Below are 53,504 nucleotides of genomic sequence, written 5' to 3' on the forward strand. Positions count from 1 at the left end.
CAAACGTAGGAGCGAGCGCAGCTCGCGATGCGCCGCGCGGGCGGCGCTCGATCGCACAGACGCTGAAGATGCTGCGGCTACCCTTGCCAGGAACCATAGAATCTCCCACAGGGCCCGCGCAAGAGGCGGGTTACCACAAGGCTGCCGAGGCCGCAGCCAGTACCCTGGCAAACACCTCCAGCGCCTTGTCGACTTCGGCGTCGGTGCTGAAACGGCCGATGCTAAGGCGCACGCTGTTGCGCGCCTGGTGCTCATTCAGCCCCAGCGCCAGCAGCACGTGGGACGCCATGTTGCTGCCCGAGTTGCACGCCGAGGTGGTGGACAACGCCAGTTCGCTCGCCAGCGCCGCACTGTTGAAGCCCGGGCTGTCGATGCACAGGTTCAGGGTGTGCGGGATGCGTTGTGTGGCGCAGCCATTGAGGCTGACCCCGGACAACTTCAGCAAGCCTTCCTGCAGCCGCGTGGCCAGCTGTGCTAGGCGCAGGTACTCGCTGTCGCCGGGCTGCCCGGCCAGGGCGAACGCACTGCCCATGCCGGCAATCTGATGGGTGGCCAAGGTCCCGGAACGCAGGCCCTGTTCATGGCCACCGCCGTGGATCTGTGCGCGCAGTACCGGGCGCGCGCGAGGCCCGACGTACAGGGCGCCGATGCCTTTGGGCCCATAGACCTTGTGCGCCGAGAACGACATCAGGTCGACAGCCATCGCGCGCAGGTCGATCGCCAGTTTGCCCACTGCCTGTGCGGCGTCCACGTGCAACAGGGCGCCATGCGCGCGAACGCACTCGCCAATGGCGGCAACGTCGGTGACCGTGCCCAATTCATTGTTGACGGCCATCAGCGATACCAGGCGGGTATCGGCGCGCAACGCGGCTTGTACCGCCGCGGGCTGGATCAGGCCACGGGCATCAGGTGCCAGGCGCGTGACCGCCCAGCCTTGGCGCTCCAGTTCGGCCACGGTGTCGAGTACGGCTTTGTGTTCCAGCAGGCTGGTGACCAGGTGCCCGGGGTGGTCGATGCCGTTGGCAACGCCTTTGAGTGCCAGGTTGTTCGACTCGGTGGCGCCAGAGGTCCATACCAGCGCTTCGGCCGGGGCCCCAATGCGCTCGGCCACTTGCTGGCGTGCCTGGTCCACCGCACTGCGGGCGGCCTGGCCGTAGGCATGGCCACTGGAGGCCGGGTTGCCGAAGTTGGCCTGGCGGCCGAGGCAGGCGAGCATGGTTTCGATGACCCGGTCATCGACCGGGGTAGTGGCGGCGTAATCGAAGTACAGCGGGGCGTTAGGCATCGAGGCATGTCCATGTCTGTCGCCGTGGGGTCGGCGATCGTTGGCATCAGCCTATCGTGTGGCCGAAAGATGCTTTTCGCTTCCCGCTGGGCTATTTGTGGCGTATTTGCATGCTTGTTCTATTTGATTGTCTTTTTGGAGAATATTTTTCTCGATTCATTCTTTCGCACAGCACACCGTGATACGCATCGACCGGTTTCAGCGCGCATTTCAGGCAGGTTCAAGCGCTTTTTCTTCGTCGGCTACCACACGTTGGCACAGCTCGGTGATCTGCTCGCGCATCCAACGGTTGGCCGGGTCCTGGTCGGTACTTTCGTGCCAGTACAGGTGGGTTTCCAGGGCCGGGACCTCCACCGGCAGCGGGTGGTAGCGCAGCTGATGACGGCGAGCGAAACGCTCCGGGACGGTCATTGCCATGTCGGTCTGCTGCAACACTTGCGAGGCCATCAGGTAGTGCTGCGAGCGCAGGGCGACCTTGCGTTGCACGCCCATCTTGCCCAAGGCCAGGTCGACATACCCCAGGCCGTTGCGGCGGCTGGAAATGTGGATATGGGTCATGCCCAGGTAGCTGTCGAGGGTCAGTTTGCTGTCCGCCAGCGGGTGGCTTTGGCGCAGGGCACAGACATAGCGGTCCTGCATCAACTTCACGTGGCGGACCTGGGGGTCGGTGTTCAACGGCGCGTCGATGGCGAAATCCAGGCGGCCTGCGGCCAGCTCCTTGGTGGTTTCACGGCGCTTGCACAGGAAACTCTCGATCAGCACCGCCGGCGCCAGGCGGCGCAGCCGCTGGAACAGGGGCGGCAGAATGACCGCTTCGGTCAGGTCGGTCATGCTGATACGGAAGGTTTTGTTGGCCTGTTGCGGGTTGAAAATGCGGCTTTCCTGTACTGAGGTGCGCAGCAGCGCCAGGGCGTTGCGCACCGGGCCGATGATGTTCTGCGCCATGGGCGTGGGCACCATGCCTTGCGCAGTGCGCACGAATAGCGGGTCGTTGAAAGTTTCGCGCAGGCGCGACAGGGCGTTGGACACCGCCGGCTGGGTGATGCCGACAATCTGCCCGGCGCGGGTGAGGTTGGCTTCGGTGTAGATCGCATCGAACACGATGAACAGGTTGAGGTCGACCTTGCTGAGGTTCATGGGCGCCGCTCTTTGTTGGAGTTATCTGTCGATCATATATCGGTTATGAATGTTCATACACGCTGAAAATAGACTAGGTGGATCGGGTTGCGCTGCTCTAGGCTCTGGCCATGTTCTTCGAACCGTGAAGGTAACCCCGATGGATTTCGCCTATTCGCCCAAGGTCCAGGCACTGCGCGAACGTGTCACCGCGTTCATGGATGCTTATGTCTACCCCGCCGAGGCGGTGTTTGATCGCCAGGTCGCCGAGGGTGACCGCTGGCAGCCCACCGCGATCATGGAAGAGCTCAAGGCCAAGGCCCGCGCCGAGGGGCTATGGAACCTGTTCCTGCCCGAGTCGGAGTACGGCGCTGGCCTGAGCAACCTGGAGTACGCGCCGCTGGCCGAAATCATGGGCCGCTCACTGCTCGGCCCGGAGCCGTTCAACTGTTCGGCCCCGGATACCGGCAACATGGAGGTGCTGGTGCGCTACGGCAGCCAGGCGCAGAAACGCCAGTGGCTGGAGCCGCTACTGCGGGGCGAGATTCGTTCCTCCTTCGCCATGACCGAACCGGATGTGGCTTCCTCGGACGCGACCAACATGGTCGCGACCGCGGTGCGTGACGGTGACGAGTGGGTGATCAATGGGCGCAAATGGTGGACGTCTGGTGCGTGCGACCCGCGCTGCAAGGTGATGATCTTCATGGGCCTCTCCAATCCGGAAAGCCCGCGTCACCAGCAGCACTCGATGGTATTGGTGCCAACCGATACGCCTGGTGTGAAGATTGTTCGCCCGCTGCCGGTATTCGGCTACGACGATGCCCCGCATGGCCACGCCGAGGTGCTGTTCGAGAACGTAAGGGTGCCTTACGAAAACGTGATCCTCGGCGAGGGCCGCGGCTTCGAGATCGCCCAGGGGCGCCTGGGCCCTGGGCGTATCCACCACTGCATGCGTTCTGTCGGCATGGCCGAACGGGCGCTGGAGCTGATGTGCAAGCGCTCGGTTGCGCGCACCGCCTTCGGCAAGCCTCTGGCACGCCTGGGGGGCAACGTCGACAAGATTGCCGATTCGCGCATGGAAATCGACATGGCCCGACTACTCACGCTCAAAGCGGCGTACATGATGGACACGGTCGGCAACAAGGTCGCGCGCAGCGAGATCGCGCAGATCAAGGTGGTGGCGCCGAACGTGGCGCTGAAGGTGATCGACCGGGCGATCCAGCTGCATGGCGGGGCAGGGGTGAGCGGCGATTTCCCGCTGGCGTACATGTACGCCATGCAACGCACCCTGCGCCTGGCCGACGGGCCCGATGAAGTGCACCGGGCGGCGATCGGCAAGTATGAGATTGGCAAGTATGTGCCGGCAGAGATGTTGCGCAGCGGGCGGTGAGGCAGGCTGATTCTCGTCAGGCCTACTCTTTGTGGCCGGCATTGGCTTGGGGGGTACCGTGTGCCGGCGGCTGATCCACCACAGCCGGCTTCTGCCCCCGCGTCTTGAGCAGCGAAATCACCACCCCACCCAGCAACAGCCCGAACGTCACACCCAACGACAGCAACGCCGGCACCTTGCCGACCATGCCATGGTAGAAGATCTTGCAGCCGATGAAGATCAACACCAGCGCCAATGCGTACTTGAGGTATACGAACCGGTGCATCAGCGCCGACAACGCAAAGTACAGCGAGCGCAGGCCAAGAATGGCAAAGATGTTCGAGGTGTAGACAATGAACGGGTCCTGGGTGATGGCGAAGATCGCGGGTACGCTGTCCACTGCGAACACCAGGTCGGCCAGCTCGATCAGCACCAGTGCCAGGAACAGCGGCGTTGCATGGCGCAGGGCCTTGTTCTGCCCCGGGGGTGTCTGGCGGACAAAGAAGTGCGAGCCATGGATCTCGTCGGTCACCCGCAGGTGCCGGCGCACGAACTTGAGGATTGGGTTGTTGGCCAGGTCTGGATGGCTGTCTTCTTTGGCCAGCGCCATCTTCACCCCGGTGAACAGCAGGAAGGCCCCGAAGAGGTACAGCACCCAGGCGAAGTTCTGCACCAGTGCTGCGCCCACCCCGATCATGATCGCGCGCAGGATCACCACCCCGAGGATGCCCCAGAACAGCACGCGGTGCTGGTAACGGCGGGGGATGGCGAAATAGCTGAAAATCATGGCCATGACGAACACGTTGTCCATCGACAGTGATTGCTCGACCAGGAAGCCGGTGTAGAACTCCAGCGCCGATTGCGCGCCTAGCTGGAACCAGACCCAACCGCCGAACAGCACGCCGATGCTGAAGTAGCCGGAGTACAACAGCAGGCTCTCGCGCATGCCGATTTCACGTTCGTGACGGTGCAGTATGCCGAGGTCGAGTACCAGCAGGCCGATGACGATGGCCATGAACACCAGCCACAACCAGGTGCTGGTACCGAGGAACGGGGTGGTGAGAAACGCCTGTAGAGCTGTCATGAGCCCCTCCTTGAATGTCGACGTTGCGTGGCAACAGTGATCCGACATCACGGCGTGGCAGCCGTCAGAGGGGCCCGGTATCACATAGGGTTAAGGCTAGACCTGTTTGCCTGCGCTGCCGAATCCGGCGCTGTTACATTTGTTTGCCAGGCGGCCGTGAACAGCATCACCCTGTTGCTCAGTACACCCACACCTCCACACGCTGGTTGTGCAGCCGCCCTTGTTCACGTTCGTTGCCGGCCACAGGCAACTCAGCGCCCATGCCGGTCACCTGCAGCACTGCGACGCCGTTACGTGCCAACTGGCGGCGCACCGCCTGCGCCCGCAAGCGCGACAGCAGCGCAGCGCGGCCTGGGGTCAGCTTGGGGTCGCCGAAGCCAACCAGCACTGTCTTGCCTTGTAGCTTGCCGGCCTGGTGCAGGTAATCGGCCACCCGTTGCACATCACGCAGGGCCTTGTTGTCGAGGTTGGCGCTGCCTGCCTGAAAGCGAAAGTTCACGCTCAGCCGTTGTGCCTGCCTGGCCAGGTTGCGGTAGCGCGGCGGCATGCCTGCCTGTGGTGGCACTGGCAGGGCCTGTATCTGCTGCGAAACGAACCCTTGCTGGGCGACGATGGCCTGGCCTGCCGGGCTTTGGGCGAAGTCCGCCAAGGCTTTGGCGGGTGGTTTGGGGTTGGCCGGCAGATAGAAGTACAAGCGCCGTGACAGGGGGTAGTCCTCGCTGGCCACCAGGGCGCGCGCTGGCAGCATGGCCGGGGCGTCCCCTTCAGCCACCGCCAGCACCTTGGCCCCGTGAATGGCGGCCAGGCTACTGAAGCCAATGGCCTGGCGGTCGGTGCTCACCCCTGCGGCCAGTTCGTTACTGGATTCGAAGCGCCGGGCCTGGGCTGACAGTGCCGCGTGCTGTGGCGCCAGTACCAGTGCCTTGAAGGTTTCAAAGGTGCCGGAGCGGTCGTCACGGGCGTACAGGTGAATGGCCCCGCCGGAAATGCCCAATTCTTCCCAACGCTGGATCTGACCAGAGAAAACTTGCGCCAGTTGCCCTGTGCTGAGCTGCGGCAGCGGGTTGTCGGGGTGGACAATGACCGCCACACCATCCAGGGCAATGACTTGCTCGGAAGCGGCAGCACGCAGGTCGCCCAACGCTCGCAACTGGAGTACTTCGTTGTCGTTGATCGGCCGTGAGGCGGCGGCCAGGTCGGCCTCGCCCTCAACCAGGGCGGTGAAGCCGGTGCTGGAACCGTGGGCAGCGATGTCGATGCGTACCGGTTGGCCCTGCGTGTCGCGGGCCGTGATCACGGTTTCGTTGGGCAGCTTGCCGGCCTGGCGTTCGATCGCGCTGGCTTGCTGCGCACGGAGCTGGCCCTCCACCAGCGCCGGCAGCAGGGCTGCGCCAATGGTATTGGAGCCTTGCACACGCAAATGAACTGGTTCAGCCACGGTGGTCAGTGGTAGCACGGTGAGCAGTAGCACAAGCAGGCGCGGCATGCCGGGTGGCCCTGTGGCATAGAGTTGGCCGGCAGATTACGACAGGGGCGTGATGATAATGTGACAGTCAATGGGCTTGAGGCTGTCGAGGCTGCTGTGCAGCCCATCGGCGGCAAGCCGGCTCCCACACCGATAGCAATGTTCTCAAGACCTGTGCTGTACGTTGTGGGAGATTCTATGGTTTCTGGCAAAGGTAGCCGCAGCATCTTCAGCGCCTGTCAGCCCTGATGCGATCCCTGTGGGAGCCGGCTTGCCGGCGATGGGCCGCAAGCCGGCCTTGGCGGTCTCAATGCGCGCCGGCCGATTTGCTCAGGTCGCTCTCGGCCCATTCGGTGTAGATGCAGGCATCTGCCACTGCCCAGCGCACCTTCACGCTGTCCCCTGGCTGCATCGGCATACCCGCTGCAGACAGTGCCTTGACCGTCAGTTCGGTACCACCAGCAGTGACCACATGGCAGGTTTGGCTTTCCCCCAGGAACAGTACCTCGCCAACCTTGGCGCTGACCTCGTTCCAGCCTGCCGGCAGCGGCTGGCGCGCGGCTTGTTCGGCAGTCAGGGCCAGGGCTTTTTCCGGGCGGACCATGATCAGCGCATCCTGCGAGGCTGCCAGCCCCGGGGTCAGGCGGATGGCCACCGGCTGGCCTTCGAAGCTGGCTGCGCCGTTGCTGCTGGCCTTGATCCGCAGGAAGTTGGAGTTGCCCAGGAACGATGCCACAAACGCATTCGGCGGGTTCTGGTACAGGTCGTAGCCGGTGCCCAGGCCAACGATCTTGCCGTGGCTGAAAATGGCAATGCGCTGCGACAGGCGCATGGCCTCTTCCTGGTCGTGGGTCACGTAGACAATGGTGATGCCGAGGCGGCGGTGCAGCTGACGCAGCTCGTCCTGCAGGTCTTCACGCAGCTTCTTGTCCAAGGCCCCGAGCGGCTCGTCCATCAGCAGAATGCGTGGCTCGTACACCAACGCGCGGGCAATCGCCACACGTTGCTGCTGGCCGCCGGACATCTGCGACGGCTTGCGTTGGGCGAACTGTTCCAGTTGCACCAGCTTGAGCATGGCATCGACGCGCTTGCTGGTTTCGCCCGCATTGAGTTTGCGAATGGCCAGCGGAAAGGCGATGTTGTCGCGCACGTTCAGGTGCGGGAACAACGAGTAACGCTGGAACACCATGCCGATATCACGCTTGTGCGGCGGCACGTTGACCAGCGACTGGCCGTCGACCAGAATCTCGCCGCTGCTCGGCGTTTCGAAACCGGCCAGCATCGACAGGGTGGTGGACTTGCCCGAGCCACTGGAGCCGAGAAAGGTCAGAAACTCGCCTTCCTGGATCTCCAGGTCTAGGTTGTCCACGGCGGTGAAGTCGCCGTAGTGCTTGTTCAGGCCACGCAGGCTGACCAGGGTCTTGCCGTGCGCGTTGTCTTTGATCACTGCACTCATTGTTGTTATCTCCGCGCTCAGGCGTTTTCGGTGCGCCGGCGCAAGGCGGCGGCAATGAACATGACCAGCAGCGAAAGGCCGATCAGCAAGGTCGAGGCCACGGCGATCACCGGGCTCAGGTCCTGGCGCAGGGTGGTCCACATCTTCACTGGCAAGGTCTGCAAGTCGGGGCTGGCCATCATCACGCTCAGTACCACTTCATCCCAGGACACCAGGAAGGCGAACAGGCCCCCGGCAATCATCCCCGGGCGAATGGCCGGGAAGGTGACATTGAAGATCGCCTGCAGGCGCGACGCGCCGCAGATCACGGCGGCATCCTCGATCGACTGGTCGAACAGCTTCAGCGAGTTGATGATCGAAATGATGGTGAAGGGCAGGGCGACGATCACATGGCTGACCACGAACGCGAACAGCGTGCCGGTATAGCCCAGCTTGAGGAACAGCGCGTACACCGCCACCGCAATGATCACCAGCGGCACGATCATTGGCATGGTGAACAGCCCGTACAGCAGTTCACGGCCCGGGAAGCGGCCACGCACCAGGGCGAACGCGCTGGGTAACCCCAGCAGCACCGCTGCAACGGTGGTCAGCACGGCCACCTTGAAGCTGGCCAGTGCAGCCTCCATCCACTCGGGGTTGGAAAAGAACTGGCCGTACCACTTGAGGGTCCAGCCGGGCGGCGGGAAGACCAGCCACTGCGACGACCCGAACGACAGCAACACGATGAACACTACCGGCAGCAGCAGGAAGGCTGCGATCACCCCGGTGGTCAGGTACAGGCCTGTGCGCAGCGGGCGGCCCATGGCATTGGGGGAAAGGAGCATGGCGGTTTACCTCGGGTTGCCAACCGGGGACTCCGGCTGCAGCTTCAGGTACAGGTAGAAGAGCACCAGGGTGATCAACACCAGCAGTGCGGCGGCGGCGCTGGCCAAGCCCCAGTTGAGGAACGACTGCACCTGCTGGATGATGAATTCCGGCAGCATCATGTTCTGCGCCCCGCCCAGCAGTGCCGGGGTGACGTAGTAACCGAGCGACATCACGAACACCATCAGCGCCCCGGAAAACAGCCCCGAGCGGCACAGTGGCAGGAACACCTTCCAGAAGTTGGTCCACGGGCTGGCGCCACAGATCGAGCCTGCCTGCAGCACCATCGGGTCGATGGCGTGCATGGTCGCCTGCAGCGGCAGCACGATGAACGGGATCATGATGTAGCTCATGCCGATCACTACACCGGTCAGGTTATGCACCATCTCCAGCGGGGCATCGATGATGCCCATGGCCATCAACGCCTTGTTGATTACCCCCGAACTCTGCAGCAGCACCAGCCACGAGTAGGTGCGTGCCAGCAGGCTGGTCCACATCGACAGCAGCACGATGTTCAGCAGCCAGCGGCCCCAGCCTTTGGGCACCAGGGTGATGGCCCACGCCAGCGGGAACCCGAGCAGCACGCTGATCAGGGTGACCACACCGGCCACCGAGAAGGTGTTGAACAGCACCCGTGCGTAAGCCGAGTTGGCGAACAGCTGCTCGTAGTTGCCCAGCCCGGGCGTTGGCTCCAGTACCCCGCGCAGCAACAGGCCGATCAGCGGGGCGAAAAAGAACAGACCCAGGAACAGCAAGGCCGGCAGCAGGTTGCGGCTGCCTTTCCAGCGCTGGCTCAGGCCCACGCGCCGCGGTACGGTGCCCGGAGCGCCGGCCCCCGTGGGGGCACCTTGGGCGTTATGCAGGGCGTTGATGGCGACTTTCATTTGACCAACCACTCATTCCAGCGCGCGGCGATGGCCTGGCCGTTCTTGGCCCAGTAGGCGAAGTCGAGGGTGACCTGGTCCTGGGCATGGGCGGTAGGCAGGTTGGGTGCAAGGTCCTTGTCCAGCTTGGCTACGCTGTCGACGTTGACCGGCGCGTAGGCGGTCTTGTTGGCGAACTCGGCCTGGCCTTCGGCGCTGCTGGCGTTGGCCAGGAACTTCATGGCCGCGTCCTTGTTCTTGGCGCCCTTGGGGATGACCAGGAAATCGGCCATGACCAGGTTCTGCTTCCAGCTCACACCCACCGGGGCACCGTCTTGCTGCAGGGCGTAGACGCGACCGTTCCAGAACTGGCCCAGCGCAGCTTCACCAGAGGCCAGCAATTGCTGCGACTGAGCGCCACCGCCCCACCAGACGATGTCTTTCTTGATGGTGTCGAGCTTATTGAAGGCGCGGTCCAGGTCCAGCGGGTAGAGCTTGTCGGGGGCTACACCGTCGGCCAGCAGGGCCAGTTCCAGCACGCCTGGGCTGGGCCATTTGTACAAGGCGCGTTTGCCAGGGTAGGTCTTGGTGTCGAACAGCGCGGCCCAGTCGACTGGCTTGTTGGCACCGAGCTTGCCTTCGTTGTAACCGAGCACGAAGGAGAAGAAGAACGAGCCGACACCGTGGTCGGACACAAAGCGTGGGTCGATCTTGTCGCGCTTGATCTGGGTGAAATCGAGGGGTTCGAGCAAGCCTTCGCTGGCGGCGCGCAGGGCAAAGTCGGCTTCCACGTCGACCACGTCCCATTGCACGTTACCGCTCTCGACCATGGCCTTGAGCTTGCCATAGTCGGTCGGGCCGTCCTGGACTACCTTGATGTCGGTCGCTTTGGTGAAGGGAACGGCCCACGCTTCTTTCTGGGCGTCCTGGGTGGTCCCGCCCCAGCTGACGAAGTTGAGGCTGTCGGCGGCTTGGGCGGCCTGACATGCCAGGGTCAGCAGGCTGGCAGACAGCACTGCGGTTACACGTTTGCTCAACAGCATGGTTACGCCCTCGTTGCTTTTGTTATTCGAGGCTGGGCTTGTGGTGCGCCCGCCAATAGTGTTCGGGGAGCAGCTAAAACAAAGTGTCGATGGCCATCTGGCGTTGTGGATGCCGGCCAGCAGACTTAAGGTCTACGGGATATCATATTATGGTATTCCAAACTTTTGGCAAGAGGTATGAGGCGACCGGCCATCACTCTGTCCTCTGCATGCTTGCGCGAACCTCTGTAGGCGCGACGCAAGGCCGCGCCTACAAGGCACTGCGTCAGTCCACCAGGCCTGGCTCAAAGGGAATGCTCTGCACCACCTCCAGCTCATAACCCGCCAGCCCCGCATATTTCAGCGGCGGCCCCAGGTGGCGCAGCTTGCCCACCCCCAGGTCCTGCAGAATCTGTGCTCCGGTGCCCACTTCCGAGTACACCTTGGACTGCCCGCGCTGGTAAGGCCGCACCGGTTGGGTCAGCTGTGGTACCCGCTCCAGCAATGCCTGCGAGGATTCATGGTTGGCCAGGACCACCACCACGCCGCTGCCTTCCTCGGCCACCTTCTGCAGTGCCGCCCACAGGGTCCAGTTGGCGGGGCCGGCGTACTCGGCACCAACCAGGTCGCGCAGGGGGTCGATCACATGCACCCTGACCAGGGTTGGCTGCTCGCGGCGGATGTCGCCCATTACCATGGCCATGTGCACGCCACCTTCGATGCGGTCTTCATAGGTGACCAGGCGGAAGGTGCCATGCACGGTCGGCAGCTCACGTTCGCCGATGCGCTTGATGGTCTGCTCGGTGCTCAGGCGGTAGTGGATCAGGTCGGCGATGGTGCCGATCTTGATGCCATGCCGTGCAGCGAACACCTCAAGGTCCGGGCGACGCGCCATGGTGCCGTCGTCGTTGAGCACTTCGACGATCACCGAGGCCGGGCTGAAGCCGGCCAGGCGCGCAAGGTCGCAACCCGCTTCGGTGTGGCCGGCGCGGGTCAGCACGCCGCCTTCGCGGGCACGCAGGGGGAATATATGGCCGGGTTGGACCAGGTCTTCGGGGCGGGCCGTGGGGGCCATGGCGGCGGCCACGGTACGTGCCCGGTCGGCGGCAGAGATGCCCGTAGTGACGCCCGTGGCAGCTTCGATCGACACGGTGAACGCGGTGCTGAACACACTGCCGTTGGCCGGTACCATCTGCTCCAGCCCCAGGCGTTGGCAGTGATCGTCGGTCAGGGTCAGGCAGATCAGGCCCCGTGCTTCGCGGGCCATGAAGTTGATGGCCTGGGCGTCGCAACGCTCGGCGGCGATCAGCAGGTCGCCTTCGTTTTCGCGGTCCTCGTCATCCACCAGCAGGACCATTTTGCCTTGCCGGTAGTCCTCGAGAAGTTCCTCGATGGTGTTGAAAGCCATGTTGCACGCTCGCTGTGGTGGAGTCATTTTTATGGTATACCATCATACACAAATGTCGACGAATCAGGAGGAAGTGCATGAAGGCCTATTGGATCGCCCATGTGGACGTGACCGACCCCGAGCAGTACCTGCAATACACCCAACGCGCCCCGGCTGCCTTCCAGGCGTTCGGTGGCCGCTTTCTGGCCCGTGGCGGACGCAGCGAAGCGCTGGAAGGGCGGGCCACACCTCAGCGTAGCGTGGTGATCGAATTTGATTCCTACGCGCAGGCGGTGGCGTGTTACCGGTCTGAGCTGTACCAGGAGGCGTGCAGCCATCGCCAAGGGGTAGCGAAGGCCGAGGTGATCATCGTTGAAGGGGTGGGGCCGTGAGTGTTGGTTGATGCCCCTGACGCCGGCGAGCCGGCGATAGGGCCACTACTGGCAAAACAGAAGCTCAAGGCGCTTGCGTAACGTGCACGTTGTCGATGACCATGCGCGGATTTACGCCGTCTTCAACCATGTGAAGGTGCAGGATTTCAGGGCCGTTCACCGTTAGCTCATCGGACCCATAATGCATACCGTCACGGTCACTCAGCCGTTTGTGGTTGTCCATAAAGGTGAGATCTCTGGTACATAGATCACTGCACCCCCAGTCGTAACTTACGCGGCGGGTACCTGTGCCAGGCAGCAGAATTTCGGTTGAACCGTCGAACGTAAGATGTTTTGCCTTTATGGCGCTTCCATCGCCGCTGTGCGAATCGTCGCTGATCCCACCCGTGCCATGTAGTTTGAATGTCGTTTGGTCAACCTTGAATTCCTTGCGGTCACCGACCTGCTCGGACTCGAAATCGACCTCCGAAGGCACGATGGGGCGACCTACCGCTTGGTCTTGCTCATCGTAGGTGAGCTGCATAACCTGATCCTTCGCCGTGGGCAGCTTGATTCGGATTACAGGCACCGCCTGGCCATACGCTGCGTGATACCGGAACTGGTCGAACTGCGCCAGCAAGCCAGCCTGCGTCTGACCCTCGACATAGAAAAATGCAAAAACAGGCAAGTCGGCGCCCACGCCGACTTGCCAGGCTGGGAGCAAAATCTCGTTGTAGCCCATCCACGCATCGGCGCTCAAACCTGCCCTGACTTTTAACGGCATCTCGAACCACCGGGCCTTCATGTTCGCGGGTGCTTCGCGAAGGTCCCATCCGCAGACTCTTGATTTTCTGATGTCATCTTCGCTGTACGTTGCCAACCACGCTTCGGCATCCTTCACGCCGACCTTCTGGCACGCATCCGTGGTGCTCTCAAACCCATCATGCGGGCCGCACCCCTGCGCGGTTTCGCGGTTGTCCGTGCCACCATCGATGGGGAAGGTGCACAGTACTTCGAGCTCGCGCAGCTTGCCGTGCGGGATGGCCTGCAGCGGCGGGAACAAAAAACCATTGAAGCGTTCCGCCGCCCTGCCGAAGTTGGTGTCGCGGCGCACCCAGGAAAACGCTATGGCGCCTTTATCCAAGTGCTTGCGGCTCGGGTCCCAAGGTAGCGATTCTGGGCTGAAACCGGTGGCACGCATTTCAAAACCGCTGCACAGGTAGCTGGGTTTGTCAGGCCCACCACAGTCTTCGGTGACCGAGTCGTACCAGACTTTCAGTTGCGTAACCGCCTGTTCACCCCGCTTGTTCAATTCGATCAACTGCTGTGACTTGGCTGTTGCGCTTGTGAGTGCCTGAGTCTGCGCGGGCGGACGGGCAGGCAGCACAGGGGACGTGTGCGACACGCAACCGATCAAACTTCCCAGGGTTAGAAGCGACAAGGCTATTCGTGTCCACATTGGCGAGCACCTTTTTCTGAGTGGAGTAGCACAGCCGCACGCATAGCTATCGTGGGCTTTGCTGCAATTTGCGCACAGGAAAAAAGTGGCGGCTACTGGCAGTTCTATCAGCATTCGGGCCAAGCCCAGGTGACCGAGCGCCAACATCTCGATTGGGCCTGGGCAGGTCTTCCGGTCATGGGCTCAGTTCAGGTGCGCTTTGAGTTCGGCGCCAGCCTGGCGCATTGCCGCCTTGACCGCCGGTACCTGGCTCAGCGGGTTGAGCAGCCCATAGTCATGGATCATGCCGTTGTAGCGCACCGAGGTCACCGGCACGCCGGCGGCATTCAGCTTGCGGGCATAGGCCTCACCTTCATCACGCAGCACGTCGAACTCGGCTGTTTGCACCAGCGCTGGCGGCAAGCCTTGCAACTGTTCGGTGGTAGCTCGCAGCGGCGCGGCGTAGATCTGTTCCCGCGCCTTGGCATCCGTGGTGTAGTTGTCCCAGAACCACTTCATCATGCCGGTGGTCAGGAAGTGCCCTTCGGCAAACTGTTTGTACGAAGCGGTTTCGAAGCTGGCGTCCGTCACCGGCCACAGCAACAGCTGGAAGCGCAGGGCCGGGGTGCCAGCTTCTTTGGCCTTCAGCGCCACGACCGCCGCCATGTTGCCACCGACGCTGTTGCCAGCCACGCCCAGGCGCTTGCCATCCACGCCGATCTGCTGGCCGTGCTCGGCCACCCAGCGGGTCGCGGCATAGGCCTGGTTGATCGCGGTTGGATAATGCGCCTCCGGCGACGGGGTGTAGTCGACATAGACCGCCACTGCCCCAGAGCCAACCACCAGGTCACGGATCAGCCGCTGGTGGGTCGGGAAGTCGCCGAGCACCCAGCCACCGCCATGGAAGAACATGAATACCGGCAACGCCCCTTTGACATTGGCCGGGCGAACCACCTGCAGCTTGATCGACTGGCCGTCGGCCTCGATGGTGCGTTCCTTCACCTCGATCCCGGAGAGGTCAACCTTGACCGAGGCCTGGGCGCCGGTCAGCACCGCGCGGGCATCTTTCGGGCTGAGTTGCTCCAGTGGCTTGCCGCCGCCTTGCTCCAGGGCTTCGAGGAAGGCCTGGGTGCGTTGCTCCACGCCTGGGCTTCCCGCTGCGAACGCGCTGGAAACGGACAGCGCCAGAAGCGAGGCGGTGAGTGTTTTGTGGACAATGTTCATGGGCGAATCCTTTTCTGTGAAAGTGTCGGGAATGGTCGTCTTGCCTGGCCTGCTGGGCCATCGCTGCGACCTGTGCGTAGATTAGGCAGGTGCGCTCGTGGGAAAAAGCCGCTATAAAGCGTTTTACTGTCACCAAGAGCGAGACAATGAACCCCTACGAAGACATGCGAATCTTTGCCCAGGTGATGGAGGCCGGCAGTTTCACCGCCGCTGCCGAGCGCCTGGGGATGTCCAAGCAATCGGTGAGCCGGCGCCTGATGCAACTCGAAGCGCGCCTGGGCGTGCGCCTGCTCAACCGCTCCACCCGGCGCCTGGATGCCACGCCGCTGGGGCAGCAGTACTACCAGTCGGCCATGCGCCTGCTGGGTGAAGTGCAGCAGGTGGAGCACGACATCAGCGGCCAGGCCCAGGCCTTGCGCGGCACCTTGCGCCTGAGCGCGCCATTGTCGTTCGCCATGGCGCACCTGGGCTGTTTGCTGACCGAGTTCCTGCAGTTGCATGCGCAGGTGGATGTGGAGGTGGACCTCAGTGATCGGGCGGTGGATCTGATCGGCGAAGGCTATGACCTGGCGTTGCGGATTGGCGCGCTGGAGGACTCCAGCCTGATCGCCCGGCGCATCGCCGATGTGCAGCGGGTGTACTGCGCGAGCCCGAGCTACCTGGCGGCGCGCGGTGTGCCGGCCAGGCCGGAGAACCTGGCCGGGCATGACTGCCTGCCCTATGGGCATTCGCGGCAGGTGCAGTGGCAGTTTCGGCAGGCTGGCAAGGCCCAGGCGATTCAGGTGGCCGGGCGCATGCGCGCGAACAATGGTGAAATCCTGAGGGACGCGGCGATTGCCGGCATGGGGGTGACTTACCTGCCGACCTTCATCGTAGGGCAAGCGCTGGCCGATGGTCGCCTGGTCACGGTGCTGGATGACTGGCGCCCGCCGGCATTGCAGCTGTCGGCAGTGTACCCGCAGCACCGCCAGGTGGCGCGGCCGGTGCAGGGGTTCGTGAACTTCCTGCGCGAGCGCTTGCTGCAGTTGTAAAGCCAGGGCACGGGCGATAAGAAGACCGCTTCTACAAGCACCCGCAAAAACTGGCTATGCTTGGCCCATGACCAGCTCTCCACCGTTGCGCCAGCCTTGCCCCCCTGGCGCCTGCATTTGTGGCCGCGAACAACTGGCCGACCACCCGCAGACCGCCCAGCGCATACTCCTGCTGACCCGCCAGGAAGAAAAGCGCCTGCTCGACCGCCTGGAAAACCTGAAGGACCTTGAAGACCTGCAGCGGCTGCAACAACGCCTGTTCGACAATCTCGGCATTCGCGTGCACATCGCCCCGGGCTTCAATGAAGTGCGGACCATGCGCGGCATCGTCATCGAACTGGATAACCAGCCCGGACTATGCCGCAAGACCCGGCAGGCGATCCCGGCGGCGATTCGGCGCGGGCTGGAGCGCAATCCCGAGGTTGCGTTCCGCCTGCTCGATACCCACGACCTGCTGCGCGATGCATGAGATGAAGTTAATTTTCCGCCGCCTTGCTACGTCTACTTGAAAGCCCCCTGCGCCAGTGCGCGCAGCGGTTTTCATCATTCAAGGAGGCAGGCAATGACTTCTGTATTCGACCGCGAAGATATCCAGTTCCAGGTAGTGGTCAACCATGAAGAGCAATACTCGATCTGGCCCGACTACAAAGCCATCCCCAACGGCTGGCGTGCAGTGGGCAAAAGCGGCCTGAAAAAGGAATGCCTGGCGTATATCGACGAGGTGTGGACCGACATGCGCCCCCTCAGCCTGCGCCAGAAAATGGCCGAAGCCGCCCCCCAGTGACCGCACTGAACCTGCTGTGCCTGCCGTACTCGGGGGCCAGCGCCATGGTCTACAGCCGCTGGCGGCGCAAGCTGCCGTCGTGGGTGCAGGTGCGCCCGGTGGAACTGCCCGGGCGCGGCGCCCGCATGGCCGAGCCGCTGCACACCGACATGCAGGCGCTGGCCCGGCAACTGGCCAGCGAGCAGCGCCTGGCCGCCAATGCACCCTACGCGTTGCTGGGCCACAGCCTGGGTGCCTTGCTGGCCTTCGAGCTGGCGCATGAGCTGCAAGCGCTGGGCTGCCCGGCGCCGCTGGCGTTGTTTGCCTGCGGCACGGCGGCCCCGACCCGGCGCGAAGATTACGATGGCAGGCACTGGCGCGAGCCAAAAACCGACGCCGAGCTGATCAGCGAGCTGCGTGAGCTGCAAGGTACGCCCGAGGAAGTGCTGGCCAATGCCGAGTTGATGAGCCTGACCTTGCCGACACTGCGCGCCGATTTCCTGCTGTGCGGCACCTACGCCTACCGTCAGCGGCCGGCCCTGAGCTGCCCGCTGCATGTGCTGGCCGGCACTGATGACCGGGCCAATGACGAGCAACTGCGGGCCTGGGGCAAAGAAACCCACGGCGAGTTTTCGCTGCAGATGTTCCCCGGCGGGCACTTCTTCATCCACGAGCATGAAGACCGTGTGCTCGACGCCCTCACTGCCTCGCTGCAACCGTTGCGCCTGTCCGCCTGATTGACGTCACCGCTTGCCTGGGGGAGGCTAGGCCTTTTCCCAGGCAAGGGGCAGAGCATGCTGATCGATCCACACAAGGCCACGCTGCTGGTCGTCGACATCCAGGAAAAGCTCATCGGCGCCATGAGCGACGCCGAAGGCACCCGGGCGCGGGCCCGCTGGCTGCTGGCGGCGACCGCCGAGCTGGAGCTGCCGGTGGTGATTTCCGAACAGTACCCCAAGGGTCTGGGCCACACCCTGGCCGAGTTGCTGGCGGTGGCACCGGCCGCCCAGGTGGTGGAGAAAAGCCATTTTTCCTGCGTTGCCGCCCAATGCTTGCCCGACAGCCTGATGGCCCGTGAACAGGTGATCGTGTGTGGCATGGAAACCCATGTCTGCGTGCTGCAGACCGTGCTCGGCCTGCTGGCGCTGGGCAAGCAGGTGTTCGTGGTCGAAGATGCCTGTGACAGCCGCACGGCGGCCAGCAAGGCGGCGGGCCTGGCGCGCATGCGCGAAGCCGGTGCGCAGGTCGTGACCCGGGAAATGGTGCTGTTCGAACTGATGGGGAGTGCAGCGCATCCGTTGTTCCGCCATATCAGCAAGACCTACCTGGTCGGTGAACAGCCCTGAACGGCCGGTTATGGGCGGCAGGCATGATGGCCCTTGCACTGCTGCAAGGTTGCGCCGGGCGCCGCGAAGAGGTGCCCGCAGCGGACCCGGCCGAGGTTCGCGCCCAACTGCTGCGGTTGCTGCCCACGCAAGCCCGCGACCGCGAGGGCTGGGCCAAGGACATCCAGGTGGCCTTCGAGGCCCAGCGCATCCCCCCCAGCAAGAGCAACCTGTGTGCCGTGTTGGCGGTCACCGAGCAGGAGTCGACCTTCACTGACGACCCACAGGTGCCCAACCTGGGGCGTATCGCCCGTGAAGAAATCGACCGCCGCGCCGCGCGCCTGCACATCCCCAGGCTGCTGATCGATGGTGCGTTGAAAACGCCGTCTGGCAACGGCCAAAGCTACCAGCAGCGGCTACAGGCAGTGCGCAGCGAGAAACAGTTGAGCGAACTGTACGACGAGGTCATTGCCCGGCTCCCGTTGGGCAGGACCTTGCTTGGCGGGCTGAACCCGGTGCATACCGGCGGGCCCATGCAGGTCAGCATCGACTTTGCCGAACAGCATGCGCAGGGGTACCCCTACAGCCATGACGGCAGCATTCGCCAGGAGGTATTCACCCGGCGCGGTGGCATGTACTTCGGTATCGCCCACTTGTTGGGTTACCCAGCCAGCTACGAACGCCCGCTCTACCGCTTCGCCGATTTCAATGCCGGCTGGTACGCCAGCCGCAATGCGGCGTTTCAAGCGGCGCTGAGCAAGGTCACGGGTGTGCGCCTGGCGCTGGACGGCGACCTGATCGCACCGGGGTCGATCATGCCGGGCGCGACCGAAACGGCGGCGCGCAAAGTGGGCGGGAAGCTGGGGCTGCGCAACCCGCAGATTCGCCGCCAACTGGAGGACGGCGACAGCCTGGCGTTCGAGGACAGCAAGCTGTACGCCGGGGTATTTGCCCTGGCCGACGCGGCCGCTGGCAAGCCGCTCCCGCGAGCGGTGCTGCCGGGGATCGAACTGAAGAGCCCGAAGATTACCCGCAAGCTGACCACGGCGTGGTTTGCAGGGCGGGTGGACGAGCGTTACCAACGGTGCATGAAGCGCTAGCGCCCAGGTGAACTGTCAATGTCGCCCCTGCCGAGGCGGGCGCGGTCTTGCAGCGCGAAAGGGCCGCAAAGCGGCCCCAGGATTTGCGACGGACTGTTGATCAGCTTTCGCCAAGTGCCCCGACGACTTGTTCGACACTGGCCTTCAACCCGGCAAACGCATCATCCGGGTCGCTGTCCACCACCACCAGCTTCGCGCCGGCCGCCTGGATCGCTGCGGCCAGCGCCGGCTCCGGTTGGCGATGGTCCAGCACCAACGCCACATCCTGTGCCTTCAGGTTGGCCTCCAGCGCCTTCAGCGCGGCAGCATCCCACGCCGTTGGCAGCGGCTGCTGCACCACATCCAGGTTCAGGCCGCTGGCCAGGTAACCCAACCGCGGCGACAGGCTGACCACTGTGAGGTTGTCGACCTTGGCCAACTGCGTCTGGCTGCTGGCGGCAAGTTCCAACAGCTGGCGCTTGAGCGCGGCCAGGTTGCCCTGGATTTTCGTTTTTTCGCTCGGCGCAAGGCGTTCCAGGTCGTTGGCCACGACGTCGGCCATGCGCCCCAGATTGGTCGGGTTCAGCCACGGGTAGGCGTTGTAGGCATCGTCGCCACTCACCGCGATACCTGGCAATGCGCCGTCCACCGGTCGTGCGGCATCGATCTCGACAATGCGGATATTGCTGCGCCGGGCCATCGGGTACAGCGGGTCGTCGCGCCAGATCGAACGTACGCCGATCACCGCATCGGCCTGTTGCGCAGCCTTGTCCAGGCTGGCGCCACCACGGCCGCTGAAGTACGACGGCTGGCGACTGGCCGGCAGGTTGGCCGGGGCTGCGCGCTTGAGTTGTACGCCGGTCCCCTCGAGCAGGGCGCTGGCCAGGCTGTGGGTGATCGGCAAGGTGGTCAGCACCTGCGTGGCGAAAGACAGCGACGGCAGGCTGGCCAGGGCCAGTGCCAGGGTCAGGTGTTTCAGGTTCATGCCGGGTTTCCTTGCAGGCGGGGAACGAGGGCGCGGGCGAGCGCAGCGAGGGCGAAGCAGAGACCGGCGACCAGGATGATCGCGGCACCCGACGGCACCGGCAGGTCGAACACGATCGGTAGCAGGATGCCGAACAACGTGCTGATGGTGGCGATGAGCACCGAGAGGAAGAAAAAGCCCTTCAGTGACTGGCTGACCAGGCGCGCGGCGGCAGCCGGGATCACCAGCAACGCACCGACCAGAATGGCCCCGATCACCTTCACTGCAGCCACGGTGACCAGGGTCACCAGCACCACGAACAGGTAGTCCAGTGTTTTCACCGCCACCCCGCGTACAGCAGCCAACTGCGGGTTGAAGCTGGCCAGCATGATGCGGTTGTACAGCGGCAGCGCCAAGGCCAGCACCAGCATGGCGACGATGCCCAGTACCACCAGGTCCTGCCCGCTCACGGTCAGCACCGAACCGAACAGCACGTTCTCGAGGATGTGCACATTGATCTTGCCCGCCAGCATCAGTAGCAGGCTGGCGCCCAGCGCCAGCGACACCGAGAGGAATACGCCGATCAGTGTGTCCGGTGACAACCCGGTGCGGTTACGCAGGAAGTTCAGCAGGATGCCGAACAGCAGGCAGTAACCGAACAGGCTGCCATAAGGCCCGGTATAGGGCTCGCCCAGCAGGATGCCGATAGCCACGCCGGTCAGTGCGGCATGGCCGACCGCTTCGGAAAAGAATGCAAAGCGCTTGACCACCACCAGGGTGCCCAGGCCACCCAGCACCGGGCCAATCATCAGGCCGGCGAGCAAGGCATTGACCACGAAGCCATAGGCCAGCGCCTCGGGCAGGTAGCCGGCAGTGGCCCAGTCCTGGACCGTTTGGCGAAAGGTTTCGAAACTCATCAGGCAATGCTCTCGCTACGCGGGTGGACGGAAAACAGGCCCAGCAGGCGCTCCGGCGTCAGGGCCTGGGCTGGCGGGGCGTCGAACAGTACCTGGCGGCTCAGCCCGGTAACCCGGTCGGCCAGGCGCAGCACCGCTTCCAGGTCGTGTTCGATCCACAACACAGTGGTCCCCGCCTGGCGCCAGGCCAGCAGCAGTTGTTCGAACACCTGAATGCCGGCTTCATCGAGCGCCGACATCGGCTCGTCCAGCACCAGCAGCTGTGGTTCGGGGATGAGCCCCTGGGCCAGCAGCACCCGCTGGCGCTCACCGCCCGACAAGGCCCCCATGCGCCGCTTGCGCTTTTCCAGCATGCCAACCCGCGCCAACGCAGCATCGATGGCAGGCTGCACCCTGCGCGACAAACCCAGGAAGGCCGGGCGCCGCTGGCACATGGCGGCCATGAAATCATCCACGGTCATTGGCAGCCCGCGGTCGAACTCCAGGGCCTGCGGGACGTAGCCGATCACCTCGCCTTGCCCTGGCCAGTGCAGGGTCAGTTCACCATGGTGGGGCATTTGCCCGAGCAGGGTCTTGATCAGCGAACTCTTGCCGCCGCCGTTGGGGCCGACGATGGCGTGCACGCTGCCCGGGGCGACGGTGAAGCTGACCTGTTCGAGGATACGGGTGCGGCCCAGGGTCAGGTCGATATCGGCAAAGGTGATGCGCGGCCCGCAGGCCGTTGCCAGGTTGGCAGCGGCGGTCATGCGCGGTTCTCCTGAATGGCGCGGACCACGGTGTCGAGGTTGCGCTTCATTTCCACTTCGTACTTGTCCTTGGTGTATTCGCCATAGGAAATGTGGGTAAGGGGGTAAAGGCGCACACCAGACTCACGCTGGATGGTTTCGACATAGGCTGAGGGGAAGTCCATTTCCGAGAAGATCACCCTCACGTCCAGTGCCTTGAGCTGGTCGATGGTCTTCTTCAGCTGCGCCGGGCTCGGCTCGATACCATGGGCGGGTTCGACCACGGCGGTCACTTCCAGGCCGAAGTCGCGGACCAGGTAGTCGTAGGCAGCGTGGATGGTGGCCACGCGGAAGGTAGCGGTGGGGGCCTCGGTGACCTTGGCCAGTGCCTGGGCACGCAAGCCACGCAGGCGTTTGGCGTAGGCCCGGGCGTTCTGCGTGTAGAACCGGGCATTGTCCGGGTCGAGCCGGCCCAGCTCGCGGGCAATGTTGTTGACCTGGGCAATGGTCGTGCTGATCGACAGGAAAGTGTGCGGGTTGACCACCTTGCCGGCACCGCGTGCGGCAATGCCGGTAGCTGCCAGCAGCGGTACGTTCTGGTTGGCCTCGATCGTGGCGATATCAGGTTTTTCACTGGCAGCGATCATGCGGTCGGCAAAGTCGTCATGGCCAACGCCATTGAGCACCACCACGTCCAGGGTGCCGATGCGCTTGATGTCTTCGGCCCGGGGCTCGTAGGCGTGCGGGTTGAAGCCCGCCGGAATCAGCGGCACCACCTCGGCCTTGTCGCCAACGATGTTGCTCACGTAGCTGTAGTAGGGGTGCAAGGTGATGCCGATACGCAGCGGCTTGCCATTATCGGCCAGAGCCATTGCCGGCAGGGCCAGGGCCAGGAGCAGGGCGAGGGTGGAGCGAAACATGGGCGAGTCCTTCGGTTCAGTGGCGGTGTTCGCGGGTAACCCCGGCGTCGTAGTGGCTGACCACCTGTTGCCAGCCAGCGGCGATCAGTGCCGCCTGGCCGAGGTCATCCGGGATGATTGCGGCGCTGTCGCGGCGCAACCAGATATCGGCCTGGCCGGTGCTGTCGGGTGGCAGGATCAGCAGCAGGCTGCCGGCAATTTCGGGTGCCTGGCTGCGGCCCAGGTAGGCGCCGGGCACCAGCCAGGTCCACTGGTGACTGCCCCGGCTCTGGCTGCCGGCGTCGACCACGAATGGTGGCAGGCCTTCATCGGCCAGGGCCTGTACCCCAGGTGCAGCGGCGTTTTCTTCACGCAGCAACTGGATCTCGTCGAATGCCACCCGCAGGTCGGTGTAGAGGCCTTGCTCGGCCGCAGTGAGGTCGCGGCGGGCGTCGATCTGGTGGCTGGCGATGGCCTGTTCGTCCTCGCGCTCGCCGCGCAGCGACACCACGCCAGCTGCCAACGCCACTATCAGCAAGCTGGCCAACAGCACGTACAGGGTTTCGTGCCCGGCCCCGGCCGGGCGAATCACGTGAGCGCGGCTCATGGCTGGGCGATGTCGGCGTAGTCGACTTCCACCACGTGCCCGGGGCCGGCGTCGAACAGTACGTAGAATTCGCCGTCCGGGCGCTTGAAGGTCAGGGTCGAATCGTCGCCAAGCTTGCCGCCGACCAGCACTTGCTCGTCATAGCCGATCACATCCAGGGTTACCCCGGGGGCGCCACTGCCGTCCGAGAAACCACCGGTGCACTTGACTTGGCCGCTGGCCAGTTCTTCGCATTCGCACATGGGGTTGTGGGCCAATGCCGGGCTTGCGGCCAGTGCCAGCAAGGGCAGGGCGAGGGTGCGCAGCAGGTATTTCATTTCTTGCCTCCTTTGTTCTCGAGCCAGGCCACGGTGGCTGGCGATGCCTTGGCCAGCGGGACAGACGCCTGGTGCATGCTGCCGTCCCAGCCTTCCACGGTGATCCAGATCTGGGCGTCGGGTTTGGTGCGCGGAGGGACCGGCAGGTTGGTGGCCATGGCGTAGGGCGCGCCGAAGAAAATCGTGCCCGCCGCCCGCAGGCTGCGCGGTTTGCCGATGCGCAGGTAAACGGCCTTCACGTCGTTGACGCACGACTTGCACAGCGCTGCCCTGAATACCTTGAAGTCGCCTGCCGGGCCGTCTCTGCGGGGCGCTTCGTCACGCAGTTCCGCCAGGTCAAGGGTGTAGGGGCCGGCCTGGATGCCGGTGATCACATTCGCCCCCAGCCCTGCCTCGCCGCGGAACAGCTTGGCGTCGCTGAAATACTTGGGCATGAAACCCAGGGGGATCAGGATCAGCAGGATGTTCAAGTGGAAGCGCCACTTCAACCACCACTGTTTAAGCGGGCTGACGGGCACGGCCTGGGTGGGGCTCATCGTTGCATCTCCAGCGAGGTCCGGGTGGGCACAGTGCGGGGGGCGCGTTCGCTGCGCTTCAGCGCGGCAGCGGTGGCTTGTGCGGTACGTTTTGTCCAGATCAGCAAGCCGCTGAACACCATCAGGGTGAGCACCAGGCCGAAGAAGAACCAGATCAGCTTGATCGGCAGGCCGCCGAAGTCACCGGTGTGCAGGGGGCGCATGGACTCGGTGACGAACTCCAGGGCGGAGCGGTCGCCCAGCAGGAACTGGCTGTCCACCTTGCGCGTGTAGGGGTTGACCTCGGCGCTTTGGAACATCAGCGGATACCAACCCCGCCCGCCCATGGAAATATGGCTGTAAGCGGTGGCAGGCAACGCAATGAAGTTGATTTCCAGCCCTGGAATCGCCAGGCCAGCGATGCGTGCCGCTTCATCGAGGTCGATCCGTGGGGCTGGGCTGCCATCGGCGGTCTGGGGCACTTCGTCGCGAGCGATGACCGGCACGATCGGCTCGCTGGAAATGCTGATGTGGTTGTCGAACAGAATTGCCTGGATCAGGAACCAGGTACCGGTGATGGAAATGACCGCGATGAACCAGATCGACCAGACACCGGCCAGGCGGTGCAGGTCGCCCCAGAAGATGCGCGAACCGTGGCCTGTACGTACCGGTTTGAAGAAGCCTTTCCAGAACTTCTTGTACACCACCAGCCCGGTTACCAGTGAAGCGAGCATGGGCAGACCGAGGATCGACACCAGGTACCAGCCCCAGCTGAACCCGTTGGTGAAGGGCACCAGCCACCAGCCGTGCAGGGCGCGGGTGAAGGCTTCGAAGTTGAAGTCAGGGGATTTGCCCTGAATCGCACCGGTGTAGGGATTGACGTAAAGGGTCGGGGTGGTGCCGTCCGGGAAGGTCACATTGGCCGTGAGGGCGAAGTGTGAGCCGTCGGGCTGGATGATGGACTGCACGACCATATCCGGCTCTGCTTTGTGCAGGGCGTTCAGCACCTGCTGGAAGCTGAGGCGTTCGGCGTCGGTGTCCGGCTTGCTGGCACGTACATCCGGGTTGGCCAGCCAGACGATTTCCTGGCTGACCACCGCGAGCATGCCCGTGAAGCAGACGATCAATACAAAGAACCAGATCGGCAAGGCGAGCCAGCTGTGCACCAGGAACCACAGCCTGGATTTGGATTTTTTCAAGGGTTTGGCCATCAGACGGTCTTCTGCAATGGGTGGTCGAGCGTGCGCCCAACCAAAGAGGGCTGTACTGATAAGGACGAATGAGAATCGAAATCCTGCCGATTAAAATGAAAGCAAATGTTTCAAGCGATGAAGCCAACCTGCGCAGGGGGCGGCAGGTCGGCCAAGGGGGGGCTCATGATGAGGTGTAACGAAACAGCCGGCAGGGAATTTAATTGGCTAAAGCGCGACGCGAAGTGGCCGATAGGATGGTTAGCGCAAAGACCGATCTTTCAGAAAGGGACCGACATGGCCGTCATCACAGCTGGCAACCTCATGATCAATGGCGTATCGGCGCAGGCGCGCAGCGCCAATGCCGCCGCTGAACGCGACCAGGCCAAGCAGGCCGGCGAAGCGGTGGGCCCACTGCAAATCAGCAGCGACAGCCTGAGGGTATCCGCGGGTAGCCAGGCACAGGCAACGGATACAGCGGGCACTGGTGGGTCGGAGGCGGTAAGCGCCCTGCAACAGTTGATCAAGGACTTGCAGAAGCAATTGGCCGAGCAGCAGAAGCAGCTTGCCGCGTTGCAGAACAGCAAGATGGATGAGACACCCAAGGCGGCTGCGGTCGGTGCCAAACAGGCAAGCATCGCCACCCTCAACGGTCAGATCATGGCCGCTACCGCGCAATTGCTGGCGCTGCTGCAGCAAGAGGGTGGCAGCAGCTCCGGCTCAATGGTCAGCGCCACGGCCTGACGGCGCCGTGGCCTGTGAGTTCGGGCCAGCTTACTCGGCCGCTACGCGCCCTTTGCCCTGGCGATCTGCCTTGTACTGCATGGCCACCGCCGGCGCTGGCTTGGCTGCACCGGTTTCCAGCCATTGGCGCAGGCGGCTGGCATCGGCGAAATGGGTGTACTTGCCGAAGGCATCCAGGATGACCATCGCCACAGGGCGGTTATCCATTCGGGTCAACAGCACCAGGCAGTGCCCGGCTTCGTTGGTAAAACCGGTCTTGGTCAGCTTGATGTCCCAGTTGCTCTTGTTCACCAGGTGGTCGGTGTTACGGAAGCCCAGGGTGTAATTGGGCTTGCGGAAGGCCACGGTCTTCTCGCGGGTGGTCGACAGCTCGCTCAGCATCGGGTACTTGCGCGAGGCCATCAGCAGCTTGGACAGGTCGCGCGCAGTCGACACGTTCTGCGTCGAAAGCCCGGTAGGTTCTACGTAGCGGGTATGGGCCATGCCCAGGCTGCGGGCTTTGGCGTTCATCGCCTTGATGAATGCCGGGTAGCCACCGGGGTAGGCATTGGCCAAGCTATTGGCTGCACGGTTTTCCGAAGACATCAAGGTAATCAGCAGGGTCTCGCGGCGATTGAGCTGGCTGCCGGGGCGTACCCGTGAATACACGCCCTTCATCTCCGGGTTGTTGGCGATGGTCATGGTGAGCATCTCATCCATGGGCAGCTTGGCGTCCAGCACCACCATCGCGGTCATCAGTTTGGTCACCGAAGCGATCGGTACCACGCGGTCGGCGTGGTTCGAGTACAGCTCCTGGTTGGTATTGAGGTCGATCAGCAGCGCGCTGCCCGACGCCAGGTGCAGTTTGGAGGGGTCGCGTTGCACCTTGGCCGGGGGTTGTGCAGCAGCGGTCGACGGCAGCGCCGCGGTACCTGTGAGCAACAGCAGCAGGCTGAGAATGGACAGGGATGTTTTCACGTTGAGGCTCACTAAAGGTTGGTATGTCGTTGGCTGTGCAAGGGTTTTCCCCCAAAAACCGCTGCATTCTGGAGTATGGCTGAACGGCTGTCGAATGCCTTATATCTAAAGGGCGCAACGTGAACGAAATTTAATCCCGTACCCATTGTGTACCCTTCATGTGCTGTTCATGAAGTGCGCCGAACGGTGATAGGGGCGGGGGCAAACTGAGCGCTCGGTTCTGATCAGGTCCGGTACCGACCCGTGAACAGGAGGGCCGGCACGCAAAGGGCGTTGTCGCCTCAGCCATGTATCAACGTCAGGTCGCTGATAATGCAGATCGAGCCATCGTCGACCGGCGTTTGGTCGTTGTAGTCGATCTGGTTGTAAACGCCGCCGTGGAATTCGAACAGGCGCGAAGCCCAACTGCCGTCGAGTTGCAAACCACCTGAAGTACCGGTTGCTCCCTTGCAGCTTGCGGTGACCGTGACCAGGCCCTGTGCCGTGACGTGCAGGCTGATGCCGAACTGCGCGCCCAGCGGTACGCCCTTGAGCACCGTCGAATTCACCGGGTCAGCCTGGTCATAGGTTTGGCGAAAGCCCAAGGTGATATCACCTTTCTTCCAGAACACCTTGACGGGCGGGCCGTCGTCGCCGCGCACGTGCATCTGGGCAATGACCACCTTCTGCGCTGCGTTGACCTTGGTCAACGTCATGCTTTGACGGCTCCAATGGTCCGCGGCACTGGCCAGCGTCCAGGAACGGGTCTCGGTCCATTCACAGCGGGTGCGGTGGGTACTCTTGCTCGACGCCCCTTTGGTCGGCGCAGAAAACTGGATCGAGCCGTCACTGAGTAGCGTGACCACCTCTGGGAGGCGGGCAATGGCTTCGTCACCGTCAAGTTCGAGGGCAACGGGGTTGGTTGCGGATACTGCCACCGGGGTGGCGATCAAGAGGTTGCTGATGTCTACGGCCATGGTAACTCCTCATGAACAGCCAGGTTTGAATGGCAGACTGCATGCTGCCTGGTTGAGAGTTAGCCAATGGCTAAATTAAATGTCAATAGCTTAAAGCTAAAAATTGCGCTGTGGGTGAAATTACCTGTTGGCGAAAATTTTCAGGGCAAGGCCTTTACGCTGGATTTGGCTGTGCGATAAGCTTTCGCCAGGTACTGTACAAATATACATATATCAGGATGACAATATGCCTATGCAAACAGCGTCGACCACCCTTCAGCCCCCGGGAATGTCGGGTGTAGAGCGCCTGAGCCTGCGGGTATCGTCGATGATCAACCACCCTGTGGCCCAGACCCAGCGCTGGGTGCTGGTGCATCGCCTGCACAGCGATGGCGACGCGGAATGGGAAGAGGTGATGGGGCTGCTGCTGGAAACACCCGAGTTGGACCTGACCTTCAACCCTGATGGCAGCGTGCTGGTGCGCTGGCAGCGCCACGCCGGCCAGCAGTTTGACGAAGTGAGCGCCGAGCAGGGCTGTGGGTCACTGATGCCTGCTGCGCCGTTCTGAAATACCGGCGCCAGGCCGCTGCCGGGGCAGGTGGCGCCTTACACGAGGTGGGCATTCCACACCAGCAGGACCCTGGCCTGGATATAGGTTTCTTCGCGGCGAATCAGGCGGTCCTTGTGCCGTGAGTTGTCGGAAATCATCTCGAAATGATCGTCATCGGCAATCTGCAGGCGCTTGATGTAGATATGGTCACCCCACGCGAAAAAGTAGATCCCGTCGCCCACGAACTCGCGAATGCTCACATCGACGATCAGTGGGTCACGGTGCCTGATGGTGGGCTCCATCGATTGGCCCCAGCCAGTGACCATCTTCAGGTGGTGGTGCTCGCTGAACTCCACACCCAGTTCACGCAGGTGGCTGGGGCTGACCCGCACATCCTTGAACATTTCCGGGTAGTCATGGGGGATCTGGCCGCCGCCCATGGCTGCGCGCACATCATAGTGGGCAATCCATACCTCATCGCCCACCAGGCCGGGCCGGCCGTGGTCGGCCTGCAGCAATACGGTTTCCGCGGGCTCGGCAGCCGCGGCCAGCAGCCTCTGGCGGGTTTCTTCGGGGATGCCTTTGCCACTTTTTGCCAGCATCTGCTTGACCAGGTCGGCGGCGCACAGCGCGCCGTCGGCAGGCCCGCCCGAGGCCTGCGGGTGATCGCCGGGCGCCAGCGCGTCGAACCAGCCGCGTGGCAAGCCTTCGATACCCTCGATCCGCCGCGCCACGTCGTCGCCCAGGTTCTTGGCGGTCCTGTTGGAGAGAATCTGGCTCAGGTGCGCAGGCGCCATGCCCCAGCGCTCGGCGCAGGCGCCCTTTTTCTGGTCGGCGATCAGCTTGACCAGGTTCTGCTTGCGGATTTCATAGATGTCCATAAGGCGAAGCATGCCAGTGTTTAGCTCTCTGCTAAATGTGCGCATGGCTAAATTTCCCTTGAGGTAAATTTACCCCTAGGCTAAATTAAACCTCCAAACAATAAAAGCCACGGCGATGCAATGCCGTGGATTGTCCATTTCGTCAGCAAAGAGGTTTACATGGATCCCACCGACCTCGGCCCAGGCACCCTCACGTGGCTGGGTGGTACAGGCACCGTGTTGTTCGGGGCCTTTCTATGGCTGCGCAAATGGCTGTCCAGAGATGCGGCAGACCGCGCGCTGGACAATGCAGACATTGCCGTGATTCGCCGCCTGACCGAGCTGCTGGATAGCGAGCGCGATGCCCGCCGTGAGGCGGAGGCCAAGGCTGAGCATTTCGCCAAGGAGCGCAATGAACTGGTGGTCACCGTCGGCCGCTTGCAAGGCAGGGTCGTGGTCCTGACCAGTCAACTGGCCCGGGCCAGGGCGTGAAACGACCGACGACCCGCACCCACCATGGCCAGACAAAAAAAAGCCCGCCATTTCGGCGGGCACAAGGGCGTAGGGAGCAACGCACAACAAATTCGGGTCAGGCTGCCAAAGTGCCTGGTTGCAACAGTTCAGCCAATGCGCGGGCTTGGGCGAGGGTCGGCACCGGCCCACTCACAGCCTCGCCGTTGCGCACCAGGTACCAGCAGGCCAACAGGCCTTGTTCACGCAGTGAAACCGGTACAGCGCTGCCGACAACGGACATGATCTGGATAGTGGCCATGGGGACCTCCTGTGAAACATGGGCCTACCATACCCAGCCGCTACCAGGGTTTGAAATCAACGTTGTCGATAGTGGTCATTACTTCTATCAACCCTTACCAGCGTGGCGGGCCGTAATACACCCGTGGCGGGCCGTAGTAGGCCCGGTAGCCTGGCGGTGGCGGGGCCGGCGCATAATAAGGCTGGTAATAGACGGGCTGCGGCGGCGGCTGCACGTACACCGGTTGCGGCGGGTAGTACACCGGCTGGCGTTCCACGTACACCGTACGGTCGTGCCCGCCAGACACCGTAGCGCCAACCACCGCGCCAACCACGGCAGCGCCCAGTAGCGGGCCCGGTCCGTACCAACCGCCGCCATGGCCGTAACCACCGTGGGCAGCTGCAGGCCCGCTGATGGCCAAAGCGCCGACCAGCAGGGCGATTCCGGGAATGAGACGGTTCATATCAACCTCGCGAGTAAACCCCCAAAGTGGGGTGTCACTAATATGACTCCGGTATTTATCAATTGCGCGCAGGGCAATGGTAAAGGTTGTGTAAGGGACGACCAGCGGTTGCCTCTGGTACGCTGCACAAACGTTTCAGTCATGACTCAGGAGCAGGCTATGTCGACAACTCCCGGCAGGGATACCGTGCTGTGCATTTCCCTGGCAGGCCGCCCCGGTACATTCGGCGTGCGCTTTCACAACCACCTGTACCAACAGTTGGGCCTGGACTATTACTACAAGGCCATGCGCACCGACGACCTCCCGGCCGCGGTAGCGGGAATTCGAGCCTTGGGCATACGCGGGTGTGGGGTATCGATGCCATACAAGGAAGCGTGCATGGCGCTGGTAGACGAGATCGATCCGTCGGCAGCGGCCATCGAGTCGGTCAACACCTTGGTGAACACCAACGGTCGCCTCACAGCCTACAACACCGACTATCTGGCCGTACGCCAGTTGTTGACCCGGCACCAGGTCGATCCGGCAACCGCTTTCGCCCTGCGCGGCAGCGGCGGTATGGCCAAGGCCGTTGCCAGCGCCTTGCGCGATGCCGGCTTTGCCGAAGGCACCATCGTCGCGCGTAATGCCCAGGCGGGGCAGCAGCTGGCGGATATGTGCGGCTACCGCTGGCTGCCAGAACTCGGCGATATCTGCCCGCCGATGCTGGTGAATGTCACGCCAATCGGCATGGCGGGGGGCGCAGAAGCTGAAGAGCTGGCGTTTTCGGAGATCGCCATCGCTGCTGCAGAGCGGGTGTTCGATGTGGTGGCCATGCCCGCGCAAACACCGTTGATTCGCCGCGCCCAAGCGCTGGGCAAACCTGTGATTACCGGGCTCGAGGTGATTGCGCTGCAGGCGCTGGAGCAGTTCGTGCTGTACACAGGTGTGAGGCCGACGCCGGCGCAAGTCGATGCCGCCGTGGCGTACGCTCGCGAAATCTGATTGCACCAGCAGCGGCCCCTTCGCGGTATGGCAGCTGTGCTGGCGAAGAGGCCGCTACAGGTCAAGGGGGCAATCAGAACACCTTGGTGCCGGCGTCCAGTTGCTGGTCGACCAGCGCTCGACCGTGGGCCAGCGACACATGCTGGGCACGTTCCAGGTCGGAGAAGAACTTCATCGACATCGACAGGCGCCTGCTGGTATGGCCATCAGGGGCGGTGATCAGGCAACCGGCGGCGTAGGGCAGGGGCGAGTCAGGATGGGGCATCACGCTGGCGGTGATGGTGTGCTTGCGGTATTCACAGTGAAGGGATTGCATGGTTCTTACCTCGCTGTGGCATGGGAAGCGATTACCTTCATATACCACAGCAAGGGGGGCGGTGGTTCCCGCCCCCGACGAACGCTTAGCCTGCGAGGTCGGCCGGCTGAATCACTTCGACCCAGTAACCATCCGGGTCCTTGATGAACGCCAGGTGGTTCATGCGCCCATCCTGCAGGCGCTTCTGGAACGGTACACCCAGCGCTTCGAAGCGCGCACAGGCGACGCGTACATCGGGTACCGACACGCAGATGTGACCGAAGCCGCGTGGGTCGGTATTGCCATCGTGATAGGCGAAATCGGCATCGTTCTCGGTGCCGTGGTTGTGGGTGAGCTCCAGCACGCCAGGGATCGATTTCATCCACTGGTGACGGGCGGCGTCATCGGCGGGAATCTGCGCCGGGTCGACCAGGGCCAGGAAGTACAGGCTGAAAGCGGCTTCGGGGAAATCACGCTTGTCTACCACGCGAAAGCCCAGCACACGGGTGTAGAAGTCCAGCGACTTAACGATGTCCTTGACCCGGAGCATGGTGTGGTTGAAGACGAATTGGGCAGTGGCGGCGTCGGGTTGTGCGGTGACACCAGGCAAGGTTTGCAGATCGTGCAGGCTCATGGGAACTCCTGAGGCAGGGCCGGGCACTGGGCGCCGGCAAAACAGACAGGCTGGCCATGATACGTCAGTGCGCCGATTGCGCAAATGAAAGCGCCCTGCACGAGTGCAGGGCGCTGGAATTAGAGGCCCGCATGTGCGGGCGCGTGATGGGGTCGCTAGTCCTTTAGCTGCCTCGATACTGAGCCAGCCCTTGTGAAAAAAGTGTGAAGCACGTGTTGATGTTTCATCAGCGAGCCCAGCTTTCCACCTCGGCGGCGCCATACTGCTCTTTCCAGGCTTTGAGGCCGCGGTGGTTGCCGCCTTTGGTCTCGATCCGCTCGCCGGTCTCGGGGTGTGTGTAAACCTTCACCACCCGCGGGCGACGGTGCTGTTTGGGGGCAGGGCTGGTGGCGCGCGCCCCGGCTTTGGGGTCAAGTATGGCTATGACATCGCGCAGGCTTTTGTCGTAGCTTTTCATCAGGTTGACGAGTTTCTGCTCGAACTCGATTTCGCGTTTTAACCCGGCATCTTTTTTCAACGCTTCCAGTTGCGCCATCTGTTCCTGGAGCGCTTTTTCCGCAGCACGAAACTCTGCAAGTCTGGACACTGTAATCACTCCTGTACGTCGGCTGTGGCGGGGCGTGACGAACATTGGAACGCATGAATACGCCGGCCACGCAGGTGGGTTTTACTGTTCGTTGATAGCGAGTGTAGTCACACATTGGGGCGGGGTAAACTGCTAACTTATTGCAAATAAGCGGGGAACTTTCCTAGTTGCCCATGCGCGATACAGGCGACCCGCCGAAGCGGCCTGGCAGGGCGCTTAGACCATGGTCCAATGGCCCGTGCCAGAGCCATTGCGCGATCATTTCAAAGTATGGCTGGCTGTTGCGCGGTCATGTCTCATTACCGTGGCAAGTCTGTGCCGCCGGTTGTCAACCCGCTTTGAATCTGGATGTTTCCCTGCATGTTTTCCCCCTATCCTCTCGCCCCGGGGCGTCGTGTTGCCGGCCTGTTCCTGTTATGTGCCGGTGCCAACGCCCAGGCTGGCGGTTTTCTTGAAGACAGCAGTGCCAAGGTTGAAACACGCACTGTCTACTTCAACCGGGATTTCCGTGACGGCCACAGCAGTTCCGGCCAAGGGGCGTCCAAGCGAGAAGAGTGGGCCCAGGGCTTTATCCTCAATGTACAGTCGGGTTACACCGAAGGCCCGGTAGGGTTCGGTGTGGATGCGCTGGGCATGTTCGGTGTGAAGTTGGACTCCAGCCCCGCCGACAGTAACAGCGGCTTGCTGCCGTCTTCCGGGCACAACCCGCGGCACTCCGCCGACCAGTATGCAAAGATGGGCCTGGCGGCCAAGGTCAAAGTTTCCAACACGGTGCTCAAGTACGGTTCGATGATGCCCGATGTGCCCCTGCTCAAGTACAACGATGGCCGCCTGCTGCCGACGATGTTCCAGGGCGCCATGCTGACCTCCGAGGAACGCCGCGATCTGAAGTTCACCCTGGCACGCCTGGATCGGTACACCGCAAGGGATTCAACCGACCGCCAAAACATTCGCGTGCATTGCAAGAACAAGCGTTACGCCTGCGACATCGAAGCCGACCACTTCGACCTCGCCGGGGTCGATTACAGGGTCAACGAGCGTTTCGGTGCCCAGTATCAAGTGGCCAGGCTGGAGAACATCTATCGCCAGCAGTATTTCGGCCTGGTGGCCAGCCAACCGCTGCCGGTGGGTAGCCTTGCTGCCGACCTGCGGCTGATCAAAAGCGACGACATCGGCAACGCCCGCGCCGGTGCGATCGACCACCGCGCCGTCAGCGGCATGCTCGGCTACAGCCTGGGTGGTCACAAGCTCAGTGCTGGCTGGCAGCGCATGTATGGCGACAGCGCCATGCCCTACCTGGATGGCAGCAACCCGTACCTGGTCAACTATGCACAGGTCAATGATTTTGCCGCCGCCCAGGAGCGCTCCTGGCAAGTGCGCTATGACTATGACTTCAAGGCGTTGGGTGTGCCTGGCCTTACGTTCTTCACCCGGTACATCAACGGTGACCATATCCAGGTGCCAGGCAGCCATGCCGAAGGCAAGGAGTGGGAGCGCGACAGCGAGCTCAAGTATCAAGTGCAAAGTGGCACGTTCAAGGACGTCAGCGTGCGTTTGCGTAATTCCACCTACCGCAGCAACTATGAGCGGTGGGCGCGGGATATGGACGAAACGCGGGTGATCGTCAGCTACAACTTCTCGCTGCTCTGAACGGGTGCTTTGCCAGCGGCCTGGTGGCGCCCGACAATGGCTGCTGAACAGCACCGGAGGGCAGCACAATGAAACAGCTGTTGTTGATCGGCATCGGCCCGGGTGACCCACGCCAGGTCACGTACGAAGCCGTCGACGGGTTGCGCCAGGCCCACGTGTTCTTCGTGCTCGACAAGGGCAGCGTCAAGAACGAGCTGGTGCAGCTGCGCAAGGCCATCCTGCAGCGGTACCGCCCCGAGGGCGGCTATCGGCTGGTTCAGGTCGCCGACCCGCTGCGCGATGGGCAGGCCGACGCGTATGTGCAGGCGGTACAGGACTGGCACGTACAACGTGCAGCGCTGTATGCGCAACTGATCGAACAGGAAATCGGCGACGGCGAAACCGGCGCCTTTCTGCTATGGGGCGAGCCCACGCTCTATGACAGCACCTTGCGCATCCTCGACCTGGTCTGCGAGCGAGTTGGCGCGCTGCACCTGCAGGTCATTCCGGGCATCAGCAGCGTGCAGGCACTGGCGGCGCGCCACCGGGTTGCGCTCAACCGCATTGGCGAACCGCTGACCGTGCTGCCTGGTCGGCGTCTGGCCGGGCAGGGGAGTATCGACAATGTGGTGGTGATGCTCGATGGGCAGTGCGCGTTTGCAGCTATCGATGACCCGGCCTTGACGATTTACTGGGGCGCTTACCTGGGCACGGCTGACGAACAGCTGATCGCCGGGCCGCTGCAGGCGGTGAAGGCACAGATTCTTGAAGTGCGTGCGCGGGAAAGGGCGCGCAAAGGGTGGATCATGGACACCTACCTGTTGCGCAGGGAGGTGTAGAGGGCACCGATCCTGCGCGCTTGGTAAGCGGGTGCCGCCGAATTCAGGCGTTGCCGAGAATCCCCTGCACCTTGTCGCTCAGCTGGTCGATGCTGAACGGCTTGCCGATCATGTGCATGCCCTCCGGTACATCAATGTTTTCGGCGTAGCCACTGGCGAACAGCACCGGCAACAGTGGCCGCAGTTCGCGTGCTTTGCCTGCCAGCGCCTCGCCGCGCATGTCCGGCAGGCCCACATCCGTCATCATCAGCGCCAACGGCTGGTTAGGGTCTTCCAACACCTTGAGCGCCGCGCTGGCATCTTCCGCCTCGATCACCGAGTAGCCCAACTCATCGAGCACTTCGACCATCAGCATACGTACGATGTCGTCGTCTTCGACTACCAAAAGGTGCATGGTTCGGGTCCTGTGCAATTGAATGTCTATGATCTGTGCACAAGGCGACAGCAGAAGTTCCCGAGGATACCGATACTTGCAATCAGATGGAACGATTGGCACACAGCACTTTCAAATACTGGCTAAATGCCCTGCCTGAGCCGCTAAAGCTGGTTAGACTTCGCTTGTCGGCACGGCGCAGCGGCACATAACCATAACGATTGTTCCGCCATTCTTTTCCATGGATTTTCTTGCTCGGGCGTTTTCTCATGATTCAAGCAGCCTCGATGGACCAGCGCAGCTTCCGCAAGCTGTTGAGCCGCAACATCGGCCTTCCTTTGGGGGTGGGCCTGCTGGGTGCCGTGGCGTTCGTCGCGGTGATCAACTACCTGCTTTCGGCCATGCAATGGGTCGAGCACACCGACCGGGTCATTGGCAATGCCAACGAAGCGGTGAAGCTGTCGATCGACATGGAAACCGGCATGCGCGGCTTCCTGCTGACGGGTGACGAGCGCTTCCTCGACCCCTATGAGGTGGCCAAGCCGCGCATTCTCAGCAGCTTGCAGGGCCTGAAAGGCATGGTCGAGGACAACCCGCAGCAAGTTGACCGTATCGACCGGCTGATCGCCTTGCAGCAAGCCTGGAATGACTTCGGCAGCGGCATGATCACCCTGCGCCGCAATGACGGCCCCTACCGGGAGCTGATAGGTAACGGCCGCGGCAAGCGCCTGACAGACGAGATTCGCAAGGAATTCGCCGACCTCATTGCCACCGAGCAGCAATTGCGCATGGCACGCAACGAGAAGGTCAGCACCGTCACCGTAACTTCCATTTCGGCGTTCGTGCTGCTGATCGTTGGCCTCAGCGCCTTGCTGGCGTACCTGGGGCGCCGCGATCTGTTGGCGTTGTCCAGCAGTTACGACGACAACCTCAAGGCCCAGCAACGTTCTGCCGAGCGCCTGGAGCACCAGGCCTGGCTGCGCAACGGCCAGACCCAGCTGGCTCAACAAGTGCTTGGGCAGCTGACCCTGAACATGCTCGGGGACAACATTCTGCGGTTCTTTGCCTCTTACCTGGGCAGTGTGGTCGGGGCGTTGTACGTGCGCGACGAGCATGGCCGCCTGGTACGCGTTGCCTGCTATGGTCTGGATGCCGAAGAGCAGGCGCGCGAGCAGGTGCTGGGTGATGGTGAGGGCCTGCTGGCCCAGGCCGTGCGTGAAGGGCGGCTGCTGCGCCTGGACGACCTGCCGCAAGACTACTTCCAGCTCAGCTCCGGCCTGGGCAAGGGCTTGCCGCGCAGTGCACTGCTGATGCCGGCCAGCGACGGCGGGCAGATCAACGGCGTGCTCGAACTGGGCTTCCTGCGGCCGCTGCAGGCGCGTGACGACGAACTGTTGCAGCGCGTGGAAGGTAACCTGGGTATGTCCATCGAAAGCGCCCGTTATCGCCAGCGCTTGCAGGAAGTCCTGGCCGAAACCCAGCAATTGAACGAAGAATTGCAGGTGCAGCAGGAAGAGCTGAAAACCGCCAACGAAGAGCTGGAGGAACAGTCCCGCGTGCTCAAGGAGTCCCAGGCCCACCTGGAAACCCAGCAAGCGGAACTGGAGCAGACCAACGAGCAGTTGTCCGACCGTACCGAAGCGCTGGACCGCAAGAACGAGGAGTTGACCCAGGCCCAGGAAGAGCTGCAGGCGCGCGCCGATGAGCTGCTGCGTTCGAGCAAGTACAAGTCCGAGTTCCTCGCCAACATGTCCCACGAATTGCGCACGCCGCTGAACAGTTCGCTGATTCTGGCCAAGCTGCTGGCCGAGAACGTTGAAGGCAACCTCAGCGGTGAGCAGGTCAAGTTCGCCGAGTCGATCTACTCGGCCGGCAACGACCTGCTCAACCTGATCAACGATATCCTCGACATCGCCAAGGTCGAGGCCGGCAAGCTTGAAGTGCGACCTGAAACCACCCACCTGGACCGCCTGGTCGAAGGCCTGCGCGACATGTTCGAGCCGTTGGCCGGGCAAAAGGGGCTGGCCTTCGAGGTCACCGCCCAGGCTCAGGTGCCCGCCACCCTGTTCACCGACCGCCAGCGACTGGAGCAGATCCTCAAGAACCTGCTGTCCAACGCCATCAAGTTCACCGAGCGCGGCCAGGTCAGCCTGAACATCGGCTACCAGCCAGACAGCGGCATCGTGTTTTCCGTGCGCGATAGCGGCATCGGCATTGCTGCCGACCAGCAGCAGGCAATCTTCGGTGCGTTCCACCAGGTCGATGGCACCAGCAACCGCCGGTATGGCGGGACTGGGCTGGGGCTGTCGATTTCCCGCGACCTTGCCCATTTGCTTGGCGGGCAGATCAGTGTCGAGAGCAGCCCCGGGCAGGGCAGTGTATTCAGCCTGGTATTACCCGAACGCTACGAGAACCTGGAGCAGGAGGTCGAGCCCCTTAGCCTGCGCCCGGCTGTCGATACCCTGCCGCCAGTACCGCAACTCGCCACTGCCCAGGCGCCGAAGCTGCCGCAACTGGCCTTCACCGACGACCGTGACCGGGCGCCTTTCAGTAACCGCTGCATCCTGGTGATCGAAGACGAGCCGAACTTCGCCCGCATTCTCTTCGACCTGGCTCACGAGCTGGGTTACAGCTGCCTGGTGGCGCATGCGGCCGACGAAGGTTTCGAGCTGGCCGCCCGGTTCATACCCGATGCGATCCTGCTGGACATGCGCCTGCCTGACCATTCCGGCCTGACCGTGCTGCAACGCCTGAAAGAACAGGCCAATACCCGGCACATTCCGGTGCATATCATTTCCGTCGAGGACCGTGTCGAGGCCGCCATGCACATGGGGGCAGTGGGCTACGCCGTCAAACCCACCAGCCGCGAAGAGCTCAAGGAAGTTTTCGCGCGCCTGGAGGCCAAGCTGACGCAGAAGCTCAAGCACATTCTGCTGGTGGAAGATGACGACCTGCAGCGCGAAAGCATTGCCCGCCTGATCGGTGACGACGACGTCGAGATCACCGCCGTAGGCATGGCGCAGGAGGCCTTGGCCCTGCTGCGGGAAAACATCTACGACTGCATGATCATCGACCTCAAGCTGCCAGACATGCTCGGCAACGAACTGCTCAAGCGCATGACTGCCGAAGATATCCGCGCCTTCCCGCCGGTGATCGTGTATACCGGCCGCAACCTGACCCGCGAAGAAGAAACCGACCTGCTCAAGTACTCGCGCTCGATCATCATCAAGGGCGCCCGCTCACCCGAGCGGCTGCTCGACGAAGTGACGCTGTTCCTGCACAAGGTCGAGTCGCAGTTGTCCAACGAACGCCAGCGTATGCTGAAAACGGCGCGCAGCCGCGACAAGGTGTTCGAGGGGCGCAAGGTGCTGCTGGTAGATGACGATGTGCGTAATATCTTCGCCCTGACCAGTGCACTGGAGCACAAGGGCGCGATCGTCGAGATCGGCCGTAACGGCCGCGAGGCGATCGAGCGCCTGGAGCAGCATGACGACATCGACCTGGTACTGATGGATGTGATGATGCCGGAGATGGACGGCTTCGAAGCCACCCGGCTGATCCGCCAGCAACCGCGCTGGCGCAAGCTGCCGATCATTGCGGTGACTGCCAAGGCCATGAAAGATGACCAGCACCGTTGCCTGCAGGCCGGTGCCAACGATTACCTGGCCAAACCGATCGACCTGGACCGCCTGTTCTCGCTGATCCGCGTATGGCTGCCGCAACTGGAGCGAATTTGACTAGCGAACGTAACACCGACATCGAGATCCGCTTGCTGATCGAGGCCATCTACCTCAAGTACAGCTATGATTTCCGCAATTATTCCGGCGCTTCGATCAAGCGTCGGATCCTGCATGCGCTGCGCCAGTTCGGTTGCCAGACGGTATCGGCCTTGCAAGAGCGCGTGCTGCACGACCCTGGCATGTTCATGCAGTTGCTGCAGTACCTGACGATACCGGTCAGCGAGATGTTCCGTGACCCGGGCCACTTCCTGGCGCTGCGCAACGAGGTGGTGCCGCTGCTGCGCACCTGGCCATCGATCAAGGTGTGGATCGCTGGCTGCAGCACGGGCGAGGAGGTGTATTCGATGGCCATCCTGCTGCGCGAAGAAGGCCTGCTCGAGCGCACCATCATCTACGCCACCGACATCAACCCGCACTCGCTGGATAAAGCCAAGCAGGGCATCTACTCGATGCAGAACATGCTCGACTACGCCGAGAACTACCGCATCGCCGGTGGCCGCCGGGATTTCGCCGAGTACTACACGGCAGCCTATGGCAACGCGATCATGGACAGCACCCTGCGTGAAAACGTGACCTTCGCCGACCATAGCCTGGCCACCGACAGCGTGTTCTCCGAGACGCAGTTGGTGTCTTGCCGCAATGTGCTGATCTACTTCAACAAGGAGCTGCAGGACCGCGCCCTGGGCCTGTTCCATGAATCGCTGTGCCATCGCGGTTTTCTGGTGCTGGGCAGCAAGGAGTCGGTCGACTTTTCCGCTTACAGCGACGGTTTCGAGCCGCTGGTCAAGCCTGAACGGATCTATCGAAAATCATGAAGGGCGTACAAGCGGTGGTGATCGGCGCCTCGGCCGGCGGGGTGTCCGCGCTGTTCACCGTGCTGGGCGGGTTGCCGTCGGGGTTCGCCATTCCGGTAGTCTGTGTGTTGCACCTGCCTGATCACCGCCACAGCCAACTGGCCGAGGTGCTGCAACGCCGCCTGCTTCGTCCCGTGTGTGAGGCACGTGACAAGCAACCGCTGCGCCCTGGCCAGGTCTACGTGGCCGGGCCGGGCTATCATTTATCGGTAGAACGCGACTTCACCCTGTCGTTGAGCCAGGAACCACCGGTGCATTTTTCCCGGCCGGCCATCGACTACCTGTTCATTTCCGCGGCCGATGCCTACGGTGCCGGCCTGCTTGGCGTGCTGCTCACCGGTGCCAATGAAGACGGTGCCCAGGGGTTGGCTTACATCAAGAACAGCGGCGGCCGGACCATCGTCCAGGACCCTCGCGACGCACAGGTGGCGCTGATGCCCGAGGCCGCCCTGGCCCTCCATCAGCCCGACCATATTCTTACCTTGAGTGGGATCGAGCAGTTGCTCGCCGCCCTGGAACCCAGCGCATGCTAAGCAACACTATCGCCAAACTGCTGATCGTCGACGACCTGCCAGAGAACCTGTTGGCCCTCGATGCCCTGATACAGGGCGAGGACCGTGAGGTGCACCAGGCCCAGTCTGCCGAAGCCGCCTTGTCGCTGTTGCTCGAACACGAGTTCGCGCTGGCCATTCTCGATGTGCAGATGCCGGGCATGAACGGCTTCGAACTGGCCGAACTGATGCGCGGTACGGAAAAAACCCGCCACATCCCTATCGTTTTCGTCACCGCAGCCGGGCGTGAAATGAACTACGCCTTCAAGGGCTACGAAAGTGGCGCCGTGGACTTCCTGCACAAACCGCTGGATACCGCTGCGGTGAAGAGCAAGGTGTCGGTGTTCGTCGACCTTTACCGCCAGCGCAAGGTGCTTGACCGCCAGTTGCAGGCGCTGGAGCGCAGCCGCCAGGAGCAGGAAGTGCTGCTGGGCCAGCTGCAGGCGGCGCGCGGTGAGCTGGAGCATGCGGTGCGCATGCGCGACGATTTCATGTCGATCGTGTCCCACGAGGTGCGTACCCCGCTCAACGGGCTGATCCTGGAAACCCAACTGCGCAAGCTGCACCTGGCGCGGGGCAACCTGGCGGCGTTCAGCGCCGACAAGCTGCAGGCCATGGTCGAGCGCGACGAGCGCCAGATCAACAGCCTGATCCGCCTGATCGAAGACATGCTCGATGTTTCGCGCATTCGTACCGGCAAGCTGTCGCTGCGGCCCAAAGCGTTCGACCTGAGCGAGCTGGTGCAGCGGTTGGTGGAGAATTTCACCGCCCAGGCCACGGCACTGGATACGTTCATCGAGTTGCAGCATTGCCAGCCACTGCAGGGGGAGTGGGACGAATTTCGGATTGAACAAGTACTGGCCAACCTGTTGTCCAATGCCTTGCGTTATGGTGAACGCAAACCGGTGCAGGTAAGGCTGTACGAGCAGGACGGCCTGGCGTGCGTGCAGGTGCAGGACCATGGCATTGGTATCGACATGGCTAACCAGCAACGTATCTTTCAGCAGTTCGAGCGCGTCGCAACCCAGCAAGCTACGGGTGGCCTGGGCTTGGGCCTGTATATTTCCGACCAGATCGTGCAAGCGCATGGCGGACGGATTGTGGTGCAAAGCGAGGTGGGCAAAGGTGCGACCTTCACCCTGCAACTGCCCCTGGCTGCAGTGGAACAACTAAACGACCAGGCGTGGGCAACCTCTGCATAAGCCTGGGGTCTGATGGCCAACTGGAAGAATTTTCAAGGCGTTAACATGAGTGAAGATGCACAAGACGTAGTGCTGGTGGTCGAGGACGAACCAGCGATACGCATGATTCTGCGGGACTACCTGGCGGGCGAGGGCTACCACGTGCTGGTCGCCGAGGACGGTGAACAGGCGTTCGCCATCCTGGCCAGCAAGCCGCACCTGGACCTGATGGTGACCGACTTCCGCCTGCCGGGCGGGATCTCCGGGGTGGAAATCGCCGAGCCGGCGGTGAAGTTGCGGCCCGACCTGAAAGTGATCTTCATCAGCGGCTACCCCGCCGAGATCCTCGAGTCCGGAAGCCCGATCACCCGCAAGGCACCGATCCTGGCCAAGCCGTTCGACCTGGACACCTTGCACGAGCAGATTCAGGCTCTGCTGCGCTGATACCCGTCAAGGCCCTGTCACCAGCGCGCGCTGACGGGCCGGTGCTGATCAACGCAAGGTCCGTTCCAGCCCACCCAGCAACATGCTCTCCATCAACACCAGCGCTTGCGCTTCAGGCAATGCCTGCAGCGCGCCGGGCAACTGGTTCAGCAGCGTTGCAATCACCTGGGCGGTGGCCACCAAGGCTGGCCCCTGCAGCTTCGCCTGCGGCGCGATCAGCCGCAACAGCCCGGCCTCATAACGCCCGCGCAACTGCGTCAGGCGTGCCTGCTGGGCTTCGCTCAGGCAACAGAAATCACGCTCAGCCAAACGAAACTGCAGCGGCCGTTCGGCATGCAACTGCCAATGCGCCGCGATCAGGCAATTCAAGGCTGAAGCGCCGCGCGCCATGGCCCGCCGCCCCTGGTCCAGCAGGGCCTGCAACTCCTCGTACAGTTCCTCGATCAAGTCGAACAGCAGGTCCTGCTTGCTGGGGAAGTGGTGGTACAGCGAGCCGGCCGTCAGCCCGACATGCGCGGCCAATTCGCGCATGCTGACCTGGCCAAAGCCTTTCTCGGCAAACAGCGCCATGGCCTGTTCACGTCGCTCTTCGAAATTGGCACAACGCATCGCGGCATTGATCGGGGGCATGGCGCCTGGGCCTCAGTAGGTGAAGAAGCCGCGGCCGCTCTTGCGCCCCAGCCAGCCGGCCGCCACCATCTCCTTGAGCAGCGGGGCAGGGCGGTACTTGCTGTCGTTGAAGCCCTCATGGAAGGCCTCCATGATCGCCAGCAAGGTGTCCAGGCCGATCAGGTCGGCCAGCGCCAGTGGGCCGATCGGCTGGTTGCAACCAAGGCGCATGCCGGTGTCGATGTCCTCGGCGCTGGCCAGGCCTTCCTGGCGTACGAATATCGCTTCGTTGATCATCGGCACCAGGATGCGATTGACCACGAAGCCTGGCCGGTTGCCAGCAGTGATCGGGGTCTTGCCCAGCTTCTCTGTCACCAGCAGTGCCTGGGCGTAGGTACTGTCGCTGGTCTGCAGGCCACGAATGATCTCGACCAGCGCCATCATCGGCACCGGGTTGAAGAAGTGCACGCCAATGAAGCGCTCGGGGTGCTCGATGCTGGCGGCCAACTGGGTCACCGACAGCGACGAGGTATTGGTCGCGATCAGGCAATCGGCGGCGACGTTGCTTGCCACCTGCTGCAGGATGCGTTGCTTGAGCTGCAGGTTCTCGGTGGCCGCTTCGATCACCATCTGCATCGTGGCCAGCTGGCCGTAGTCGGTGCTGGTGCGGATCCGGGTTTTGGCTGCCGCTGCCTGCTCGGCGGCGAGGGTCCCTTTGCTGACCTGGCGTTCGAGGTTCTTGCCCAGCGTTGCCACCCCGCGCTCCAGGGCAGCGTCGGCCACGTCCACCAGCAGCACCTGGTAGCCTGCCACCGCGCACACTTGGGCGATGCCGTTGCCCATGGTGCCGGCGCCGATCACGGCGATCTGTTCAATGTTCATCTTCCAGTTTCCTCAAACCCGCTCGAAGACCACGGCAATGCCTTGACCGCCACCGATGCACATGGTGGCCAGGGCGTAGCGCCCCTGAATGCGCTGCAATTCGTGGATGGCCTTGGTGGCGATGATCGCGCCGGTGGCACCCACCGGGTGGCCCAGGGAAATGCCCGAACCGTTGGGGTTGACCTTTTCCGGGTCGAAGCCCAGTTCGCGGGCCACCGCGCAAGCCTGGGCGGCGAAGGCTTCGTTGGACTCGATCACATCCAGGTCCTGCACCTTCAGGCCGGTCTTCTCCAGCACCTTGCGGGTGGCGGGGATCGGCCCCAGGCCCATCAACTCGGGTTCCACCCCGGCATGTGCGTAGCCCACCAGCCGGGCCAGTGGCTTGAGGCCCAGGCGCCGCACCGCGTCACCGCTGGCCAGCACCAGGCCAGCGGCGCCGTCGTTGATGCCACTGGCGTTACCGGCAGTCACGGTGCCGTCTTTCTTGAACACCGGCTTCATGCCGGCCAGTTGCTCGGCGGTGACCTCACCGCGCACATGTTCATCGACACTGAACTGCACGCTGCCTTTGCGGGTTTTGAGTTCCAACGGCACGATCTGGCTGGTGAAGCGGCCCTCGGCAATGGCGCGAGCGGCCCGGCGCTGGCTGGTCAGGGCCAGTTCGTCCTGCATTTCGCGGGTAATGCCCTGGCTGGCCGAGACGTTCTCGGCGGTGATGCCCATGTGGAAGTGCTGGAAGGGGTCGTGCAGTACCCCGACGGTGTAGTCGATGCCTTGCAGGTCACCCATGCGCGCGCCCCAGCGTGCCTGTGGCAGCAGGTAAGGGCCGCGGCTCATGGACTCGGCGCCAGCGGCAATGGCCACGTCGGTGTCGCCCAGCAGCAGCCCTTGGGCCGCCGAAACAATGGCCTGCAGGCCCGAGCCACACAGGCGGTTGACATTGAACGCCGGCGTTTCCTTGGGGATGCCGGCGTTCATGGCCGCAACCCGCGCCAGGTAGGCATCACGAGGTTCGGTAGGGATCACCGTGCCCATTACCACATGGCCGATCTGTTCGGCGGCCAGCCCCGAGCGCTCGATGGCGGCGCGGGTGATGGCGCTGGCCAGGTCAGCCAGCGGCAGGTCCTTGAGGGAGCCGCCAAAGCCACCGATGGCTGAACGGACGGCACTGACGACGTAGATTTCTGCGCTGCTCATAGAGGCTCCGATTGCATAGGCATGGCGGGACTGGGCCAGGCTCTGCGAGAATGGCCGGCGAGGTCCCGAAGTGGGTCCGAGTCTAGGCAAAGGCTCTGTCGCAGCCTATGCCGGAACTGTTCAAACAACCTGGCACTTTTTGCCACTCAGCATAGACAGCGAACACCGCCATGCGCGATAGCGATTCGGTCGCCGTGTACTTCCTCAACGCCATGCTGCATGCCCTGCGCGATTGCCCCGCCGAGCGTGACGCGCATTTGCGTGCGGTGGGCATCGACCCGCACCTGCTCGACCAGCCGCAGGCGCGGGTGCCGGCCCGGGCCTTCGCCGAGCTGTGGCTGGCAATGATCCGGCGCCTGGACGATGAGTTCTTCCGCCTCGACAGCCATGGCATGCCGTTGGGCAGTTTTGCCCTGATCTGTCGGGGCCTGATCCTGGAACCCAACCTGGAAAAGGCTCTACGCCAGTGCCTGGCAGGCTTTGGCCTGTTCCTGCACGATCTGCGCGGCAGCCTGACCGTGCGCGGTAGCCGGGCGCTGATCAGCGTGCAGTCGAGCATCGCCGACCCGTTGACCCGGGTATACGCCGAGGAAACCTACCTGGTGCTGATGGTCGGCCTGCTGTGCTGGCTGGGCGGGCGCAGGGTGGCGATTGACCGGACCGAACTGGCAGTGGCCCGCCCAGCCCAGGAGGATGACCTGCTGTTGTGGGGGCCGGACCTGCGCCTGGGCAGCGGGCGTACCGAGGTGGAGTTCGACAGTGCCTGCCTGCGCCAGCCGGTGGTCCAGGACGTGGCGGCGCTGAAAACCTTCCTGCGCAGCGCGCCGCAGGGGCTGGTCATTCGCTTTCGCAACCAGAACGGCCTGGTGGCCGAGGTGTACCGGCATTTACGGGCGCGTGGCTATGGGCAGTGGCCCACGTTGGCGTCGCTGGCACAGCAGCAGGGTATCAGTGCCAGCACCTTCCGCCGGCAGTTGGAGCGCGAGGGGCGCTCCTACCAGCAGATCAAGGACGAGGTACGCCGGGCGATGGCTTTCGAGCGCTTGCGCGAAGGCGTGCTGAGCATTGCCGAGATCGCCGAGCAGGCCGGCTTTCAGGAGCCCAGCGCGTTCCACCGGGCGTTCAAGAAATGGACCGGGCAGAGCCCCGGTAGCTACCGCGCGCGGTTGGCCGGGCGCTGATCTTGGCCAGTGCCGACCCTTGCGCGGGTGCCACCGCGCCAACACTCAGCCCGCCGGCACCATGGCGAAGCCCACCCCGAAGCGGTTCCAGGCATTGATGGTGGCGATGGCCAAGGTCAGGTTGACCACTTCGGCCGGCTCGAAGTGCTGCAGCAGGGCTTCGTATTCGCCCTGCGGCGCACCCCGTTCAGGCAGGCGGGTAAGGCTCTCGAGCCAGGCCAGTGCTGCCCGTTCACGCGGGGTGAAGTACGCGGTTTCCTGCCACACGCACAGTGTTTGCAGGCGTGCCTCGGTCTCACCGGCCTTGCGCGCATCGTTGGCATGCAGGTTGACGCAATAGGCGCAGCCGTTGATCTGCGAGGCGCGCAGGCGCACCAGTTCCAGCAGCGAGTTTTCCAGGCCGCACCTGGCCAGCGCCTGTTCCAGGCCGACCATGGCTTTGTAGGCTTCGGGCGCGTGCTTGGCCCATTCGATACGGTTGTGCATGGCTGTCTCCAATGCGGATGTGGGGGGTGATGGCGCTACTGTAGCGCCGTTGATTGGCCACCCCGATAGCCAATTGCACGCTTGCGCAGGAGGCCAATGTCCATTCAGCTGGCCACTGACAGGCATCCAATCTCTTCATTTCTGCGCAGCCAGCCAAGCCGGGATAATGGTCGATCTTGCACGAAGAGAAACGAATGACCATGAGACCTGCGCTGAACCTGTTGCTGGTGATTTTGTTGGCCCTGAACCTGCGGCCTATCCTGACCAGTATCGGCCCCTTGCTCGAGCCCATGCGCGCCACTACCGGGCTGGGCTACCAGCAGGCCGCCCTGCTGACCGCTTTGCCGGTGCTTTGCATGGGCCTGGTGCCGTTGCTGCAGCCGTGGCTGCGGCGCTGGCTCAGCGAGCACGGCGGTATGCTGGGCGGCCTGGCGGCGATTGCCATGGCTTGCCTGTGGCGCCTGCAACTGGACAGTGCCTGGGCACTGATCGCCAGTGCGGTGGTCGCTGGCCTGGGCGTAGCGGTGGTACAGGGCATGATGCCGGGGCTGGTGAACCGCTGGTTCCCCCGCCGCCTGGCGGCGGCCATGGGCCTGTATTCGGCGGCGCTGATGAGTGGCGGTGGCCTGGCGGCAGTGCTGGGCCCGCACATCAGTGCGCACTTCGGCCAATGGCAGGCAGGCCTGGGCCTGTGGGCGGTGCCGGCCGTGCTGGCGTTGCTGGCCTGGGCCGTGCTGCGGCCACGCCATGGCACAGCGAAGCTGGCAGGGGCATCCGGTGGGCACTGGTTCGGCACGCGCCGGGCCTGGTTGCTGGCCCTGTACTTCGGCTTGATCAATGGCGGTTACACCAGCATGGTGGCGTGGTTGCCGGCCTACCACACCGAGCACGGCGGCAGCGCCCAGGGTGGCGCCGACCTGGTGGGCCTGATGACCATTTTCCAGGTGGCCGGCGCGCTCGGCTTGCCGCTGTTGCTGCGGCGCTATGCTGACCGGCGCCCCGGTTTGTGGCTGGCGCTGGCAATCCAGCTGGTCGGCTTTCTCGGCCTGTTACTGGCCCCCACCGTGGCCCCGGGGCTGTGGGTGGCGCTGATCGGTTTCGGCCTGGGCGCTTGCTTCAGCCAGTGCCTTACGCTGACCCTGGAGCATTTGCAAACGCCAGCCGAGGCGGGCAGCCTGGCGGCATTTGTGCAGGGCATCGGCTTCATCATTACCGGGATCGTGCCCTACATCACCGGTTGGCTGCGGGATGTCAGTGGTGACTTCCAGGCGTCGTGGACGCTGTTGACGGTCACCGTGCTGGCCATGCTGTGGGTCACCGCGTTTTTCAACCCGCGCGGTTACTCGGCCGCCATCGCCCGCCCGGCAACCGGCAAGGCGGCAGCGGTCAGTTGAGGTGCTGCAGGGTGTCGCGCACGCGATCCAGTGCGGGGTCGATATCCAGCAGTTCAATGGCACCGAAACCCATCAGCAAGCCCTGCCGCGCAGGCGCTTCGCTGAAGAACGGCGCCAGTGGGTACAGCCCGACCTCGACCTTGCGCGCCAGGTTGGCCAGCAATTCCACGTCGACCCCTGGTCTGGCCAACGCGCTCAGATGAAAGCCGGCGCTGGCCGGAACCGCGCTGAACCAAGGGGCCAGGTCGCCCTGCAGGCGCGCCAGAATGCGTTCGCGGCGCGCGCTGTAGACCTCATGGCAACGGCGGATGTGCTTGTGCAGGTGGCCCTCGGCAAGAAAGCGCGCCAAGGCCCACTGCAGCAAGCTCGGGCTGTGCCAGTCACTGAGGTGCTTGGCCACGCAGGCAGCCTGCAGTACGGCAGGCGGCAGCACAGCGTAGCCCAGGCGCAGCTCAGGCAAAAGGGTCTTGGAAAACGTGCCCACGTAGGCCACCAGCCCCTGTCGGTCCAGGCGCTGCAAGGCATCCGCAGCGGGGCCCTGATAGCGAAATTCACAGTCGTAGTCGTCTTCGATGATCAGCGCCCCCAGCTGTGCAGCCCGCGCCAGCAGCGCGTGCCGACGCGCCTCGCTCATCGGCATGCCCAGCGGGAACTGGTGAGACGGCGTGACGTAGATCAGCCGGGTGCCGTCGGCGATGTGCTCGACGCACAGGCCTTGGTCGTCGACCGGTACCGACTGCAGCTGCGCGCCCAGGGCCAGGAACAGCTGCCGTGCCGGTGGGTAACCGGGGTCTTCCATGGCCACCTGGCAACCTGGCTCGACCAGCACGCGGGCGATCAGGTCCAGGGCCTGCTGGGCGCCGTTGCACACGAGCAGGTCGGCTGCGCTGCAGTGCACGCCACGGGTGTAGGCGATGTGGTGGGCGATGGCCTGGCGTAGTTCAGGCAAACCCTGGGCCGTAAAATGCCGTTCGGGGTGGCGCTGGCTGCGCCGCAGGGCGTAGTTCAGGCAACTGCGCCACTGGTCGAAGGGGAATTGGGCCTTGCTCGATACGCCGCCGATGAAATCGTAGCGTGACTGGGCCTGCGCCTGGCGTTGGCTGAGCACCGTGGCGCGCGCTTGCCAGCGCTCGAGCGATGCACTGGCGGCCAGGGTGATGGCGGCAGGTTCGCTGCTGCGCAGCGGCTGGCGCGGCGTGACGAATGTGCCACGGCCCACCACACCGCTGAGCAGGTTGTCATAGGTCAGGCGTGAGTAGGCTTCGGCTACCGTCTTGCGCGACACACCCAGTTGTTCGGCCAACAGACGGGTGGGTGGCAGCTGGGTGCCAGCTGCCAGGTGGCCACTGTCGATGCCAGCGCGCAATTGCTGGTAAAGCTGGTCGGTGAGGCCTTTGCGGCCATCCAGGCGAATGTGCAGTTCCATGGAACGGTCCGGAGCGGGGGTGCCCACAGGATAGCGGATTGGCTGCGCCGTGTGCGCCGGGCCGCGAGCCTTGCGCTACGGCTGTCAGAGCCGGGCGGTGCTGATGGTGATGTAGCCTTTGCCCGCCAGCGCAATGCGTATCTGGGTTTCGTCTGTGGCTGCCTTGCGCTTGCGTTTGATGCATACGCCGTCGATTGCCGCAGCGCGCATGTGCTCGGCAATGGCGCGCCCGTTCGGGTCGAAAAGCACCTCGCTGGCCAGCAGCTCGATGCGCTCGATCAGCAAACGGGTCTGTTCGTCTGTAGCGCAGAAGAACATCACCCCCGACAGGTGCGGGTCGTCATCAGGGTTGCTGATGTCATGGGCGAGCATTTCGCGCAGGCTGCTGCGCAGTTCGGCAATGGAGCGTGCGTACGGGTGCATGCGGCGTTTCCCCTGGCTGGTCATGCTGCGCCGATCTTGTTTTCTCAACGCTGAGGCGGCAAGTAAGACGCGTCCGAACATTTTGTAGGGGAATTCTGAGTCTGCCCGAGTGGCAACCCTCTGTGCAGCCTTCACAACGCTGCTGCGCCCGCCTTGGCCACTTGTGCGTCCTGGTCGGGCTTGACCCCCGACACGCCAATGGCACCCACCACCTGGCCCTGCACCTGCAGCGGTACACCGCCCTCCAGGCAGGTCAGCAGTGGTGCGGTGACGAATGCGGTGCGCCCGCGATTGACCATGTCTTCGTAGTCCCGGGTTTCCTTGCGCCCCAGCGCCGAGGTGCGGGCCTTTTCCATGGCAATGTAGGCACTGGCTGGCGCACAGCCATCCAGGCGGTGCAGGGCCAGGGGGTGCCCGCCGTCGTCGACCACCACGATGGTCACAGGCCACTGTTCGGCCAAGGCATGCTGGCGCGCAGCCTCAAGTACACGGGTAACCTCGGCCAGGCCGATCACGGGTTTGCTATGCATGGGCGTTCTCCGGTCGCAAGGCGGCTTCGACGATTTCCACCCAGTGCCTGACGGGGGTGCGCCCTGCACCGGCGAGGTGGGTCTGGCAGCCGATGTTGGCCGTAGCGATGATGTGCGGCTTGCCGCTTTCCAGCGCGTTCAGGCGGTTGTCGCGCAGTTGCAGGGCCAGGTCCGGCTGGGTCAGCGAATAGGTGCCCGCCGACCCGCAACACAGGTGGCCATCGGGCACGGCGGTCAGGGTGAAGCCCAGGCGGGTCAGCAAAGCCTCCACCGCCCCGCCCAGTTTCAGGGCATGTTGCAGGGTGCATGGGCAGTGAAAGGCCAGGCGCTGTTCAGCGCACAGGCCCAACTGCTCGACGGGCTCTGCAGCCAGCACCTCCACCAGGTCGCGGGCCAGCGCGCTGACGCGCGCCGCCTTGGCTGCGTACTGGCGGTCCTTTGCCAGCAGATGGCCGTAGTCGCGCACGAACGCGCCGCAGCCACTGGCCGTTTGCACGATGGCTTCGGCACCCGCCTCGATGGCGGGCCACCAGGCGTCTATGTTGCGCCTTGCACGCTGCAGGCCCTGCGCCTGGGCGTTGAGGTGATAGTCCACGGCGCCACAGCAGCCTGCCTGGCGGATCGGCTGCACACTGATCCCCAGCCGGTCGAGCAGGCGCGTGGCAGCGGCGTTGGTATTGGGCGAGAACGCCGCCTGCACGCAGCCTTCGAGCATCAGCAACCGGCGGGCATGGCGCGGCGCCGGGCGCTCGCCGGGCGGTGTCACCGATGCCGGCAGCTTGCCCTTGAGCGTGGCCGGTAGCAGCGCTCGCAGGGCCTGGCCGCTGCGGGTCAGCGCCTTGAACAGTGCCGGGCGTGGTACCACTGCGCGCAGGCCCTGGCGCAGCAGGCGCTGGCCGAGTGGTCGCGGCACCTGCTGCTCGGCCACGGCGCGGCCAATGTCCAGCAGGTCGTGGTAGCGCACCCCGGACGGGCAGGTGGACTCGCAGTTACGGCAGCTCAGGCAACGGTCCAGGTGCAGTTGGGTGCTGGCGCTGACCGGCTCGCCTTCGAGCATCTGCTTGATGAGGTAAATGCGGCCGCGCGGGCCATCCAGTTCGTCACCCAGCAACTGGTAGGTGGGGCAGGTGGCGGTGCAGAAACCACAGTGCACACAGGCGCGCAGGATGCTTTCGGCTTCGTCGGCACGGGGCAGGCGGCGGGCGCTTTCGCTGAGGTTGGTTTGCATGGTCTGGCCTCACAGGTCCGGGTACAGGCGGCCGGGGTTGAATACCCCCTGGGGGTCGAGCTGTTGCTTGAGCGCCTGGTGGTAGCGCATCAGCGCAGCGGGCAGTGGCGGGCTGCTGGCCGCACCGGGGGTGTAGGCGGTCGCGTGGCCGCCCACCCTGGCAACCGCCTCGCGAATGCTGTGCGCCTCTGCGTCAGACTTGAGCCAGCGCTGGGCCCCGCCCCAGTCGATCAATTGCTCGCCGGGCAATGCCAGCTCGCCGCAGGCAATGGGTACGGATAACCGCCACAGCGGGGCGGGGCCGTTGAAAAAGGCCATGCGCTGTTCGCGCAGGTCGTTCCAGAACCGGCTGTCCAGCGCCTCACCGCCCAGCCGCAGGCGCGCCGATTGCACCGAACCCTCGCCGCCTTCCAGGCGCAGGTACAGGGCATCGCCGTGGTGGCAGGCGGCGCTGATCGGCAGCGGCTGCTGGCCCCATTCGGCCAGTTCGGCCAACGCCTCGTGGCGGCCCATCGGCAGCCGCAGGCTCAGGCACTGGCGCGGGCGTGGCAGCACCTTCAGCGACACCTCGGTCAACAAGCCCAGGCAACCGAAGCTGCCCGCCATCAGGCGCGACACATCGTAGCCAGCGACATTCTTCATGACCTCGCCGCCAAAGCGCAGCAGCTTGCCGTGGCCGGTAACCACGCGTGTACCCAGTACGTAATCGCGCACCGACCCCGCCCAGGGCCGCCTGGGGCCGGACAACCCGGCCGCGACCATGCCACCCAACGTCGCATCAGGCCCCAGGTGGGGCGGTTCGCACGGCAGCATCTGGCCAGCCTGGTGCAGCGCTGCCTCGATTTCGCGCAGCGGCGTGCCAGCGCGGGCGGTCAGCACCAGTTCGGTCGGGTCGTAGCTGACGATGCCCCGGTGGCGGCGGGTGTCCAGCACCTCAGCCACCACCGGGTTGCCGAGCATGGCCTTGCTGCCGCTACCCTGAATGCGCAGTGCCGTCCCTTGGTTCAGCGCCTGGTTCACCTGTTCGAGCAGGGCCTGGCTGTCGTCGTGGTCCATGCTCATCAGAAACGCTCCAGCTCGGGAAAAGGCAGTTGCCCGTGGTGCACGTGCAACGCGCCGAATTCGGCGCAGCGGTGCAAGGTGGGGATGTTCTTGCCGGGGTTGAGCAGGCCTTGTGGGTCGAACGCAGCCTTGACCGCATGGAACAAGGTGATTTCGTCGCTGTTGAACTGTGCGCACATCTGGTTGATCTTTTCCCGGCCGACCCCGTGTTCACCCGTGATGCTGCCGCCCACGGCCACGCACAGTTCGAGAATCTTGCCGCCGATAGCCTCGGCGCGCTCCAGTTCACCCGGCAGGTTGGCATCGAACAGGATCAGCGGGTGCATGTTGCCGTCGCCGGCATGGAACACATTGGCCACGCGCAGGCCGTATTCGCTGGACAAGTCGCTGATGCCTTTCAGCACGCGCGGCAGCTCGCGGCGTGGGATGGTGCCGTCCATGCA

59 protein-coding genes (1 of these 59 running past the window's edge) are annotated in these 53,504 nt (G+C 63.5%); 21 read left to right on the forward strand and 38 right to left on the reverse strand.

Annotated elements, in window-relative coordinates; translation table 11 throughout:
- Nucleotides 1-130: 130 nt before the first annotated feature.
- On the reverse strand, nt 131-1,285 hold the full coding sequence (locus tag B3361_RS04620) for a cysteine desulfurase family protein (RefSeq protein ID WP_054905037.1): 1,155 nt from the start codon (nt 1,283-1,285) through the stop codon (nt 131-133).
- Between the two features lie 210 nt (nt 1,286-1,495).
- Nucleotides 1,496-2,422, reverse strand: a complete 927-nt coding sequence (locus B3361_RS04625; RefSeq protein WP_029887304.1) for a LysR family transcriptional regulator — start codon at nt 2,420-2,422, stop codon at nt 1,496-1,498.
- A 139-nt stretch (nt 2,423-2,561) separates the two neighbouring features.
- Between B3361_RS04625 and B3361_RS04630 the strand changes: the two genes are divergently transcribed.
- Complete coding sequence (locus B3361_RS04630; RefSeq protein ID WP_029887303.1) at nt 2,562-3,791, forward strand: acyl-CoA dehydrogenase; 1,230 nt, start codon at nt 2,562-2,564, stop codon at nt 3,789-3,791.
- A gap of 22 nt (nt 3,792-3,813) precedes the next feature.
- Here B3361_RS04630 and B3361_RS04635 read toward each other — a convergent pair whose 3' ends face one another.
- The 7 genes from B3361_RS04635 to ribBA all read right to left on the reverse strand — a co-directional run bounded on the left by B3361_RS04635 (nt 3,814) and on the right by ribBA (nt 11,932).
- Complete coding sequence (locus B3361_RS04635; RefSeq protein ID WP_154211002.1) at nt 3,814-4,854, reverse strand: TerC family protein; 1,041 nt, start codon at nt 4,852-4,854, stop codon at nt 3,814-3,816.
- Between the two features lie 178 nt (nt 4,855-5,032).
- Nucleotides 5,033-6,340 carry a substrate-binding domain-containing protein gene (locus B3361_RS04640; RefSeq protein ID WP_286920124.1) on the reverse strand — a complete coding sequence of 436 codons (1,308 nt, stop codon included), beginning with the start codon at nt 6,338-6,340 and terminating at the stop codon, nt 5,033-5,035.
- Nucleotides 6,341-6,626: 286 nt separating this feature from the next.
- Nucleotides 6,627-7,775: an ABC transporter ATP-binding protein gene (locus B3361_RS04645; protein WP_054905039.1), complete on the reverse strand. Its 1,149-nt coding sequence runs from the start codon at nt 7,773-7,775 to the stop codon at nt 6,627-6,629.
- A 17-nt stretch (nt 7,776-7,792) separates the two neighbouring features.
- On the reverse strand, nt 7,793-8,599 hold the full coding sequence (locus tag B3361_RS04650; protein ID WP_054905040.1) for an ABC transporter permease: 807 nt from the start codon (nt 8,597-8,599) through the stop codon (nt 7,793-7,795).
- A 6-nt stretch (nt 8,600-8,605) separates the two neighbouring features.
- Nucleotides 8,606-9,523 carry an ABC transporter permease gene (locus B3361_RS04655; protein WP_009686435.1) on the reverse strand — a complete coding sequence of 306 codons (918 nt, stop codon included), beginning with the start codon at nt 9,521-9,523 and terminating at the stop codon, nt 8,606-8,608.
- Nucleotides 9,520-10,545 carry an ABC transporter substrate-binding protein gene (locus B3361_RS04660; RefSeq protein WP_054905041.1) on the reverse strand — a complete coding sequence of 342 codons (1,026 nt, stop codon included), beginning with the start codon at nt 10,543-10,545 and terminating at the stop codon, nt 9,520-9,522. Before B3361_RS04660 ends, B3361_RS04655 begins: the two co-directional genes overlap by 4 nt.
- A gap of 265 nt (nt 10,546-10,810) precedes the next feature.
- Nucleotides 10,811-11,932 carry a bifunctional 3,4-dihydroxy-2-butanone-4-phosphate synthase/GTP cyclohydrolase II gene (gene ribBA / locus B3361_RS04665; RefSeq protein WP_054905042.1) on the reverse strand — a complete coding sequence of 374 codons (1,122 nt, stop codon included), beginning with the start codon at nt 11,930-11,932 and terminating at the stop codon, nt 10,811-10,813.
- A 77-nt stretch (nt 11,933-12,009) separates the two neighbouring features.
- Between ribBA and B3361_RS04670 the strand changes: the two genes are divergently transcribed.
- The gene (locus B3361_RS04670) at nt 12,010-12,303 is read left to right on the forward strand and encodes a DUF1330 domain-containing protein (protein ID WP_054905043.1); all 294 of its coding nucleotides are present in this window, start codon (nt 12,010-12,012) and stop codon (nt 12,301-12,303) included.
- A gap of 64 nt (nt 12,304-12,367) precedes the next feature.
- Here the strand turns inward: B3361_RS04670 and B3361_RS04675 are convergent, their stop codons facing one another.
- On the reverse strand, nt 12,368-13,603 hold the full coding sequence (locus B3361_RS04675; RefSeq protein WP_177331334.1) for a hypothetical protein: 1,236 nt from the start codon (nt 13,601-13,603) through the stop codon (nt 12,368-12,370).
- A gap of 321 nt (nt 13,604-13,924) precedes the next feature.
- Nucleotides 13,925-14,944: an alpha/beta hydrolase gene (locus B3361_RS04680; protein WP_029887295.1), complete on the reverse strand. Its 1,020-nt coding sequence runs from the start codon at nt 14,942-14,944 to the stop codon at nt 13,925-13,927.
- A 146-nt stretch (nt 14,945-15,090) separates the two neighbouring features.
- Here B3361_RS04680 and B3361_RS04685 point away from each other — a divergent pair, with 146 nt between their 5' ends.
- The 6 genes from B3361_RS04685 (at nt 15,091) to B3361_RS04710 (ending at nt 19,163) form a co-directional block, all read left to right on the forward strand.
- A complete protein-coding gene (locus B3361_RS04685) occupies nt 15,091-15,975 on the forward strand; it encodes a LysR family transcriptional regulator (protein ID WP_054905045.1) in 885 nt (294 codons plus the stop codon).
- A gap of 67 nt (nt 15,976-16,042) precedes the next feature.
- Nucleotides 16,043-16,444, forward strand: a complete 402-nt coding sequence (locus B3361_RS04690; RefSeq protein WP_054905046.1) for a hypothetical protein — start codon at nt 16,043-16,045, stop codon at nt 16,442-16,444.
- Between the two features lie 93 nt (nt 16,445-16,537).
- Nucleotides 16,538-16,759, forward strand: coding sequence for an MbtH family protein (locus B3361_RS04695; RefSeq protein WP_009686443.1), 222 nt, complete (start codon nt 16,538-16,540; stop codon nt 16,757-16,759).
- Nucleotides 16,756-17,475, forward strand: a complete 720-nt coding sequence (locus B3361_RS04700) for a thioesterase II family protein (RefSeq protein WP_054905047.1) — start codon at nt 16,756-16,758, stop codon at nt 17,473-17,475. Before B3361_RS04695 ends, B3361_RS04700 begins: the two co-directional genes overlap by 4 nt.
- A gap of 57 nt (nt 17,476-17,532) precedes the next feature.
- On the forward strand, nt 17,533-18,084 hold the full coding sequence (locus B3361_RS04705) for a hydrolase (RefSeq protein ID WP_054905048.1): 552 nt from the start codon (nt 17,533-17,535) through the stop codon (nt 18,082-18,084).
- 23 nt (nt 18,085-18,107) lie between these two features.
- Nucleotides 18,108-19,163: a DUF1615 domain-containing protein gene (locus tag B3361_RS04710; protein WP_281690734.1), complete on the forward strand. Its 1,056-nt coding sequence runs from the start codon at nt 18,108-18,110 to the stop codon at nt 19,161-19,163.
- Between the two features lie 100 nt (nt 19,164-19,263).
- On the opposite strand, the gene B3361_RS04715 is transcribed toward B3361_RS04710, so the two are convergent.
- The 8 genes from B3361_RS04715 to B3361_RS04750 are packed head-to-tail and all read right to left on the reverse strand — an operon-like array spanning nt 19,264 to nt 25,297.
- The gene (locus tag B3361_RS04715) at nt 19,264-20,127 is read right to left on the reverse strand and encodes a metal ABC transporter solute-binding protein, Zn/Mn family (RefSeq protein ID WP_047149662.1); all 864 of its coding nucleotides are present in this window, start codon (nt 20,125-20,127) and stop codon (nt 19,264-19,266) included.
- Nucleotides 20,124-21,023: a metal ABC transporter permease gene (locus B3361_RS04720; protein ID WP_054905049.1), complete on the reverse strand. Its 900-nt coding sequence runs from the start codon at nt 21,021-21,023 to the stop codon at nt 20,124-20,126. Before B3361_RS04720 ends, B3361_RS04715 begins: the two co-directional genes overlap by 4 nt.
- Nucleotides 21,023-21,769: a metal ABC transporter ATP-binding protein gene (locus B3361_RS04725; RefSeq protein WP_054905050.1), complete on the reverse strand. Its 747-nt coding sequence runs from the start codon at nt 21,767-21,769 to the stop codon at nt 21,023-21,025. Before B3361_RS04725 ends, B3361_RS04720 begins: the two co-directional genes overlap by 1 nt.
- Nucleotides 21,766-22,668, reverse strand: coding sequence for a metal ABC transporter substrate-binding protein (locus B3361_RS04730; RefSeq protein WP_054905051.1), 903 nt, complete (start codon nt 22,666-22,668; stop codon nt 21,766-21,768). The genes B3361_RS04725 and B3361_RS04730 overlap by 4 nt, the downstream gene beginning before the upstream one ends.
- 16 nt (nt 22,669-22,684) lie before the next feature.
- The gene (locus B3361_RS04735) at nt 22,685-23,254 is read right to left on the reverse strand and encodes a DUF6162 family protein (RefSeq protein WP_054905052.1); all 570 of its coding nucleotides are present in this window, start codon (nt 23,252-23,254) and stop codon (nt 22,685-22,687) included.
- Nucleotides 23,251-23,571 (reverse strand): hypothetical protein, encoded by a 321-nt coding sequence (locus tag B3361_RS04740; RefSeq protein ID WP_009686454.1) that lies wholly within the window; start codon nt 23,569-23,571, stop codon nt 23,251-23,253. The genes B3361_RS04735 and B3361_RS04740 overlap by 4 nt, the downstream gene beginning before the upstream one ends.
- Nucleotides 23,568-24,107, reverse strand: a complete 540-nt coding sequence (locus tag B3361_RS04745) for a hypothetical protein (RefSeq protein ID WP_054905053.1) — start codon at nt 24,105-24,107, stop codon at nt 23,568-23,570. The genes B3361_RS04740 and B3361_RS04745 overlap by 4 nt, the downstream gene beginning before the upstream one ends.
- Nucleotides 24,104-25,297 carry a PepSY-associated TM helix domain-containing protein gene (locus tag B3361_RS04750; protein WP_054905054.1) on the reverse strand — a complete coding sequence of 398 codons (1,194 nt, stop codon included), beginning with the start codon at nt 25,295-25,297 and terminating at the stop codon, nt 24,104-24,106. The genes B3361_RS04745 and B3361_RS04750 overlap by 4 nt, the downstream gene beginning before the upstream one ends.
- A gap of 276 nt (nt 25,298-25,573) precedes the next feature.
- Between B3361_RS04750 and B3361_RS04755 the strand changes: the two genes are divergently transcribed.
- Nucleotides 25,574-26,020: a hypothetical protein gene (locus B3361_RS04755; protein WP_054905055.1), complete on the forward strand. Its 447-nt coding sequence runs from the start codon at nt 25,574-25,576 to the stop codon at nt 26,018-26,020.
- Nucleotides 26,021-26,050: 30 nt separating this feature from the next.
- Here B3361_RS04755 and pbpG read toward each other — a convergent pair whose 3' ends face one another.
- Together pbpG and B3361_RS04765 are read right to left on the reverse strand one after the other, a co-directional pair.
- Nucleotides 26,051-26,977: a D-alanyl-D-alanine endopeptidase gene (pbpG, locus tag B3361_RS04760; protein WP_054905056.1), complete on the reverse strand. Its 927-nt coding sequence runs from the start codon at nt 26,975-26,977 to the stop codon at nt 26,051-26,053.
- A 281-nt stretch (nt 26,978-27,258) separates the two neighbouring features.
- A complete protein-coding gene (locus tag B3361_RS04765) occupies nt 27,259-27,933 on the reverse strand; it encodes a polysaccharide lyase family 7 protein (RefSeq protein WP_054905057.1) in 675 nt (224 codons plus the stop codon).
- Nucleotides 27,934-28,159: 226 nt separating this feature from the next.
- On the opposite strand from B3361_RS04765, the gene B3361_RS04770 reads away from it, so the two are divergent.
- Nucleotides 28,160-28,480 carry a DUF1654 domain-containing protein gene (locus B3361_RS04770; protein ID WP_054905058.1) on the forward strand — a complete coding sequence of 107 codons (321 nt, stop codon included), beginning with the start codon at nt 28,160-28,162 and terminating at the stop codon, nt 28,478-28,480.
- 38 nt (nt 28,481-28,518) lie between these two features.
- Here the strand turns inward: B3361_RS04770 and B3361_RS04775 are convergent, their stop codons facing one another.
- Nucleotides 28,519-29,343, reverse strand: a complete 825-nt coding sequence (locus B3361_RS04775; RefSeq protein ID WP_054905059.1) for a S24 family peptidase — start codon at nt 29,341-29,343, stop codon at nt 28,519-28,521.
- Between the two features lie 159 nt (nt 29,344-29,502).
- Here B3361_RS04775 and B3361_RS04780 point away from each other — a divergent pair, with 159 nt between their 5' ends.
- Nucleotides 29,503-29,814 (forward strand): hypothetical protein, encoded by a 312-nt coding sequence (locus tag B3361_RS04780; protein ID WP_054905060.1) that lies wholly within the window; start codon nt 29,503-29,505, stop codon nt 29,812-29,814.
- Nucleotides 29,815-29,911: 97 nt separating this feature from the next.
- Here B3361_RS04780 and B3361_RS04785 read toward each other — a convergent pair whose 3' ends face one another.
- The gene (locus B3361_RS04785) at nt 29,912-30,094 is read right to left on the reverse strand and encodes a hypothetical protein (protein WP_054905061.1); all 183 of its coding nucleotides are present in this window, start codon (nt 30,092-30,094) and stop codon (nt 29,912-29,914) included.
- A 94-nt stretch (nt 30,095-30,188) separates the two neighbouring features.
- Complete coding sequence (locus B3361_RS04790) at nt 30,189-30,536, reverse strand: hypothetical protein (protein WP_009686467.1); 348 nt, start codon at nt 30,534-30,536, stop codon at nt 30,189-30,191.
- A gap of 159 nt (nt 30,537-30,695) precedes the next feature.
- On the opposite strand from B3361_RS04790, the gene B3361_RS04795 reads away from it, so the two are divergent.
- Complete coding sequence (locus tag B3361_RS04795; RefSeq protein ID WP_054905062.1) at nt 30,696-31,517, forward strand: shikimate 5-dehydrogenase; 822 nt, start codon at nt 30,696-30,698, stop codon at nt 31,515-31,517.
- A gap of 73 nt (nt 31,518-31,590) precedes the next feature.
- Here B3361_RS04795 and B3361_RS04800 read toward each other — a convergent pair whose 3' ends face one another.
- The 3 genes from B3361_RS04800 to B3361_RS04810 form a co-directional block, all read right to left on the reverse strand.
- Nucleotides 31,591-31,833: a hypothetical protein gene (locus B3361_RS04800; RefSeq protein ID WP_286920126.1), complete on the reverse strand. Its 243-nt coding sequence runs from the start codon at nt 31,831-31,833 to the stop codon at nt 31,591-31,593.
- Nucleotides 31,834-31,918: 85 nt separating this feature from the next.
- Entirely contained in the window at nt 31,919-32,446 is a 528-nt protein-coding gene (gene gloA, locus B3361_RS04805; RefSeq protein ID WP_054905063.1) for a lactoylglutathione lyase, read from the reverse strand.
- Between the two features lie 226 nt (nt 32,447-32,672).
- On the reverse strand, nt 32,673-33,032 hold the full coding sequence (locus B3361_RS04810) for a histone-like nucleoid-structuring protein, MvaT/MvaU family (protein ID WP_054905064.1): 360 nt from the start codon (nt 33,030-33,032) through the stop codon (nt 32,673-32,675).
- Nucleotides 33,033-33,392: 360 nt separating this feature from the next.
- Between B3361_RS04810 and B3361_RS04815 the strand changes: the two genes are divergently transcribed.
- Nucleotides 33,393-34,682 carry an OprD family porin gene (locus B3361_RS04815; protein ID WP_054905065.1) on the forward strand — a complete coding sequence of 430 codons (1,290 nt, stop codon included), beginning with the start codon at nt 33,393-33,395 and terminating at the stop codon, nt 34,680-34,682.
- 68 nt (nt 34,683-34,750) lie between these two features.
- Nucleotides 34,751-35,500, forward strand: coding sequence for a precorrin-6A synthase (deacetylating) (cobF, locus tag B3361_RS04820; RefSeq protein WP_054905066.1), 750 nt, complete (start codon nt 34,751-34,753; stop codon nt 35,498-35,500).
- A gap of 43 nt (nt 35,501-35,543) precedes the next feature.
- On the opposite strand, the gene B3361_RS04825 is transcribed toward cobF, so the two are convergent.
- Nucleotides 35,544-35,894, reverse strand: coding sequence for a response regulator (locus tag B3361_RS04825; protein WP_054905067.1), 351 nt, complete (start codon nt 35,892-35,894; stop codon nt 35,544-35,546).
- A 248-nt stretch (nt 35,895-36,142) separates the two neighbouring features.
- On the opposite strand from B3361_RS04825, the gene B3361_RS04830 reads away from it, so the two are divergent.
- Genes B3361_RS04830 through B3361_RS04850 form a run of 5 tightly spaced genes read left to right on the forward strand, consistent with a single transcriptional unit; the run spans nt 36,143 to nt 42,643 of the window.
- Nucleotides 36,143-39,610 (forward strand): response regulator, encoded by a 3,468-nt coding sequence (locus B3361_RS04830; protein WP_054905068.1) that lies wholly within the window; start codon nt 36,143-36,145, stop codon nt 39,608-39,610.
- On the forward strand, nt 39,607-40,428 hold the full coding sequence (locus tag B3361_RS04835) for a CheR family methyltransferase (protein ID WP_054905069.1): 822 nt from the start codon (nt 39,607-39,609) through the stop codon (nt 40,426-40,428). Before B3361_RS04830 ends, B3361_RS04835 begins: the two co-directional genes overlap by 4 nt.
- Nucleotides 40,425-41,000, forward strand: a complete 576-nt coding sequence (locus B3361_RS04840) for a chemotaxis protein CheB (RefSeq protein WP_154211005.1) — start codon at nt 40,425-40,427, stop codon at nt 40,998-41,000. The genes B3361_RS04835 and B3361_RS04840 overlap by 4 nt, the downstream gene beginning before the upstream one ends.
- Nucleotides 40,994-42,220, forward strand: coding sequence for a hybrid sensor histidine kinase/response regulator (locus B3361_RS04845; RefSeq protein WP_054905071.1), 1,227 nt, complete (start codon nt 40,994-40,996; stop codon nt 42,218-42,220). Before B3361_RS04840 ends, B3361_RS04845 begins: the two co-directional genes overlap by 7 nt.
- 45 nt (nt 42,221-42,265) lie before the next feature.
- Nucleotides 42,266-42,643 (forward strand): response regulator, encoded by a 378-nt coding sequence (locus tag B3361_RS04850; protein ID WP_009686481.1) that lies wholly within the window; start codon nt 42,266-42,268, stop codon nt 42,641-42,643.
- Nucleotides 42,644-42,691: 48 nt separating this feature from the next.
- Here B3361_RS04850 and B3361_RS04855 read toward each other — a convergent pair whose 3' ends face one another.
- From B3361_RS04855 to B3361_RS04865, 3 genes are read right to left on the reverse strand one after another with little or no spacing between them, the layout of a single operon-like run.
- The gene (locus B3361_RS04855; RefSeq protein ID WP_054905072.1) at nt 42,692-43,273 is read right to left on the reverse strand and encodes a TetR/AcrR family transcriptional regulator; all 582 of its coding nucleotides are present in this window, start codon (nt 43,271-43,273) and stop codon (nt 42,692-42,694) included.
- Between the two features lie 12 nt (nt 43,274-43,285).
- Complete coding sequence (locus tag B3361_RS04860) at nt 43,286-44,134, reverse strand: 3-hydroxybutyryl-CoA dehydrogenase (RefSeq protein ID WP_054905073.1); 849 nt, start codon at nt 44,132-44,134, stop codon at nt 43,286-43,288.
- A 12-nt stretch (nt 44,135-44,146) separates the two neighbouring features.
- Complete coding sequence (locus tag B3361_RS04865; RefSeq protein ID WP_029887040.1) at nt 44,147-45,331, reverse strand: acetyl-CoA C-acyltransferase family protein; 1,185 nt, start codon at nt 45,329-45,331, stop codon at nt 44,147-44,149.
- 170 nt (nt 45,332-45,501) lie between these two features.
- Between B3361_RS04865 and B3361_RS04870 the strand changes: the two genes are divergently transcribed.
- Entirely contained in the window at nt 45,502-46,512 is a 1,011-nt protein-coding gene (locus B3361_RS04870; protein ID WP_054905074.1) for an AraC family transcriptional regulator, read from the forward strand.
- A 45-nt stretch (nt 46,513-46,557) separates the two neighbouring features.
- Here the strand turns inward: B3361_RS04870 and B3361_RS04875 are convergent, their stop codons facing one another.
- Entirely contained in the window at nt 46,558-46,998 is a 441-nt protein-coding gene (locus tag B3361_RS04875) for a carboxymuconolactone decarboxylase family protein (protein WP_029887041.1), read from the reverse strand.
- A 200-nt stretch (nt 46,999-47,198) separates the two neighbouring features.
- Between B3361_RS04875 and B3361_RS04880 the strand changes: the two genes are divergently transcribed.
- Complete coding sequence (locus tag B3361_RS04880) at nt 47,199-48,392, forward strand: CynX/NimT family MFS transporter (protein ID WP_054905081.1); 1,194 nt, start codon at nt 47,199-47,201, stop codon at nt 48,390-48,392.
- On the opposite strand, the gene B3361_RS04885 is transcribed toward B3361_RS04880, so the two are convergent.
- The 6 genes from B3361_RS04885 to glcD form a co-directional block, all read right to left on the reverse strand.
- A complete protein-coding gene (locus B3361_RS04885; protein ID WP_054905075.1) occupies nt 48,385-49,818 on the reverse strand; it encodes a PLP-dependent aminotransferase family protein in 1,434 nt (477 codons plus the stop codon). The two genes, B3361_RS04880 and B3361_RS04885, sit on opposite strands and share 8 nt — an antisense overlap.
- An 84-nt stretch (nt 49,819-49,902) precedes the next feature.
- Nucleotides 49,903-50,241 (reverse strand): hypothetical protein, encoded by a 339-nt coding sequence (locus B3361_RS04890; protein WP_054905082.1) that lies wholly within the window; start codon nt 50,239-50,241, stop codon nt 49,903-49,905.
- 131 nt (nt 50,242-50,372) lie between these two features.
- Complete coding sequence (locus B3361_RS04895; RefSeq protein WP_054905076.1) at nt 50,373-50,771, reverse strand: GlcG/HbpS family heme-binding protein; 399 nt, start codon at nt 50,769-50,771, stop codon at nt 50,373-50,375.
- Nucleotides 50,764-51,999, reverse strand: coding sequence for a glycolate oxidase subunit GlcF (glcF, locus tag B3361_RS04900; protein ID WP_054905077.1), 1,236 nt, complete (start codon nt 51,997-51,999; stop codon nt 50,764-50,766). The genes B3361_RS04895 and glcF overlap by 8 nt, the downstream gene beginning before the upstream one ends.
- A 9-nt stretch (nt 52,000-52,008) precedes the next feature.
- The gene (gene glcE, locus B3361_RS04905) at nt 52,009-53,061 is read right to left on the reverse strand and encodes a glycolate oxidase subunit GlcE (RefSeq protein ID WP_054905078.1); all 1,053 of its coding nucleotides are present in this window, start codon (nt 53,059-53,061) and stop codon (nt 52,009-52,011) included.
- On the reverse strand, nt 53,061-53,504 hold the final stretch of the coding sequence (gene glcD, locus B3361_RS04910) for a glycolate oxidase subunit GlcD (protein WP_154211006.1). The gene runs 1,056 nt beyond the window's last position; only the last 444 of its 1,500 coding nucleotides appear in the window; the start codon falls outside the window, past its right edge; it ends in the stop codon at nt 53,061-53,063. Before glcD ends, glcE begins: the two co-directional genes overlap by 1 nt.

The organism is Pseudomonas sp. UBA6699 (assembly GCF_002454615.1).
GTDB lineage: Bacteria > Pseudomonadota > Gammaproteobacteria > Pseudomonadales > Pseudomonadaceae > Aquipseudomonas > Aquipseudomonas juntendi.

Excerpts from the sequence above, each read along its gene's own strand:
- B3361_RS04620 (WP_054905037.1), bottom strand. The coding sequence starts at position 1,285 with ATGCCTAACGCCCCGCTGTACTTCGATTACGCCGCCACTACCCCGGTC.
- B3361_RS04625 (WP_029887304.1), bottom strand. The coding sequence starts at position 2,422 with ATGAACCTCAGCAAGGTCGACCTCAACCTGTTCATCGTGTTCGATGCG.
- B3361_RS04630 (WP_029887303.1), top strand. The coding sequence starts at position 2,562 with ATGGATTTCGCCTATTCGCCCAAGGTCCAGGCACTGCGCGAACGTGTC.
- B3361_RS04635 (WP_154211002.1), bottom strand. The coding sequence starts at position 4,854 with ATGACAGCTCTACAGGCGTTTCTCACCACCCCGTTCCTCGGTACCAGC.
- B3361_RS04640 (WP_286920124.1), bottom strand. The coding sequence starts at position 6,340 with ATGCCGCGCCTGCTTGTGCTACTGCTCACCGTGCTACCACTGACCACC.
- B3361_RS04645 (WP_054905039.1), bottom strand. The coding sequence starts at position 7,775 with ATGAGTGCAGTGATCAAAGACAACGCGCACGGCAAGACCCTGGTCAGC.
- B3361_RS04650 (WP_054905040.1), bottom strand. The coding sequence starts at position 8,599 with ATGCTCCTTTCCCCCAATGCCATGGGCCGCCCGCTGCGCACAGGCCTG.
- B3361_RS04655 (WP_009686435.1), bottom strand. The coding sequence starts at position 9,523 with ATGAAAGTCGCCATCAACGCCCTGCATAACGCCCAAGGTGCCCCCACG.
- B3361_RS04660 (WP_054905041.1), bottom strand. The coding sequence starts at position 10,545 with ATGCTGTTGAGCAAACGTGTAACCGCAGTGCTGTCTGCCAGCCTGCTG.
- ribBA (WP_054905042.1), bottom strand. The coding sequence starts at position 11,932 with ATGGCTTTCAACACCATCGAGGAACTTCTCGAGGACTACCGGCAAGGC.
- B3361_RS04670 (WP_054905043.1), top strand. The coding sequence starts at position 12,010 with ATGAAGGCCTATTGGATCGCCCATGTGGACGTGACCGACCCCGAGCAG.
- B3361_RS04680 (WP_029887295.1), bottom strand. The coding sequence starts at position 14,944 with ATGAACATTGTCCACAAAACACTCACCGCCTCGCTTCTGGCGCTGTCC.
- B3361_RS04685 (WP_054905045.1), top strand. The coding sequence starts at position 15,091 with ATGAACCCCTACGAAGACATGCGAATCTTTGCCCAGGTGATGGAGGCC.
- B3361_RS04690 (WP_054905046.1), top strand. The coding sequence starts at position 16,043 with ATGACCAGCTCTCCACCGTTGCGCCAGCCTTGCCCCCCTGGCGCCTGC.
- B3361_RS04695 (WP_009686443.1), top strand. The coding sequence starts at position 16,538 with ATGACTTCTGTATTCGACCGCGAAGATATCCAGTTCCAGGTAGTGGTC.
- B3361_RS04705 (WP_054905048.1), top strand. The coding sequence starts at position 17,533 with ATGCTGATCGATCCACACAAGGCCACGCTGCTGGTCGTCGACATCCAG.
- B3361_RS04710 (WP_281690734.1), top strand. The coding sequence starts at position 18,108 with ATGATGGCCCTTGCACTGCTGCAAGGTTGCGCCGGGCGCCGCGAAGAG.
- B3361_RS04715 (WP_047149662.1), bottom strand. The coding sequence starts at position 20,127 with ATGAACCTGAAACACCTGACCCTGGCACTGGCCCTGGCCAGCCTGCCG.
- B3361_RS04720 (WP_054905049.1), bottom strand. The coding sequence starts at position 21,023 with ATGAGTTTCGAAACCTTTCGCCAAACGGTCCAGGACTGGGCCACTGCC.
- B3361_RS04725 (WP_054905050.1), bottom strand. The coding sequence starts at position 21,769 with ATGACCGCCGCTGCCAACCTGGCAACGGCCTGCGGGCCGCGCATCACC.
- B3361_RS04730 (WP_054905051.1), bottom strand. The coding sequence starts at position 22,668 with ATGTTTCGCTCCACCCTCGCCCTGCTCCTGGCCCTGGCCCTGCCGGCA.
- B3361_RS04735 (WP_054905052.1), bottom strand. The coding sequence starts at position 23,254 with ATGAGCCGCGCTCACGTGATTCGCCCGGCCGGGGCCGGGCACGAAACC.
- B3361_RS04740 (WP_009686454.1), bottom strand. The coding sequence starts at position 23,571 with ATGAAATACCTGCTGCGCACCCTCGCCCTGCCCTTGCTGGCACTGGCC.
- B3361_RS04745 (WP_054905053.1), bottom strand. The coding sequence starts at position 24,107 with ATGAGCCCCACCCAGGCCGTGCCCGTCAGCCCGCTTAAACAGTGGTGG.
- B3361_RS04750 (WP_054905054.1), bottom strand. The coding sequence starts at position 25,297 with ATGGCCAAACCCTTGAAAAAATCCAAATCCAGGCTGTGGTTCCTGGTG.
- B3361_RS04755 (WP_054905055.1), top strand. The coding sequence starts at position 25,574 with ATGGCCGTCATCACAGCTGGCAACCTCATGATCAATGGCGTATCGGCG.
- B3361_RS04765 (WP_054905057.1), bottom strand. The coding sequence starts at position 27,933 with ATGGCCGTAGACATCAGCAACCTCTTGATCGCCACCCCGGTGGCAGTA.
- B3361_RS04770 (WP_054905058.1), top strand. The coding sequence starts at position 28,160 with ATGCCTATGCAAACAGCGTCGACCACCCTTCAGCCCCCGGGAATGTCG.
- B3361_RS04775 (WP_054905059.1), bottom strand. The coding sequence starts at position 29,343 with ATGGACATCTATGAAATCCGCAAGCAGAACCTGGTCAAGCTGATCGCC.
- B3361_RS04780 (WP_054905060.1), top strand. The coding sequence starts at position 29,503 with ATGGATCCCACCGACCTCGGCCCAGGCACCCTCACGTGGCTGGGTGGT.
- B3361_RS04785 (WP_054905061.1), bottom strand. The coding sequence starts at position 30,094 with ATGGCCACTATCCAGATCATGTCCGTTGTCGGCAGCGCTGTACCGGTT.
- B3361_RS04790 (WP_009686467.1), bottom strand. The coding sequence starts at position 30,536 with ATGAACCGTCTCATTCCCGGAATCGCCCTGCTGGTCGGCGCTTTGGCC.
- B3361_RS04795 (WP_054905062.1), top strand. The coding sequence starts at position 30,696 with ATGTCGACAACTCCCGGCAGGGATACCGTGCTGTGCATTTCCCTGGCA.
- B3361_RS04800 (WP_286920126.1), bottom strand. The coding sequence starts at position 31,833 with ATGCAATCCCTTCACTGTGAATACCGCAAGCACACCATCACCGCCAGC.
- gloA (WP_054905063.1), bottom strand. The coding sequence starts at position 32,446 with ATGAGCCTGCACGATCTGCAAACCTTGCCTGGTGTCACCGCACAACCC.
- B3361_RS04815 (WP_054905065.1), top strand. The coding sequence starts at position 33,393 with ATGTTTTCCCCCTATCCTCTCGCCCCGGGGCGTCGTGTTGCCGGCCTG.
- cobF (WP_054905066.1), top strand. The coding sequence starts at position 34,751 with ATGAAACAGCTGTTGTTGATCGGCATCGGCCCGGGTGACCCACGCCAG.
- B3361_RS04825 (WP_054905067.1), bottom strand. The coding sequence starts at position 35,894 with ATGCACCTTTTGGTAGTCGAAGACGACGACATCGTACGTATGCTGATG.
- B3361_RS04830 (WP_054905068.1), top strand. The coding sequence starts at position 36,143 with ATGATTCAAGCAGCCTCGATGGACCAGCGCAGCTTCCGCAAGCTGTTG.
- B3361_RS04840 (WP_154211005.1), top strand. The coding sequence starts at position 40,425 with ATGAAGGGCGTACAAGCGGTGGTGATCGGCGCCTCGGCCGGCGGGGTG.
- B3361_RS04845 (WP_054905071.1), top strand. The coding sequence starts at position 40,994 with ATGCTAAGCAACACTATCGCCAAACTGCTGATCGTCGACGACCTGCCA.
- B3361_RS04850 (WP_009686481.1), top strand. The coding sequence starts at position 42,266 with ATGAGTGAAGATGCACAAGACGTAGTGCTGGTGGTCGAGGACGAACCA.
- B3361_RS04855 (WP_054905072.1), bottom strand. The coding sequence starts at position 43,273 with ATGCCCCCGATCAATGCCGCGATGCGTTGTGCCAATTTCGAAGAGCGA.
- B3361_RS04860 (WP_054905073.1), bottom strand. The coding sequence starts at position 44,134 with ATGAACATTGAACAGATCGCCGTGATCGGCGCCGGCACCATGGGCAAC.
- B3361_RS04865 (WP_029887040.1), bottom strand. The coding sequence starts at position 45,331 with ATGAGCAGCGCAGAAATCTACGTCGTCAGTGCCGTCCGTTCAGCCATC.
- B3361_RS04870 (WP_054905074.1), top strand. The coding sequence starts at position 45,502 with ATGCGCGATAGCGATTCGGTCGCCGTGTACTTCCTCAACGCCATGCTG.
- B3361_RS04875 (WP_029887041.1), bottom strand. The coding sequence starts at position 46,998 with ATGCACAACCGTATCGAATGGGCCAAGCACGCGCCCGAAGCCTACAAA.
- B3361_RS04880 (WP_054905081.1), top strand. The coding sequence starts at position 47,199 with ATGAGACCTGCGCTGAACCTGTTGCTGGTGATTTTGTTGGCCCTGAAC.
- B3361_RS04885 (WP_054905075.1), bottom strand. The coding sequence starts at position 49,818 with ATGGAACTGCACATTCGCCTGGATGGCCGCAAAGGCCTCACCGACCAG.
- B3361_RS04890 (WP_054905082.1), bottom strand. The coding sequence starts at position 50,241 with ATGCACCCGTACGCACGCTCCATTGCCGAACTGCGCAGCAGCCTGCGC.
- B3361_RS04895 (WP_054905076.1), bottom strand. The coding sequence starts at position 50,771 with ATGCATAGCAAACCCGTGATCGGCCTGGCCGAGGTTACCCGTGTACTT.
- glcF (WP_054905077.1), bottom strand. The coding sequence starts at position 51,999 with ATGCAAACCAACCTCAGCGAAAGCGCCCGCCGCCTGCCCCGTGCCGAC.
- glcE (WP_054905078.1), bottom strand. The coding sequence starts at position 53,061 with ATGAGCATGGACCACGACGACAGCCAGGCCCTGCTCGAACAGGTGAAC.